Origin of the sequence: Micromonospora sp. NPDC005291 (genome assembly GCF_040607415.1) — a bacterium.
Lineage (GTDB): Bacteria > Actinomycetota > Actinomycetes > Mycobacteriales > Micromonosporaceae > Micromonospora.
In genome coordinates this window covers 129,808-186,322 of record NZ_JBEXGR010000004.1, presented here as the reverse complement: position 1 = coordinate 186,322, position 56,515 = coordinate 129,808, and the positions used below count along the sequence as shown (strand labels likewise).

The window sequence follows — 56,515 nt, the reverse complement described above, 5'->3', positions numbered from 1 at the left end:
CGTCGGGGTCACGTCAGACCGGTGACGGTGGCCCCGCCGGCCGGGATGCGCGCAGGGGGCATGCATCCCGGCCGGCTCCGCCGTGCCCGCCGCCGGGCTTCCTGACGGTGCGGGCCCCGGTGAAGCGGTGTTTTCACGCCCGTCTTCGGAGATCCACGTTCGTCCTCTAGCCGGGAGGGTCCGGCGCGGCTAGCGTCTAGGCATGGCACGGGGTTCTCCCGAGCCAGCCGGTCCGCCCGGATCTGCGACCTCGCGCACGGGGTTCCGCATCCGACCCCGTGTCCCCGGGCACCGGAGGAGGCGGAACACGGGTGGCGGGTGCCCATCCGTCGGAGCAGGCCTGTGACGACTCGCCGTACCACCGCCGGTGCCGACCAGACCCCGGCCGCGACTGCCACGACCCGCCGCGCCACCAGGAGCCGCCGCACGGCGGCCGCCGCGCCGGCCGACCCCAAGGAGCCGCGACCAGCCGGCCAGGCCTTTGTCCTGGACACTTCCGTGCTGCTCTCCGATCCGGCGGCGTTCCACCGGTTCGCCGAGCACGAGGTGGTGCTGCCTCTGGTGGTCATCACCGAGCTGGAAGGCAAGCGGCACCATCCGGAGCTGGGCTGGTTCGCCCGGCAGTCGCTACGGATGCTCGACGACCTGCGGGTCCGGCATGGCCGACTCGACCGACCGGTGCCCGCCAACGACGTCGGCGGCACACTGCGGGTGGAGCTCAACCACACCGACGACGGCGTGTTGCCGCCCGGGTTCCGCACCGAGAGCAACGACGCCCGGATCCTCTCCGTCGCGCTGAACCTCGCCGCCGAGGGGCGGGAGGTGACCCTGGTCAGCAAGGACATGCCGCTGCGGGTCAAGGCGGCCTCGGTGGGCCTGCGGGCCGACGAGTACCGCCACGGCCAGGCCAGCGACCCCACCTGGACCGGCATGTCCGAGCTGGATCTGGGCGAGGAGCAGATCGGTCGGCTGTACGCCGGCGAGTCGCTCGACCTCGACGAGGCGGCCGGGCTGCCCTGCCACACGGGCCTGGTGCTGCACTCGGCGCGTGGTTCGGCGCTCGGTCGGGTGCTGCCGGACAAGTCGGTCCGGTTGGTCCGGGGCGACCGGGAGGCGTTCGGGCTGCACGGCCGCTCGGCCGAGCAGCGTATCGCTCTCGACCTGCTGCTCGACGAGGCGATCGGGATCGTCTCGCTGGGCGGCCGGGCCGGCACCGGCAAGTCGGCGTTGGCGCTCTGCGCCGGGCTGGAGGCGGTGATGGAGCGCCGCCGCCACAAGAAGGTGATCGTGTTCCGCCCGCTGTACGCCGTCGGCGGCCAGGAGTTGGGCTACCTGCCGGGCTCGGAGTCGGAGAAGATGTCGCCCTGGGCCCAGGCGGTCTTCGACACGCTCGGCGCGGTGGTCCACGAGAACGTGCTGGAGGAGGTCACCTCGCGGGGCATCCTCGAGGTGCTGCCGCTGACCCACATCCGGGGGCGCAGCCTGCACGATGCCTATGTGATCGTGGATGAGGCCCAGTCGCTGGAGCGCGGGGTGCTGTTGACCGTGCTGTCCCGGATCGGGCAGGGCTCCCGGGTGGTGCTCACCCATGACGTGGCCCAGCGGGACAATCTGCGGGTCGGCCGGCACGACGGGGTGACCGCTGTCATCGAAGCGCTCAAGGGCCATCCGCTCTTCGCTCACGTCACGCTCAGCCGTTCGGAGCGATCGCCGATCGCCGCGATGGTCACGGATCTCCTGGAGGACATCCCGATTTAACGACGCTTATGTGGGCTTTTGTCCGCATTTTCGGTGTGGCGCAGATCACAAAGAGGCTGGTTGGTTTCCCATCAGCCTCACTGTGCGCAATCGTGTCCCACGAGCGTCCACGCACCACGGGAATCGTTGGTGATCGTTCGTCACGAGACGGGCGACATCGGCGGCGGTCGGTGTGTCGGCGCGACCGGCAACCGGTCGGGGCGCTCGTGGCACGGCTGGCGGCCCGCATGTGGCCGCACCGCGCCGCGTCCTTGCCCCCGACGAAGGGACCACTTCGTGAGTCGGCTGTGGAGCCGGTTGGGCGCCCGTACGGCCGCTGTGGCACTGCTCTCCGTGGGCGTTGCCGGTGGCTTCTACCTGGGCGAAGATCGGGAAACCCAGCAACAGGGCCTGACCGCGCAGGTCGGCGTCGAGGTCGACCGGGTCGATCTTGCCTACCAGCGTGATCGGCAGGCCTCCCACCAGGTGAAGTTCGCCCAGCAGCGGGCCGCCGAATACCAGGCCAAGCTGCGCGCGGCACAGGCCGCCAAGGAAGCCGCCGAGCGGGCCCGCAGGGCCGAAGCCGCCGCGGCGTCCCGTAAGCGCGAGCGTGCGGCGGCCAACGCGCCGGCCAAGCCGTACGACGGGCCGATCCCGGCGTCCTGCGCCGAGTACAGCGGTAACCGGAAGACCGGCTGCGCCATGATGATCGACGCGGGCTTCGGCATCGCCGAGTTCCCCTGCCTGGAGAAGCTCTGGACCAAGGAGAGCGGCTGGAACCACAAGGCCAACAACTCCTCGTCCGGTGCGTACGGGATCCCGCAGGCACTGCCGGGCAGCAAGATGGGTTCCGTCGCCAGCGACTGGCGGACGAACCCGGCCACCCAGATCAAGTGGGGGCTGGGCTACATCAAGGGCAGGTACAAGACGCCCTGCGGTGCCTGGGGCTACTTCCAGAACAACGGCCACTACTGACGGCTTCGACGGCGGGGCGGGTGGCGACCACCCGCCCCGCCGTCGCGCGTACATCCGGTCTGTTCGGACGGGACGCGAGTGGCGGTCGGCGACTTTTGCTGATAGCAGTTGGGGGGTGACCCTGCACCCGTCAAGCGGCGACCCCCACCGGTTCGGCACCGAGGCGTTCTACGCCGCGCTCGGCCGGGCGTTCGTCGCGATGTGCGCGGTGGTCCCGTTCCTCTTCCTCATCGAGGCCGTCGATCAGGGGCTCGCGTTCGGCCTGGACGCCACCGCCGGCATCATCCCGCAACGCATCGACGGGCTGGACGGGGTCTTCTTCTCCCCGTTCCTGCACCACGGCTTCGACCACCTCTACAGCAACAGCATCCCGCTGATCCTGCTGGGCACCTTCGTCCTGGCCGCCGGTGCCCGCCGGTTCCTCTGGTCGACCCTCATCATCATCCTGGTCAGCGGGCTCGGGGTGTGGTTCACCGGCTCGCCCAACTCGGTGGTGGTCGGTGCCAGCGGCGTGATCTTCGGCTACCTGGGCATCCTGCTCACCCGGGGCATCGTCGAGCGCAGCTGGTGGAACTTCGCGGTCTTCCTGCTGGTTGGCCTGCTCTACGGCTGGCAACTGGTCGGCATCCTCCCCACCGACGAGCGGATCTCCTGGCAGGGCCACCTGTTCGGGCTGCTCGGCGGGGTGGTGGCGGCGATCCTGTTCCGTCGCCGCCGGCCGGCCCTGGATGGCCCGGACTACTCCGGTTCCACCCTCAGCCTGCCCTGACCGATTCCTCGGCGCGCCTCTGGGACGTGCTTGCCCGACCGCTGCCACCCGCCTACCGTCTAGATCAGCAAGCGTTGATCCGTGAGCGGAAAGCGACGGTACGCCATGCGCGAGGTCGACATCGCCGTGATCGGGGCCGGTCCGGCTGGCCTCTTCGCCGCGTACTACGCAGGGTTCCGGGGGTTGTCGGTGGCGGTGATCGACGCGCTGCCGGAGCCGGGCGGTCAGGTCACCGCCATGTACCCGGAGAAGCTGATCCTGGACGTGGCCGGCTTCCCGGCCATCAAGGGCCGGGATCTGGTGGCCAACCTGGTCGCTCAGGCCGCCCCGTTCGGCCCGCAGTACCTCCTCGGCACCCGTGCCGAGAAGCTCTCGTACGCCGATGACCGGCCGGTGCTCGGCCTGGCCGGTGGCGAGCAGCTGGGTTGCGGCGCGGTCGTGGTCACCGGTGGGCTTGGCAGCTTCAGCCCACGACCGCTGCCGTGCGCCGACGGCGCCCCAGGCACAGGGATCGTCTACTTCGTCACCGCGCCGGCCGAGCTGACCGACCGGGATGTGCTGATCGTCGGTGGCGGCGACTCCGCCTTCGACTGGGCGCTGGCCCTGCAACCGTTGGCCCGTTCGGTGACCCTGGTGCACCGACGGGAGAAGTTCCGGGCGCACGCCTCGACGGTCGCCCGCGTGCTGTCGCTGCCGGTGCGGGTGATGGTCAACGCCGAGGTCACCCGGCTGATCGGGGATGGCACGGTGACCGGCGCCGAGGTGACCGTACGCGGCGGCGCGGCCGAGACGCTGCCGGTGGGCACCGTGGTGGCCGCCCTCGGCTTCACCGCCGACCTGGGCCCACTCGCCGAGTGGGGGCTGCGACTGGATCGCCGGCACATCCTGGTGGACAGCGCCATGGCGACGAACCTGCCCCGGGTCTTCGCGGCCGGCGACATCACGGAATACCCGGGCAAGGTCCGGCTGATCGCCACCGGCTTCGGTGAGGCCGCGACGGCGGTCAACAACGCGGCGGTGGCCATCGACCCGAGCGCCCACCTGTTCCCCGGGCACTCCTCCGACGCCGGCTGAGCGCCGGTATCGGTGCCGCCGCGCCGACCGTGGCGTCGGCTGCGGTCAGCGCGGTGGGGGCAGACCGACCAGGTCGGCCAGCAGCCCGACCTGGTGGTCGAAGTACGCGTCCCGGTGCGCGACGGTCCGGTTGAGCCGGCCGAACAGCTCGAAGCTGATCAGCCCGAAGAGCTGGGTCCAGCCGGCCATGCCCCGGGCCAGCAGGGCGGGGGGCAACCCGGGAAAGAACGCGTCGGCCAGCTCGGTCAGGTCGTCGTGCAGCTGCGGCGGCAGCTCATTGGCGGGCGGCGGGCTGAGCAGGCCGTCCTCCAGCCCTTCGCGGAGCAGGCCGACCAGGGTCAGCGGGGGGCGCTGGGCCGGGCCGACGGTGTCGTCCGGGGCGGCGTACCCGGGGACCGGGCTGCCGTAGAGCAGCGCGTATTCGGCGGGATGGGCGAGCGCCCAGTCCCGCGCCGCCCGACAGACCGCCTGCCAGCGGGCGCGGAGGTCGAGCCGATCGGGGGCGGCGACGGCCGCCGCCTCCACCGCGTCGCCGAGTGCGTCGTACGCCTCGATGATCAGCGCGGTGAGCAGGTCGTCCCGGCTCGGGAAGTAGCGGTAGACGGCCGACGAGACCATGCCCATGTCCCGGGCGACCGCGCGCAGCGAGAGGTTCGCGCCATCAGTGGCGAGGTGCTGGCGGGCGACCGCCTTGATCTCGTCGAGCATTTCGGCGCGGACCCGGGCGCGGATCGAGGAAGCGGGCATGGGGCCCAGTCTGCCACGGTTCGGAGCGCCAATCCAAAAAAAGAGCACTGCTCTTGACGGCTGTCGTAGCGACGGGTCATGCTGGGCGAGCACTTCGAGAGCACCGCTCTTGTTTCGTATCTCCGCTCCCAAGGAGTTCCCATGGCACTGCACGTGATCGTCGGCACCGGCCCGGTCGGCACCGCGACCGCCCGCCTTCTCGCCGACCGAGGTGAGCGGGTCCGGGTGATCAGTCGCCGGGGCGCCGGGCCGGAGCATCCGGCCATCGAACGGATCGCCGCCGACGCCGCCGAGGTCGACCGGCTCAGCGCGCTGACCGAGGGCGCGCAGGCGCTGTACAACTGCGCGAACCCGGCGTACCACCGCTGGCCCATCGACTGGCCGCCGCTGGCCGGTGCGCTGCTCGCCGCCGCCGAACGGTCCGGCGCGGTGCTCGCCACGGTCGGCAACCTCTACGGGTACGGGCCCGTCGACGGCCCGATGACCGAGCAGACCTCGCCGGCGGCGACCGGCATCAAGGGGCGGGTACGCAACCAGATGTGGGACACCGCGCTCGCCGCCCACCGGGCCGGCCGGGCGCGGGTCACCGAGGTACGCGGCTCCGACTATGTCGGCGTCGACGGCACCTCACTGGCGATGATGGTGCTGCCCCGGGTGCTCGCCGGGCGGCGGGTCTTCCTGCCGGTCGACTGGGACGCCCCGCACACCTGGACGTACATCCCGGACGTCGCCCGTACCCTCGTCGCCGCCGCCACCGACCCCGGGGCCTGGGGACGGGTCTGGCATGTGCCGAGCGCCCCGGCCGCACCGATGCGTGAGCTGGCCACCCGGGCGGCGGCGCTGGCGGGCGCACCCGTGCCGCGGCTGACCCGGATGCCCTACCCGGTGCTGTGGCTGGGCGGCCTGGCCAACCCGTTCGTGCGGGAACTGCGGGAGACCGCCTACCAGTTCGACCGGCCGTTCCTGATGGACTCCGCCGCCGCCACCGCCGCCCTGGGCGTCGAGCCGACCCCGCTGGAGGACGCGCTCACGGAGACCGTCGCAGCCCTGCGCCGCTGAACCGCCCGACCCCGTCGGCAACTCGCCATCGCCATCGCCGTCCGGCTCGCCCGCCGTCCACCCCGCCGCCGGTGGCTCAGCGGCGGGACGGCGGGGCGAGCGCGGCGACCAGCACGGCCACCATCGTCAGCGCGGCCCCGAACAGGGTGTTCAGGCCGAGGTTCGAGGCCGCGGTGGGCAGCACCAGGTCCAGCAGGACGGCGCCCACGATCTGGCCGGCGATGGTGGCCAGACCGAGCAGCAGCACACCCGTGAAGCGCACGATCGCGGCGGCGATCGCGATGAACACGATGCCGATCGGGCCACCCAGGTAGAGCCACGGCTCGGTCGGCAGGTGGCCGGTGGGCCAGCCGCGTACCGCGATGTCGATCGCGAACGCGACGAGCAGGGTGACCGTGCCCACGGCGAAATTGACCAACGTGGCGGTCAACGCGCTGTCGGCCGCCGCCCGGACCCGGCCGTTGACCGCCTGCTGCCAGGCGATGCCCACCCCGGCGAGCAGGGGCAGCAGGGCCAGCGCCAGGGTGCCCGGGTCACCGAGCCGGTCACCAACCGCCAGGACGACCGCGAACACGGTGAGCACCGCACCCGCCAGCCGCTGCAGGGTCACCGGCTGCCGGCCCGTCGGCCCGATCCCCGCCCGGTCCACGGCGAGGCTGCTGCCGGTCTGGCCGGCGACCACCGCCACCGTGAAAACCGCCACACCCAGCGAGCCGATGGTGAGCCCCTGGGTGGCCACCAGGAACGCCCCGCACATCCCGCCGAGGCACTGCCACGGCCGCAGCGCGCCCGCCGCCAGAGCACGCCGCGTCGCGGCCAGGCCACGCCGCCCACCGGGGGTGGCGGGCACCAGCACCAGGAGCACCAACAGGCCGAGGCCGAACGAGACCACCGCGGCGGCGAAACCGTCAGCTAGCCGTACGCCCAACTCGCCGTTGATTCGAGACTGCACCGCCACCGCGACCCCGGAGACCGATGCCAGCGCGACACCGGTGATCCGGCGGGTGGCCGACAGGACCTGCGGGACTGCCGTGTCGGTGGCGGTCACTCCTGTTCGGCCAGTGGACGGCCGTCGAAGTCGACCGCCGAGTAGAGCGCCAGCTTCTCCAGCCGGTGGTACGAGTCGATCACCCGGATGGTGCCGCTCTTCGACCGCATCACAATCGACTGGGTGTACGCGCCGCCGGCCCGGTAACGCACCCCGCGCAGCAGATCACCGGAGGTGACCCCGGTCGCCACGAAGAAGCAGTTGTCCCCGGTGACCAGGTCGTCGGTGCCCAGCACCCGATCCAGGTCGTGCCCGGCGGCGAGCGCCTTCTCCCGCTCCTGCTCGTCGCGCGGCCAGAGCTTGGCCTGCATCGCACCGCCCATGCACTTCAGCGCGCAGGCGGAGATGATGCCCTCCGGGGTGCCGCCGATGCCCATCAGGACGTCGACATCCGACTCGCCCCGGGCGGCCGCGATGGAGCCCGCGATGTCGCCGTCGGAGATGAAGCGGATGCCCGCCCCGGTCCGGCGAATCTGCGCGACCAGGTCGTCGTGGCGGCTCCGATCCAGCACGCAGACCGTCACCTCGGAGACGTCGGTGCCCTTGACCTTGGCGATCCGGCGCAGGTTTTCGGCCACCCCGGCGTTGATGTCCACCACATCGGCGTACGCCGGCCCGACAGCGAGCTTCTCCATGTAGAAGACCGCGCTGGGGTCGAACATCGCACCCCGCTCGGAGACGGCGAGCACCGCCACGGCGTTCGGCATGCCCTTGCTCATCAGCGTGGTGCCGTCGACCGGGTCAACGGCCACGTCCACCTCCGGGCCCGTCCCGTCGCCGACCTGTTCGCCGTTGAAGAGCATCGGGGCGTTGTCCTTCTCGCCCTCGCCGATCACCACCACGCCGCGCATCTGGATCGAGTTGATGAGCTTGCGCATCGCGTCGACGGCGGCCCCGTCGCCGCCCTCCTTGTCGCCCCGGCCAACCCACCGACCTGCGGCCATCGCCGCGGCCTCGGTGACCCGGACCAGGTCGAGGGCGAGGTTTCGGTCGAGATCCTGTGGGATCCGCGTCCTGGTGTTCGTCATTCCGCTGCTCCTCCTCGCGACGGTGCGGGGACGGCCGGTCGCAGGGCGGTCCCCGCTGCCGGCTTTGTCGCTGATCCTCACACGATCGCCGACCGGGCGTCGGCGCGGGGCGGTGATGGCCCGGATACCGCCGGTCGGGCGGCTGCGAAGATAGAGGGGTGGAACCCGCACAGCCAGCCGACCGCGTACCCGCCGACCGCACGCCGCCCGACGGCCAGCCGCCGGTCGACGTCCCCACCGGCCCCCGTCGTGAGTCCGCCGCGACCGATCCGACGCCGGCCGCCGGCGAACCGGCCCTGGTCCCGTCCGGCCCGGCCACAGCCCCGCCGGTGGACGAGCCGGCCCGGAACCAGCCCGACGGCACCGCACAGGCCGGGGAGCGGCCGGCACCACCGCCGCGGGCGGAATCCGGCAAATCCGAGCGGTCGCCGAAGGACATGGCGATCTCGCTGCTGGTGCTGCTTGTCCCGATCGCGCTGCTGCTGGCGTTCTACCGGGGGTTTCTCGGCGGCGATCAGGCCGCGACCGTCGATCCGGCCCCCGCGATCGAGCAGGCCCGGTCGGCGAACGTCTTTCCGGTGAGCCAGCCGCAGGGGCTCGGCTCCGACTGGTTGACGGTCAGCGCCCGCTATCAGACCGTCGAGGACGGCGCGAACCTGCGGCTCGGCTACCTCACGCCGGAGGGACGGGGCGTCCAACTCCTGCAGAGCAGCGTCCCGGCGGAGCGGCTGCTCCCCGCCGAGCTGACCGACCAGGGTCAGCCGCAGGGCACCACAGAGTTGGCCGGACGCACCTGGCAGCTCTACACGGCGCGGGGGAACCAGCAGGCGCTGGTCCTGCTGGAGCCGACCCGCACGGTGATCGTCGTCGGCGACGCCCGGGACAACGAACTGCGCGAACTGGCCGGCTCGTTGCGCTGACGGGCCCGTCGATCGGCGGCCCCGATGGCGAAATTGGGCAACCAGACAGAAGGGTGATTGTCCGACGCGTCGACAGGGAACAAAGAGGGAGTGATCCGGGCGCGCTGCTCGGCCCGGATCGCGCGGCGCAGCCGACGGTGCTGCTGCGTCGCCGGAGTTTCCGGCGCCGTCCAGGTCGTCGGGTGACCCTCTTGGGAGACACGTATGACTGTTCGTCGACTCAGCGCCGGCCTGGTAGCCGCCGCTCTGATCACGCCAGCCCTGGCCGCCTGCGCCAGCGGTGGAACCGGCACCGCCGGATCGACCGCGTCCCCGACGGTGACCGCGTCCGGCACGGCGAGCCCGTCCGGCGGCGCACCGGTGGCGGGCGACGCCAAGCAGGCCCTGCTCGACTCCACCAAGGAGATCAGCAACGGCAACTTCCGGTTCACCCTGGCCGGCGCCGGCTCGACGGCGGAGGGGCAGGTGCACCAGCCGAGCCAGAGCGCGGCGATGAAGTTCGCCATCGGCGGCCCCTCGTCCGACCTTGCGATGAAGCTCGACGTGATCCACTTCAAGCCGGACAGCTGGGTGAAGCTGGAGCTGACCGGCCCCACCGCCGACAGCCTGCCCGCCATCAAGCAGCTCAACCTCGGTAAGTACCAGCACCTGGACCAGGCCCGGATCAAGGGCAACCGCAATCTCGGCTTCGACTTCGACAAGGTCGACCCGGCCGGCAGTGCGGTGCTGACCCAGGGCATCACCGAGGTTCGCAGCACCGGCACCGGCACGTACGCCGGCACCATCGACGTCACCAAGGCCGCCGAGGCGGGCTCGCTGAACGCCGCCACGATCGCCGCGCTGGGCACCCAGGCGAAGACGGTCCCGTTCACCGCGAAGGTGGACCCGCAGGGCCGCCTCAGCGAGCTGGTGCTGCAGCTGCCGGCCGCCGGGCAGACCGCCGCCCAGGAGATCCGGATGACGTACTCCGACTACGGTGCCGCCACCGCCGCCCAGAAGCCGCCGGCGGACCAGGTCGTCGAGGCGCCGGCCGAGCTGTACAGCCTGTTCAACTGACCGTCGTACGCGGGTGGGGTGGCTCCGGCCGCCCCGCCCGCGGTCAGGAAGCGGGCTCCTGCCGGGCGGCGTCGATCCGCGCCCGCGCACCGTCCAGCCAGCGTTGACAGATCACCGCAAGCTTCTCCCCGCGCTCCCAGAGCGCCAGCGACTCCTCCAGGGACGTGCCGCCGGCCTCCAGCCGCTCGACCACCGAGGCCAGCTCGGCGCGGGCCTGCTCGTAACTGAGCCGCTCGTCCGGCCCGGCCTTCGTGTCGTCAGTCATCGCGTCCATCTCAGCACATCGCTCCCCACGTCACCGCGTCGCCACTCAGCCGTCCACCGTCGCGGCCAGCTCGCCGTCGGCCAGCCGTACCCGCAACGGGTCGCCCTTGCCCACCTCCGCTGCCGCCCGGACCACGTGGCCGTCCGCGCGCTGCACGATCGCGTACCCCCGGTCGAGGGTGGCGGCGGGGGAGAGCGCGCGCAGCCGGGCCAGGGTGTGCCGCAGGTCGTCGTCGGCGGCGGCGAGTCGGTGCTCCAGGCAGCGGCCGGCCCGCTGGCGCAGCGCGGTCAGCTCGGTCGCCCGATGCTCCACCATCACCTGAGGTCGGGCCAGCACCGGCCGGGAACGCAGTCCGTCGAGCCGATGCGTCTCCCGGTCCACCAGGTTGCGCACCGCCCGTTGCAGCCGCGAACGGGCCTGGCCGATGAGGCGTACTTCCTCGGTGAGGTCGGGGACGACCCGCTTGGCCGCGTCGGTCGGGGTGGAGGCACGGACGTCGGCGACGTAGTCGATCAGCGGCGCGTCCGTCTCGTGGCCGATCGCGCTGACCACCGGCGTACGGCAGCCGAACACCGCGCGGCAGAGCGCCTCGTCGGAGAAGGGCAGCAGGTCCTCGATGCCACCGCCGCCCCGGGCGATGATGATCACGTCGATGGTGGGGTCGGCGTCCAGCACCTTGAGCGCGTCGACGATCTGCGGCACCGCGGACGGGCCCTGCACGGCCACGTTGACCGTGCGGAACTCCACTGCGGGCCAGCGCCGCCGGGCATTGGTCAGCACGTCCCGCTCCGCCGCCGACGCGCGACCGGTGATGAGCCCGATCCGGCCAGGTAGGAACGGCAGTCGGCGTTTGCGGGAGCGGTCGAAGAGCCCCTCGGCGGCGAGCAGCTTCTTGAGCTTCTCCAGCCGGGCCAACAGCTCTCCGAGCCCCACCTGTCGGATCTCGTCGGCGCGCAGGCTCAGCGTGCCCCGGGCGGCGTAGAACTCCGGTTTGGCGTGCAGCACCACGCGGGCACCCTCGCGCAGCTCCGGTGCGCCGGCGTCCAGCACGTCCCGGTTGGTGGTGACGGTCAGGCTCAGGTCGGCCGACGGGTCACGCAGGGTGAGGAAGACGGTGCTGGCTCCGGGGCGGCGGCTGATCTGCGCCACCTGCCCGTCCACCCACACCCAGCCCAGCTTGGCGATCCATGCCCCCACCTTCTGGCTGACCACCCGTACCGGCCAGGGCTCCTCAGCGCTGCTGCCCCCGCCACCCCCGCTGCCCCCGCCACCCCCGCTGCTCCCCACCCGCGCCCCATCACTCACCCACCCACCCTAAGGCCCACCCCACCAGGACCGTTGATCATGAAGTTGTTGCCCTTTGGCGCGGCGTGTCGTGGCAATAACTTCATGATCACCGGGGTGGGCGGTCGAGCTGTCGCGGGGTCGCGGACTCTGCCGGGGGGAAATCGGACACGTACGATGGACGGGTGACCGAGGCTCAGGCGACTCCCCAGACCGGCAAGCGCGTGCTCCTGGCCAAGCCCCGCGGCTACTGCGCGGGTGTCGACCGCGCGGTGCAGACCGTCGAGGAGGCGCTGAAGCTCTACGGTGCCCCGATCTACGTGCGCAAGCAGATCGTGCACAACAAGCACGTCGTGCAGACCCTGGAGGCCCAGGGTGCGATCTTCGTGGAGGAGAACGAGGAGGTGCCGGAGGGCGCCACCGTCATCTTCTCCGCGCACGGCGTGGCTCCCGAGGTCTACGAGCAGGCGAAGCAGCGCTCGCTGAAGGCGATCGACGCGACCTGCCCGCTGGTGACCAAGGTGCACCACGAGGCGAGGCGGTTCGCCGCGGAGGACTACGACATCCTGCTGATCGGCCACGAGGGGCACGAAGAGGTCGTCGGCACCGCTGGTGAGGCCCCCGCGCACATCCAGCTGGTGGACGGCCCGGACGACGCCGACAAGATCACCGTCCGCGACCCGGCGAAGGTCGTCTGGCTCTCCCAGACCACGCTCTCGGTCGACGAGACGCTGGAGACGGTGGCCCGGCTCAAGCAGCGCCTGCCGCTGTTGCAGTCTCCGCCCAGCGACGACATCTGCTACGCCACCTCCAACCGGCAGCACGTGATCAAGGAGATCGCCGCCGACTGCGACGTGGTGATCGTCGTGGGCTCGACGAACTCCTCCAACTCGGTCCGCCTGGTCGAGGTCGCCCTGGACGCGGGCGCCCGCGCCGGTCACCTGGTCGACTTCGCCCACGAGATCGACGACGCCTGGCTGGAGGGGGCCACCACGGTCGGCCTGACCTCTGGCGCGAGCGTCCCGGACGACCTGGTCCAGGAGGTGCTGGTCCACCTCGCCGCACGGGGCTTCGCCGACGTCGAGGAGATCACCACCGCCAACGAGCGGCTCACGTTCTCGCTTCCGCAGGAGCTGAGGCGGGACATGAAGGCCGCCGCGGCGCGCGGCTGAGCATGGGAACGAACTCGGCCCGGCGTACGTCAGATTCGGCATGAGGATCTTTCGGCTCGCCGTTCCCGTGCTGGCCGTCTGCGTGGCGTTGAGCGCCTGCGGCAGTCAGGACGTCGGAGGCGGCACACCCACACCGACCCCGTCGGGAGCGCAGCCGGCGACCAGCCAGCCCACGCCCGACCCGACCGCCTCGCCATCGACCGTCGACCCCACCCCGCCATCGGGCCCGAAGACCGGGAAGCCGGGCGGTCCGAGTACGCCCCCGGGGGTCGGGAACACCACCCTGACCGGCACGGTGCAGAGCGGCGTGGAGCCCAACTGCGTGCTGCTCGACGGTTACCTGCTTCTCGGCGGCCCGCGTGACGTGCTGACGCCGGGTGCGCGGGTGGAGGTCACCGGTCGGGTGGAGCCCGACATGATGACCACCTGCCAGCAGGGCACCCCGTTCGTCGTATCGAGCGCCAGCCGGTCCTGACCAGCCCGCCGGGGGTTGCGTGGTGGTCTAGCGGGCCGAGACCTCGTCGTCGGCTGGATCGGCCAGCTCGGGTGCCTGCGGCTGTCGGGGCGTCAACTCGACCTGCGGGGGCGTGGCCAACATCTCGTCCGAGACGCCCAGCTCGGCGAGCTTACGGGCGCTGACCAGCACCCGGGCTTCCAACGAGCCGACCGCCCGGTTGTACGCCGTCACCGCACCGGCCAGCGACGACCCGAGCTTTCCCACGTGGTCGCCCAGGGTCGAGAGCCGGCCGTACAGCTCTCGGGCCAGGGTGTGCACCGCGAGCGCGTTGCGGGCCAGAGCTTCCTGCCGCCAGGAGTAGGCGACCGTGCGGAGCAGGGCGACCAGCGTGGCCGGCGTGGCCAGCACCACGTTGCGGGTGAACGCGTGCTCCAGCAGCGTCGGGTCACGCTGGAGCGCGACGTCGAGAAACGGATCGGCGGGGACGAACAGCACCACGAACTCCGGTGCGTTGTCGAACGCCGACCAGTACGACTTGGCGGCCAGGGCGTCGACGTGCCCCCGCAGGTGTCGGGCGTGCGCGTCGAGGTGGGTGTCCCGGCCGCGCTCGTCGCGGGCCTCCATGGCCGTCAGGTACGCGTCGAACGGCGCCTTGGCGTCCACCACCACCGATCGGCCGCCGTGCAGCCGGACCACCAGATCCGGGCGGACGACCCCCTGGTCGGTGGCGGCGGTGACCTGCTCGGAGAAGTCGCAGTGCTCCAGCATCCCGGCCGCCTCGACGATCCGGCGTAGCTGGTGCTCACCCCAGCGGCCCCGCACCTGTGGTGCCCGCAGCGCCGCCACCAACTGCTTGGTCTCGGTGCGCAGCTCGCCGGAGACCGCGCTCATCGACCGGACCTGCTCGCGCAGCTCGGCGTACGCGTCGACCCGGTCGTGCTCCAGCTCGGCCACCCGCTGCTCGTAGCGGTGCAGGGTGTCGTGCAGCGGGGCGACCGCCCGGGCCACCGCTTCCTGGGACTGCGCGGTGGCCTCGTAGCTCAAGGCCCGCATGGACTGCTCCAGCCGGCCCTCGCCCTCCCGGGTCGCGGTCAGGGTGGCATCGAGGCGGGCGATGTCCGCCGCCGACCGGGACGTGGCCGCGAACCAGCCCACCGCCCCGCCGGCGCCGAGGCACACGATCACCAGGAGCAGCGTCGAGACGTCCATCACCGGAGCTTGCCAGACGGATACGACGTGCGAGCCGGGGGTACGTTCGATGACATGGAACTTGTGCTCTGCCTCGCCGTCGTGGTGGTCGGCGCGTTGGGCGCCTCGGCGCTCATCCGTGCCCAGGCCACCGCCCGCCGGCGCACCGAGCTCGGCGACGCCCGCGCGGAGGCGCAACGGTGGTACGAGCGCCTCGGCGGCCAGTTGATGAACCTGCAAGGTGACGAGCCGGCGGTACGCCAGGCGCTGGCCGACGCCGGTGAGCGGTACAACGCGGCGGGCTCGCAGCTGGAGCAGGCGCGCACGCCGCACCAGTTCGGGTTGGCCCGGGAGACCGCGCTGGAGGGGCTGGCGTACATCCGGGCGGCGCGTACCGCGCTGGGCATCGATCCGGGCCCCGAGGTGCCGCAGTTGGCCGCCGCGCGCGGCGTGGGGCAGCTCACCAAGGAGCGTGCGGTCGACGTGCAGGGGCAGACCTTCCGGGCTGGCCCGCAACCCGGCCGGGAGACGCCCTACTACTACCCCGGTGGGCGTTATCAGGGCCGACCGGTGCCGGCCGGCTGGTATTCGACGCCGTGGTGGAAGACGGCGCTGGGCGCCGGCGCCGGTGTGCTCGGCGGCATCCTGATCGCCGACGCGTTGTTCTCGCCCGCCTTCGCCGACCCCGGGTACGGCTACGACGAGGGCTACCAGGAGGGCTTCGGCGACGGCGTCGATCAGGGCGGGGACGGCGGCGACCAGGACTTCGGCGGCGGCGACCAGGGTGGTGACGGCGGCGGGGACGTCGGCGGTGGCGACTACGCCGGTGGCGACTTCGGTGGAGGTGGCTTCGGTGGCGGTGGCTTTGGTGGCGGGGACTTCGGCGGTGGCGACTTCGGTGGCGGCGACTTCTGACCGTCGCTGAGTGATCTGCGAAGACAGGCCCCGGTCGTAGCGACCGGGGCCTGTCTTTGGTTCCGCTGATCAGCCGGTGTTGCGCATCCCGGCGGCGATGCCGTTCACCGTGGTGAGCAGTGCCCGCTCCAGGGCCGTGCCGTCGCTCGGCGCACGTCGGCCGCCCGGCGCGGTGGCCACCGCCCGTCCGGCGGCACCCGACTCCCGGTACTGCCGCAGTAGCGCCACCTGGAGGTGGTGCAGCGGCTCCAGGTAGGTGTCCCGCACGGCCAGGGTGCGCTGGAGCACCGGCGAGTTTTCCAGCAGGGCGGGCGAGGCGGTCACCGCCAGCACCTCCCGCTTGGTCAGCTCGTACTCCTGCTCGATCTGCTCGAAGATCGGGTGCAGCTTCTCCGGCACCAGCGTCTCGACGTACCGGCGGGCGATGCTCAGGTCGGTCTTGGTCACCATCATCTCGACGTTCGACAGGAACGTGCGGAAGAAGTGCCAGTTGCGGTGCATCTCGGCCAGCACGTCCGCCAGCCCGGCCTCACGGGCGGCGGCCAGCCCGGAGCCGACGCCGAACCAACCCGGCACGATCTGCCGGGTCTGCGTCCACCCGAACACCCACGGAATGGCCCGCAGACCGGACAGGCCCGCGCCGGTGTTCGGGCGCTTCGCCGGACGGGAGCCGATGTTCAGTGCGCCGAGCAGCTCGGTGGGGGTGGACGCCCAGAAGTACGCCGGCAGGTCCGGGTCCTCGACGAGCGACCGGTAGGACTGGTACGCCGATTCGGAGACCACGTCCATCGTCGCGTCCCAGCGTTCCAACATCTCGGCCGGCTGCCGAGGTGCGGTGTGCAGCAGGGTCGCCTGGAGCACGGCGGCGAGGGTGAGCTCCAGGTTCTCCCGGGCCAGTGAGGGCAGGGTGTACTTGTCGGAGATCACCTCACCCTGCTCGGTCACCTTGATCGCGCCGTCCAGCGTGCCGTACGGCTGGGCCAGAATCGCCTCGTGCGTCGGCCCGCCGCCGCGCCCGACCGTGCCGCCTCGGCCGTGGAACAGCCGCAGGTGTACGCCGTGTCGGGCGGCCACGTCGCGCAGGGCGCGCTGCGCCCGGTGGATCGACCACTGGCTGGTGGTGATCCCGGCCTCCTTGTTCGAGTCGGAGTAGCCGAGCATGACCTCCTGCACGTCGCCTCGGGCGGTGACCAGCGCGCGGTACGCGGGCAGCGACAGCAGCTCGTCGAGCATTTCGCCACCGGCGTTCAGCTCGGCCGGAGTCTCCAACAGCGGCACGAACCCGACTCGGGCCCGCCCACTGTGCACGTCCACCAGGCCGGCCTCGCGAGCCAGCACCACCGCGGCCAGCACGTCGTCGACGCCCAGGGTCATCGAGATGATGTACGACTCGATCACCTCGGTGCCGAACCGGTCCTGTGCCTCCCGGATGGTGCTGAACACGTCGAACGTCTTGCGGGCCGGCTCGGACAGCGCAGTATCCACCGTAGAGAGGGGTCGGCGGCCGGTCAGCTCGTCGGCGAGCAGTTTGGTGCGCTCCAGCCGGCTCAGCGCCGGGTAGTCGGAGACCTCCCCGACGGCCTCGTAGAGCTGGGCGAGCACCGTGTGGTGCGCCTCGGCGTGCTCCCGAACGTCCATGGTGGCCAGGTGCAGGCCGAACGCGGAGACCGTGCGGATGGTGGAGGCCAGCCGGCCGACGGCGGTGAGCTGCCCGGCGTTGCGGGCCAGCGAGGCGCGCAGCAGATCCAGGTCGGCGATCAGCTCGGCGGAGCCCAGGTAGTCCCGGCCCGGCACGTGCGCGGTGCCCTGGCGCAACCGCTGCCGGGTGTTGGCGAGCTTCGCCTTCACGCAGCGTGCCTTGAGTCGGTACGGCTCCTCCGCGTTGACCCGGCGGAACCGGAGCGCGACCTCGGGCAGCGCGTCCAGGTCGGCGGCGAGGCTGGCGGAGAGGTCCAGCGACACCCCGCGCAGCCGGCGGGAGACCGAGACCTCGTTGATCAGGTGGTCCATCGCCTTCTCGGTGGCCGCGATGCCGTGCTCGTGCTGGATGGCCAGCACGTCGCGGGTCACCGCCGGGGTGACGAACGGGTTGCCGTCCCGGTCGCCGCCGATCCAGGTGCCGAAGCTCAGCGGACGGGCCGTCGGCGAGGTCTCCACGCCGAGCGTGCGCAGCGTGTCGGCCAGGTCGTCGAGCACCTGGGGAGCGGCCTCGGCGTACAGGTCGCGCAGGTAGTAGATGGCGTTGCGGGCCTCGTCGGTCGGGTCCGGCCGGTCCAGTCGCAGCTCGTCGGTCTGCCACATCAGGTCCAGCAGCTCGGCCAGACGACGGTTGGCCGGGCCCTCGTCGCTGGCGCCGTAGAGGATCGCGTTTGCGGTCTCGGTGTCCAGCTCGTCGGCGATCGCCCGCAGCTTGGACAGGATCGAGCGGCGGGCCGCCTCGGTCGGGTGCGCGGTGAAGACGGGCCGGACCGCCAGCCGACGGGCCGCGTTGGCGATCTCCTCGGCCGGCACCCCGCGCTCGGCGATCATCTTGGCCGCCTGGTCCAGCCAGCCGCCCTGCACGGCGCGGCGGCGGCGCAGGTCCCGGGCACGGTGTACCTGCTCGGTGATGTTGGCCAGGTGGAAGTAGGTGGAGAAGGCGCGGGCCAGCTTGGTGCCGGTGGTCACGTCGAGCCCGCCGAGGCGCTGGGCGGCCGCCGGGGCGTCGGTGCGGACCTGGGCGCGGATCTCCTCGACGAGGTCGAGCAGCGGGCGACCCTCCTGGCGGGCCAGGGTCTGCCCGAGCAGGGTGCCGAGCCGACGGATGTCGGCGCGCAGCGCGGCGTCCGGGCCGTCGTGGTCATGCTGGTCGGTCACGATGCGCTCCTTACGTGAGTACGAAGGACAGCGCTGTCCGACTCCCTGGATCGTATCCGCGCGGGGCCGGGTGGCAGGAGGGGCTCTCCCGATGGCGCGCCGTGACGCGGAACACCTCGGAGATCAGCTCAGGTCTCCCGGCGGGCGGGCGCACGACGGCCGCGGACCAGGGTCGCGCCGAGCAACGCCACCAGGCTGAGCGCCGCCCAGAGCGCGAGCCCGGTCACCGGCCAGCCGATCGAGCGCCGGTCGAAGTACACCGCCGACTTGATCAGGTCGGTGGCGAGCCCGGGCACGTTCCACCGGTGCATCCCGCGCAGCCAGGTGGGCAGGAACTCGGGGGCGTAGATGCCGCCGGAACCCGGGTTGCCGAGCACCACCAGCAGCAGGATGACCAGCCCGGTGCCGAGCACGCCCAGCCAGCCCTGGACCGCGGCGGCGACCATCGCTGCGGCGAAGACGGCCAGCATGCCGGCGCCGGCGATGGCCGGCACGTCGTGGTCCCAGACGTCCAGCACCGGCCCGACGATCACCGCGCCGACGATGCCGAGCACCACGCTGTACACCGCGAGCGCGCCGATCCGCAGGCCGGCGCGGCGCAGGGTGCGCGGGGCGGTGCCGACGGAGATGCCGAGCACGGTCGAGGCCAGGTAACCGCCGAGGACGTACCCGACGGCCAGGTAGAACGGCACCAGTCCGCGCGGGTCGCTGCCGGCCACCGGCACCTCATCGGTCACCCGCAGCGGCATACCGGCCTGCTGGGCGGCGCTGGTGAGCACCTGGATGACCAGGTCGGTGGCGGCCGGGGCGCTGGCGCTGGCGGTGGTCAGGACGAGCCCGCCGTCGGGCGCGGAGCTGAGCACCGCGTACACCTCGCGGCTGGTCAGGCCGCCGTCGGCAGCGCCCGGGTCGTCGTACTCGATGGGTTTGATCTTGTTGGTGCGCTCGCGGACGGCGGCCAGGACGGTGCGCGCGGGCTGGTCGCCCATCGCCACACCGACCGGCACGTCGCGGGGGTTGGGCTGGTGCAGCGCGCCGACGTAGGCGGCGATGAACGCCGCGGCCAGCACCAGGGTGCCGAGCAGCAGGCCGGCGGTGCGGGGCAGGGAGTCGCGGATCCCGACCTCCGGCGCCTCGTTCACCAGATCAGCCTAGGGCGGCATTCGCCCTGCTTGCGGCGTTTCGCCGGGCGGTAATTCGCTGGCACCGACCACTACCGTCTGATCATGGACGTGCCGCGATATCCCACCAAGCCGAAGCCGGGCGACCGGGTCGCCATCGTGTCGCCCTCCGCCGGCCTGCCGGCGATCTTTCCCCACGTGTACGAGTTGGGGCTGCGCCGGCTGCGCGAGGAGCTCGGCCTGGAGCCGGTGGAGTATCCGACCACCCGGGTCATGGGGGCGGACCCGCGGGACCGGGCCCGAGACCTGACCGCAGCCTTCGCCGACCCGAGCATCACCGCGGTGCTCGCCACGGTCGGCGGGAACGACCTGATCACGGTCACCCCGTACCTCGACGACGACGTGCTGCGCGCCAACCCCAAGCCCTACTTCGGCTACTCCGACAACACCAACGTGCTCAACCACCTGTACCGGCTGGGCATCGTCGCCTACCACGGTGGGTCGGTGCTGGTGCACCTCGGCCGGTCCGGCTCGCCGCACCCGCTGACCCTCGACTCGCTGCGCGCCGCCCTCTTCACCACCGACTCGTACGAGTTGACGCCCGCGCCCGAATGGGGTGACCGGCCGAACCCCTGGACCGAGCCGGAGACGTTGGCCCATGAGCCGGAGATGCTGCCCGGCGAGGGTTGGCGCTGGCAGGGGCCGGCGCGGGTGGTGCGGGGGCGCACCTGGGGCGGCTGCCTGGAGATCCTGCACTGGCTGATGGCCACCGACCGGGTGCCGACCGCCGACGAGTTGGCCGGCTCCGTGCTGATCTTCGAGACCTCCCAGGAGATGCCCAGCGCCCAGGAGGTGTTCCGGATCGTGCGGAACATGGGGGAGCGGGGCCTGCTCGCCGCCTTGCCGGCGATCGTCGTCGGCCGCCCCAAGGCGTGGGACTTCGACAAGCCGCTGTCGGTGCCGGAACGGCTGGCCTGGTGCGAGGCTCAGCGGGAGGCGATCACGCGCGCGCTCGCGCCGTACGCCCCGGACACGGTGCTGGTCTTCGACGTCGACCTCGGCCACACCGACCCACAGTTGATCATCCCGTACGGCGGGGAGATCCGGGTCGACGCCGTCGAGCGCCGGATCTCGGTGCGCTACTGAGGGGTGCTCAGGCGTCGACGACGGCGAAGGCGCGGACCGGGAAGGTGCCCATGCCGGCCACCATCGGTGGGGCCGCGGTGAACCGGAACCCGCTCGGCGGCAGCGCGTCCAGGCCGGTCAGGTGCTCCACGATGGGGATCCCGGCGGCGAGCAGTGTGCTGTGCGCGGGGCGTACGCCTCCGGCCGCCGGGCTCATGTCGTCGATGTTGATCGAGTCGATGCCGACCAGGGCCGCACCGGCGTCGGCCAACGCCTGGGCGGCGTCCCCGGTGAGGTGCGGCGCCTCCGGCGCGCCGTACCGCTCGGTGCCGAAGTGCTCATCCCACCCGGTGTGCAGCAGCACCGCGCGCCCGGCCACCTCGTACGGTGCCAGCATCAACCGGTCCACGGCTCGGGTGCCGGCCGGCACCCGCACCACCACCCCGGGTAGGTCGGCGAGCCGGTCCAGCGACACCCCGGTCAGGTCGTCGCCCCCGGCCCAGCGATGGGCGGGAGTGTCCACGTACGTGCCGGTGTTGGCGATCATGTCGATCCGGGCAACGTGGAACTCGGTGCCCGGCGCGTAGTTCGCCCGGGACGCCGCGAAGGTCAGCCAATCGTCGATCCGCGGCCCCGGCCAGCCGGGCAGGGTGGTCATCCCGTCGCTGATCACATGGCTCAACTCGACCAGCCGACGATCAGTACCGGAGCCGCCGACGGCGACGCCCCGGCCGCCCTTGTGCGGCTCCTCGATGATCGTCTTCGCGCTGATCCGGACGTCGGCGACCATCAGCAGCCCGAGATGCCGGACGAACAACGCCGCCAGGTCGTCGTCGGTGATCTGCTGCCCCGGAATGTCCAGCCGGAATCCCTCGGTGCGCAGCCCGCCGCCGTTGGCGAAGCTCACCTCCGCGTCGAACTGTGCCCGCCACTGCTCACCCATCCCGACACCCGACCACGAAGCCCAGCCATCGGTCAAGATCCACGCCACGGGCCCGGCCGTCACGGGCCTGGTCGGTGCTCGCTCGACCGCCACGGGTCCGGCGCCACGGGTCCGGCGCCACGGGTCCGGTCGCCACCGGTCCGGCGCCACGGGTCCGGTCGGTGCTCGCTCGAACGCGCTGTCGCCTGCGGTCCGCGTCCTCGAGCCCGCCAAATCGCGCTAACCGGGGGAGATCGCGCTCGATCCAGGAAAGAGTGCGTTCCCGCCCGCTCCGAGGCCACTACATCCTGGATCGAGCGCGATCTTGACGGACGGTGTCCGCTGGCGGCAGTGCGACCGGCCTTTCAGGGCGGTTACGTGCGCGCTTGGCGGGGTCGAAGCCGACCGACCGCCGGCCCCCGCACGCCGACAAGATCCGCACATCGGCAGGGAAGCCGCTGTTCTCCGGCGGCCTGGACCAAGATCCGCACAACATCGGGGAAATTGCTGCCTCCCGCGTCTCGGATACAGCAGTTTCCGCGAAGTTGTGCGGATCTTGGTCCGGTGGGCTGGGTGGGCCGGCTGGGTGGGCCGGCTGGGCGGGCCGGCTCGGCGGCGGAGCAGGCAGGCCGGGCGGGGTGGCAGGTGAAGCGGGCGGGCAGGCCGGCGGGGCGGCCCGGCGGCAGAGCAGTCCGGGCGGGGCGGCAGGTGGGCGGGCAGGCAGGCCGGGCGGGGCGGCAGGTCGGGCGGGGCGGCAGGTGGGCGGGCAGGCAGGCCGGGCGGGGCGGCCCGGGGGCGGGGCGGCCGGGGTGGGGGCGGGTAGTTGGGCGGGGTGGGCGCGACGCGACGCGGACCTGGGCGGAAGGGGGTGCGTGTCGGTGGGCGGGGATAGGCTGGTCGTCGTGCACCCCCCGTCCGACTGGACGAGGGGCCGCCGTCGTGTGCGTCGACTCCCCTGGAAGGATTCCCTTGCTCACCGGACTGTTCTCCGCCGCCCTGGCCGACCCGGGGCTGGCCCGGGCGCGTGACCTGGCGCGCTCCGGTGCCGCCCAGGTCGACGGCCTCGACATCACCGCCCCGGCCGCGCTGCGCCCGTTCGCGGTGGCCGCCGTCGCGGCCGACCCCGGCGGCACCGGCAGCGGCAAGAACGGAGGCGGGGCCGGGCGGCCGGTGCTGGCGGTGACCGCCACCACCCGTGAGGCTGATGACCTGGCTGCCGCTCTGGGCGGGTTGCTCCCGGCGGAGCAGGTGGTGGTCTTCCCCTCCTGGGAGACGCTGCCCCACGAGCGGCTCTCCCCGCGCTCGGACACGGTGGGCCGCAGGCTGGCCGTGCTGCGCCGGCTGGCGCACCCTGACTCGGCCGACGCGTACGGCAGCACCGGTCCGCTGCGGGTGGTCGTGGCCCCGGTCCGCTCGCTGCTCCAACCGCAGCTCAAGGGGCTCGGTGACCTGGAGCCGGTGCAGCTCGCCGCGGGCGAGGAGGCCGACCTGGAGGAGGTCGCCCGCCGGTTGATCGACATGGCGTACGCCCGGGTCGACCTGGTCACCAAGCGGGGCGAGTTCGCGGTGCGCGGCGGCATCCTGGATGTCTTCCCGCCCACGGACGAGCACCCGTCCCGAGTCGAGTTCTGGGGCGACGAGGTGGAGGAGATCCGCACCTTCGCCGTCGCCGACCAGCGGACCATCGAGCAGGTCCCGCTGCTCTGGGCACCGCCCTGCCGTGAGCTGTTGCTCACCCAGCCGGTCCGCGACCGGGCCGCCGCGCTCGCCGAGCAGCACCCTGAGCTGGCCGAGATCCTGGACAAGCTGGCCGAGGGCATCCCGGTGGAGGGGATGGAGTCGCTGGCACCGGTGCTGGTCGGCCCCGACTCGCTGGAGCTGCTGCTGGACGCCATGCCGGCCGGCACCCACGTGCTGCTCTGCGACCCCGAGCGGATCCGCACGAGGGCGCACGACCTGGTGCGTACCTCGGAGGAGTTTCTCCAGGCCAGCTGGGCCGCCGCCGCGGTCGGCGGCCAGGCGCCGGTGGACGTGGGCGCCGCCGCCTTCCGCACCCTGGGCGAGGTCCGCTCCACGGCCGGCAAGCTCGGCCAGCCGTGGTGGACGCTGTCCCCGTTCGGCCTCGTCGAGGCGGAGACGGCCGAGACGCGGCAGCCCTGGGAGGACGCACCGGAGCAGGCCGCCGTCACCCCGGACGACGCCATCGCGGTGACCCTGTCCGCCCAGCCGGCCCCGCTCTACCACGGCGAGACCACGCGGGTGGTCGACGACCTCAAGCGCTGGGCCGGCGAGGGCTGGTCGATCGCGTTGGTCTTCGAGGGGCACGGCCCCGCGCAGCGGGCGGTGGAGGTGCTGCGCGACGCCGGCCTGGGTGCCCGGCTCACCGATGAGGTGCCGAGCGCGCCCGCACCGGGCGAGCTGGTGGTCACCTGTGGCGCGCTGAGCAGCGGGTTCGTCGACGAGGCGTCCCGCTTCGTGCTGCTCACCGGCAACGACGTGACCGGCGGTCGGGGCACCTCGACCCGGGACATGCGCAAGATGCCGAGCCGGCGGCGCAACACCATCGACCCGCTGGAGCTGAAAGCCGGCGACCACGTGGTGCACGAGCAGCACGGCATCGGCCGGTACGTGGAGCTGGTGCAGCGCACGGTCAACGGCGCCAGCCGCGAATACCTGGTCATCGAGTACGCGGCCAGCAAGCGGGGCCAGCCCGGCGACCGGCTCTTCGTCCCGACCGACCAACTGGACCAGCTTTCCCGGTACGTGGGCGGCGAGCAGCCGACCCTGCACAAGATGGGTGGCTCGGACTGGCAGAAGTCCAAGGCTCGGGCCCGTAAGGCGGTCCGGGAGATCGCCGCGCAACTGATCCAGCTGTACGCCGCCCGCAAGGCGTCGAAGGGCCACTCGTTCGGCCCGGACACCCCGTGGCAGCGGGAGCTGGAGGACGCCTTCCCCTGGCAGGAGACACCGGACCAGCTCGCCGCGATCGACGAGGTCAAGCGGGACATGGAGCAGACCGTCCCGATGGACCGGCTGATCTGCGGCGACGTCGGCTACGGCAAGACCGAGATCGCGGTCCGGGCGGCGTTCAAGGCGGTGCAGGACGGCAAGCAGGTGGCGGTGCTGGTGCCGACCACGTTGCTGGTGCAGCAGCACTACAACACGTTCGCCGAGCGGATGAGCCAGTTCCCGGTCCAGATCCGGCAGCTGTCCCGGTTCCAGACGCCGAAGGAGACCGAGCGGACGCTGGAGATGGTCGCCGACGGCACCGTCGACATCGTCATCGGCACCCATCGGCTGCTCCAGACCGCCACCCGGTTCAAGCAGCTGGGTCTCGTGGTCGTCGACGAGGAGCAGCGCTTCGGTGTCGAGCACAAGGAGCACCTGAAGACGTTGCGCGCGTCGGTCGACGTGCTGAGCATGTCGGCCACCCCGATCCCACGGACCCTGGAGATGGCGATCACCGGCATCCGGGAGATGTCCACCATCGCCACCCCGCCGGAGGAGCGGCACCCGGTGCTCACCTTCGTCGGCGCTCAGGACGACCGGCAGGTGGCCGCGTCCATCCACCGCGAGTTGCTCCGCGACGGGCAGGTCTTCTACCTGCACAACCGGGTCGAGTCGATCGACCGTGCGGCGCGGCGGTTGCGGGAGTTGGTGCCCGAGGCACGGGTCGCGGTGGCGCACGGGCAGATGGGCGAGGAAGCCCTGGAGAAGGTCATGGTCGGCTTCTGGGAGAAGGAGTTCGACGTCCTGGTCTGCACCACGATCGTCGAGTCGGGCATCGACATCCCGAACGCCAACACGCTGATCGTGGAGCGGGCCGACCTGCTCGGTCTGGCCCAGCTGCACCAGATCCGCGGCCGGGTCGGCCGAGGCCGCGAGCGGGCGTACGCCTACTTCCTCTATCCGCCGGAGAAGCCACTCACCGAGCACGCCCACGAGCGGCTGGCGACCATCGCGCAGCACACCGAGCTGGGTGCCGGCATGTACGTGGCGATGAAGGACCTGGAGATCCGGGGCGCCGGCAACCTGCTCGGTGGCGAGCAGTCCGGGCACATCGAGGGCGTCGGTTTCGACCTGTACGTGCGGATGGTCGGTGAGGCGGTCTCCGCGTTCAAGGGTGAGCGGTCGGAGGAGGAGCCCGACGTCAAGATCGACCTGCCGATCGACGCGCACCTGCCGCACGACTACGTGAGCGTGGAGCGGCTGCGCCTGGAGATGTACCGCAAGCTCGCCGAGGCGCGCGACGAGGAGCGGCTGCGCGAGGTGATCGCCGAGATGACCGACCGGTACGGAGAGCCTCCGGCCCCGGTGCAGAACCTCGTGGAGGTGGCCCGGTTCCGCCTGCTGGCCCGCCGGTACGGGCTGACCGACGTGTCCATGCAGGGCAAGCACGTGCGGTTCGGGCCGCTGCCGCTGCCCGACTCCAAGCAGCTACGGCTGAAGCGCTACCACCCGGACGCGGTCTACAAGCAGGCCAACGACCAGGTCAGCGTGCCCCGGCCGAGCACCCGTCGGATCGGGGGCGAGCCGCTGCGTGACCAGGCGCTGCTTCAGTGGTGCGCCCAACTGCTCTCCGATGTGCTGGGCGCCCCCGCCCCGCTCGCCGTCGCGGCGGGGTGAGGTGGGGGTCAGGGTGAGGTGGGGGCCGTCACAGCACGGGAGAGGGCATGAGAGAGTGGCGGGCATGCGTGCTCGCCGTGTGATCGCCGCCGCCAGCGTCGCGGCCCTGGGTGTCCTCTCCCTCGCTGCCTGCGGCAAGTCCGCACCGGACGTCGCCGCGTACGTCGGTGACACCACCTACTCGCTGGAGCGGGTCGACGAGATCTACTCCGACGTGCAGGCGAAGTTCGGCGACGCGGTCCGGCAGGAGGCCAGCCAGGCCAGCGCGACGCCGTCGCCGGAGCAGCTGCGCTCCGCCGTCACCCGGCAGGACGTGGTGAACCTGCTGGTCAGCCTGGAGCTGGGCAAGCGGGTCGCGGCGGCGAAGAACCTCCAGGTGCCCGACGAGGTGACTCCGCAGCAGTTGGAGCAGAACCTGCGGGTGCCGGCCAGTACCGAGTACGCGAAGCTCTGGGGCGAGTGGATCGACCTGCTCCAGGTGCTCAACCAGCAGCTTCCGCCGGCCGACCTGAGCGACGACTCGATGATGGCCGTCTACCAGGCCCTCGCCAAGACGGGCGCGATCCAGGGTGGGATGTCGGTGGCCGACGTCCGTGGCGCGTTCGGTGACGGCGGCTTCGTCCGCGCCGCCACGGCGCTCAGCGCCGCGCTGGAGGAGGAAGCGACCAAGGCCGACGTCTCGATCAACCCGCGTTACCGGGCGATCGGGGTGCCGTCGGTGGTGAGCACCGGCCAGTCGCTGGTCTTCTACTCGCTTCCGTACATCAACGAGGCCGGTCCGGTCACCGACATCTCCACTCCGGAGCCGCTGCCGTCCAGTGACGCCCCGGACGCGGAGGGCACGCCCCAGGACGACGAGGGCACGGCCAGCTGAGCATGACGGCACGGATCGTCCTCCTGGTCACCTCGCCCCGGCTGCCCGCCGGTCTGCTGACTTCCGCAGCCTGGGACGTCGTACGGCAGCACCCGGTGCTGACCGGCGCGGAGAGCGAGCTGGTCACGGCCGTGCGCCAAGCGGGCGCCGAGGTCATCGTGGTGGACGGCCCGGCGACGCAGCCGCTGCTGGACACGGTCGCGGCGCACGGCACGGCGGTCTGGCTGGCTGGCCCGGCGGGCGACGAGGCGCTGGCCCGGGAGTTGGGTCTGCGGCTGGCCCGGGAACCATGGTTGGCCGAGATGGAGCTGATGTACGGCTCGTGGGATCCGCCGGGTGCGCGGCTGCTCGACGCGGTGGCCGTGCTGGACCGGCTGGCTTCGCCGGGGGGCGACCCGTGGAAGCGGGCGCAGACGCACCGCAGTCTCGCCGGTTATCTGCTGGAGGAGAGCTACGAGGCGTACGACGCGATCAGCGCCGATGACACCGACGCGCTCCGCGAAGAGTTGGGCGACGTGTTGCTGCAGGTGGTGTTGCACGCGCGGCTCGCCGAGGAGTTGCCCGAGGATGAGCGGTGGACCATCGACGACGTGGCGGGTGGCCTGGTCGACAAGATGATCCGGCGTAACCCGCACGTCTTCGCCGGTGCGGAGGCGGGCACTCTGGAGGAGATCACCGAGAACTGGGAGCGGATCAAGCGTGTGGAGAAGGCACGTGACTCGGTGCTGGACGGCGTGGCACTGAGCCAGCCCGCACTGGCTCTGGCCGCGCAGATTCTGAACCGCGCCGCCCGCATCGGTCTGGCGGTCCCGCCGCCACTGGCCGACACCCAGGTAGACGCCGAAGCGCGACTGGGCGCCAGCCTCCTGAGCACGGTCGCGACAGCCCGTCAGGCGGGAATCGACCCCGAAGCGGCCCTCCGCCGCACCACCCTCGCCTACGCCGAGGCAATCCGCGCCGCCGAAGCGCAACCCCCACCCCCTCGTTGATCATGAAGTTGTTGCCAGGACACGCCGAGGTGGACGGCAATAACTTCATGATCAACCCGAGCGGGAACGGGCGGCAGTGCCGGGGACGGTCGGTAGGGTGGGCCGGTGGAAGCGTTTGGGGTATTGGCTGAGCGGGTTGTCGAGGCTCTACTGGAGTCGCGGCCGGGGGTTGCTACCGCTGCGGGGGATCATCGGTTCGACGACCGGCTACCGGACCTGTCCGCCGATGGTGTGGCCTCCGATCGGGCGATGCTCTCCGACGCGGCCAACGCGCTGTCCGAGTTGGACCCGGACTCGCTCGACGTTGACGAGCAGGTCGACCACGCGCTGCTCACCTCCTTCGTTGATCGGGAGTTCTTCGAGCTGACCGAGATCCGGTCGCACGAGTGGGACCCGCTTCGCCACAACCCCGGCCCGCTGCTGCACCCGCTGCTGGCCCGCTCGTACGCCCCGCCGGAGGTGCGGCTGACCCAGCTCGCCGGCCGGCTCGCCGCCGTACCGGATGCTCTCGCCACCGCTCGCGCGTCGCTGCGGGACATGCCGCGGATCCACGCGGAGACGGCGGTCGGGCAGTTCAGCGGCACGGCCGCGCTGATCCGCGACGAGCTGCCGGCGCTGCTCGCGCAGGCGCCGAGCACCCTGGACCGGGTCGAGCCGGCGGCGACCGCGGCGATCGCCGCGCTGGAGGAGTTCGTCGCCTGGCTGCGTGTCGGCCTGGCCGCCGACGCCGGCCCTGGCCGTGACCCGCGACTGGGCCGGCGCCGTTGGGAGGCTCGGCTCTGGCACACGCTGGACACCGAACTGGGCGCCGCCGAAATCCAGCGCCGCGCCTGGGCCAACCTGGACCGGGTCACCGCGGAGATCCGCGAGGCGGCCGTCGAGCTGGTCGGCGGCCCGGCCGACGACGCGGCCGTACGCCGGGCGCTGGACGTGCTCGCCGCCGAACACCCGAACGACGGGACCATTGTCGAGCTGGCCGGGGTGACCCTGGACGAGGCAACCGACTTCGTCCGCGCGCACGACCTGGTCAGCCTGGTCGACGACCGGTGCGTGGTCCAGGAGATGCCGGAGTTCGCCCGGGGCGTCGCGGTGGCGTACTGCGACGCGCCCGGCCCATTGGAAACCGCGACCGTGCCCACCTTCTACTGCATCGCGCCCACCCCTTCCGACTGGCCGGCGCATCGGGTCGAGTCGTTCTACCGCGAATACAACGACCACATGATCCGCAATCTGACGGTGCACGAGGCGATGCCGGGGCACTTCCTCCAGCTCGCCCATGCCCGCCGCTACGTCGGTGGCACCCGGGTCAGGGCGCTGGCCGAGTCCGGCCCGTTCATCGAAGGCTGGGCGGTGTACGCCGAGGAGCTGATGGTGGGGCTCGGCTTTGGCGGCCTGCCGGTGCGGTTGCAGCAGCTCAAGATGCAGCTACGGATGACCATCAACGCGTTGCTCGACCAGTTGGTGCACGCCGAGGACCTGCCCGAGGCTGAGGCGATGGCGTTGATGACCGGGCGCGGCTTCCAGGAGGAGGGCGAAGCGGCCGGCAAGTGGCGCCGGGCGCAGCTCACCTCCACGCAGCTCTCGACCTACTTCGTCGGGTACAGCGAGGTCGCCGAGATCGCCGCCGCCCGCCCGGAGGGCGTGTCGGTCCGCGACTGGCACGACGCGATGCTCGCCCATGACTGCCCGCCCCCGCGCCACCTGCGCACACTGCTCGGCGTCTGACTGGAACTCCGGGCCACTTCGCCCGCGCGGGGGTCACCGCCGTCCGGCGGTCACCGTCGCGCCGATCAACCAGCGCGAGATGGAGTACGCGGGCGGCAGTTCCGCCGGCAGCGTATCCACGCCGAACCACTGAGCCTTGGTCAGTTCCTGGCCGTCGACCATCGGCTCGGCCGTTGGGCTGGTCACGAGCCGCCGGGGCGGCGGTCCACGACACCGGCGTCGGCGGGCGGGTCGAACGCGCCGTTGTCGACCGTCGCGGAGTAGCTGCTCAGCGCCAACTCCATCGGCTTGCCGTCGACCGGCCCGGTGAAGCTGCCGAGCACGCCCTCGGTGGTCACGCAGGCGGTGAAGTCGCCGGACGAACTCTGCACCTCGACGCAGGTCGCGTGGCGCCCGGCGACGGTGGTGTCGCTCTGCTTGATGACCGCCTGCGGGTCGAGTGCGGCGGCGCTCAGAAGCCCGACCACCACCGGCGGGGTGACGAGGCCCTGCCGATTGGCCTCGCCGAAGAGCGTCACGGTGGGCTTGCTGCCCGGGGTGGGCGGTGCGACCAGCGTGCACTCCGGGCGGGCGCCGGTCGTCGTGCACCGGGTGATGGCCTCCGGGGTGACGGTGAGTCGCCCGCCCGGGTAGGTGTACGCGGAGCGGGCCGGGTCCTGCGCCTGCGCGATGGCGGCGCTCTGGCCGCCGGGGAGCTGGTAGTCGGCCGAGTAGGTCAACTCCAGCGCCCGGTCGAGTCGGGCGGCGATGTCGTTGACGAGTTCCGAGCGACCCATGGCGACGCCGGCGTCCTCGAATGTCTGACAGCCGGTGACGGTGAGCGACGCGATGACCGACACGGCGAGCATGCGGAGGGTGGTCGAGGCGGCGGGCATGACGACCAGCCTGGTGGATCCGGTCCGCGCAGCGCAAACCCGTTGCCGGTTGACGCCCGGAAATCCGGGAATGTCCGTCAGTGCGGGGCGACTCGGGTGCGCGGGCGACGCCGTGCCCGTTCGCGCCGCCCGATACGCTGCGTTCAACACCTGCCTCAGCCGCACCGTCGCGGCCCACCCACGGACCGGATCACAACAACGAGGAGCGACTTAGTGGCAACCATCGAGGGAATCGTCGCCCGGGAGATTCTCGACTCGCGGGGCAACCCGACGGTCGAGGTCGAGGTCGGTCTGGACGACGGCACGGTGGCCCGCGCCGCCGTGCCCTCCGGCGCCTCCACCGGCGCCTTCGAGGCGATCGAGCTGCGCGACGGTGACGCCGACCGCTACCAGGGCAAGGGCGTGGAGAAGGCGGTCTCCAACGTCGAAGACAAGATCGTCGACCAGATCATCGGGTACGAGGCCAGCGAGCAGCGGCTGATCGACCAGAAGATGCTCGACATCGACGGCACCGACAGCAAGTCGGAGCTGGGCGCGAACGCCATCCTCGGGGTCTCCCTCGCGGTGGCGAAGGCCGCTGCCGGCAGCGCCGAGCTGAGCCTCTTCCGTTACCTGGGCGGCCCGAACGCGCACCTCCTGCCGGTGCCGATGATGAACATCCTCAACGGTGGCGCGCACGCCGACTCGAACGTCGACATCCAGGAATTCATGATCGCGCCGATCGGCGCGCCCACCTTCCGTGAGGCGCTGCGCTCGGGCGCGGAGGTCTACCACGCACTGAAGTCGGTGCTGAAGAAGAAGGGCCTGTCGACGGGGCTCGGCGACGAGGGTGGCTTCGCGCCGAACCTGCCGACCAACGCGGCGGCCCTGGACCTGATCGCCGAGGCGGTCGAGAAGGCCGGTTACCGGCTCGGCACCGACATCGTGTTCGCGCTCGACGTGGCGGCCACGGAGTTCTTCGACAACGGCACCTACACCTTCGAGGGTGCCGCGAAGTCCGCCGAGGAGATGAGCACCTACTACACGAAGCTGGCCGACGAGTACCCGATCGTGTCGATCGAGGACCCGCTGGCGGAGGACGACTGGAGCGGCTGGCAGACGCTGACCGCCTCGATCGGCGACCGGGTGCAGATCGTCGGTGACGACCTGTTCGTGACCAACCCGCAGCGCATCGCCCGCGGTATCGCCGAGAAGTCGGCCAACGCGGTGCTGGTCAAGGTCAACCAGATCGGTTCGCTGACCGAGACTCTGGACGCCGTGGACCTGGCCCACCGGGCCGGCTTCAAGTGCATGATGAGCCACCGTTCCGGCGAGACCGAGGACACCACCATCGCCGACCTGGCGGTGGCCACCGGCTGCGGTCAGATCAAGACCGGCGCGCCGGCCCGTTCCGACCGGGTCGCCAAGTACAACCAGTTGCTCCGGATCGAGGAGGAGCTGGCCGACGCGGCGCGCTACGCCGGTGCGGGCGCGTTCCCGCGCTACCGTTCCGCCTGAGACGCGCAGAAGCCTCGGGGGAGGGGTGTGACGATGCAGCAGCGCCGCACACCGGGTGGTCAGCGTCCCGCCCGCCGGCCGGGTCAGTCCGGTCGGCCGGGCGGTGGGCGCGCCACGCGGGGATCGGTCCGGGAGGCCGGCGTACGTGCCGAGCCGCGCGGTGCCGCCGGTCGGGCACCGGGCGGGGCCCGGGGCGCCGAGGGCGTTCGCTCCGCGAATCGTCCGGCCGCCGCTCGGCGTACCGGCGCCGGTGGTGCCGTTAAGCGGCTCGCCGCACCCAACCCCCGTCGCTTCACCGGCCGGGCCACCGTGCTGTTCGCGGTCCTCATCGCGCTCGCCCTGGCCTACACCTACCCGGTCCGGGTCTACCTGGACCAGCAGGCCGACATCGAGCGGATGGAGGCGGCCCAGGCGGTGCAGGAGGCGGAGATCGCCAAGCTCGCCGCGGAGGCCGCCAACTGGAAAGACAAGGCGTTCATCGAGACCAAGGCTCGGGAGCGGTTCTTCATGGGCCGGCCGGGCGAGAAGATGATGGTGGTGCTGCACGACCCGGAGGGCGCCGCGCGGGACGCCGGGAAATCGGCCGGATCGGCCGCCCCTGCCGGCCCGGTGACCTGGTACGACACGCTCTGGTCGAGCGTGCAGGCGGCGGACAGCCAGCAGCCGGGCAAGTGACCCACCGACCAGCACACCAGGAAAGATGGGCACCGTGACTGTCGTACCACCGTCGGAGTCGGCGGCGGATTCCGTACCCCTGCCGCAGCGGGAGCCGGCGACCGAGGCCGACCTGGCCGCGGTGGCCGCGCAGCTCGGCCGGACTCCCCGTGGCACCCGGGCGGTCGCCCACCGGTGCCCGTGTGGCCTCCCGGACGTGGTGGAGACGACCCCCCGTCTCGCCGACGGCACACCGTTCCCGACGCTCTACTACCTGACCTGCCCCCGGGCCACCGCGGCGTGCAGCCGGCTGGAGTCGGCGGGGCTGATGAAGGAGATGGCGGACCGGCTGACGGCGGATCCCGAGTTGGCCGCCCACTATCGTGCCGCGCACGAGGACTACCTCGCCCGTCGAAAGGCGATCGGCGAGGTGCCGGAGATCGCCGGCATCTCGGCCGGCGGGATGCCGGGCCGGGTGAAGTGCCTACACGTGCACCTGGGGCACGCGTTGGGCGCGGGCCCCGGGGTGAACCCGTTCGGCGACGAGACGTTGGAGCTGGTCGAGCCCTGGTGGACGGCCGGCCCGTGCGTGGACGTGCCGGCGGGCGAATGAGCGCGCAGGCCGGGTCCTCGGCACCCGAGAGTCAGATTCTGGTGCGGCGGGCCCGTACCGGGGATGTGCGGGGCATCCGGCGGCTGGTCGACACCTACACCGACGATCGGCGGCTGCTGAGCAAGGCCACCGTCACCCTCTACGAGCAGGTGCAGGAGTTCCGGGTAGCGGTCCGGGCCGAGGACGGCGCCGTGGTGGGCTGCGGTGCGCTGCACGTGATGTGGGAGGACCTGGCCGAGATCCGTACGGTCGCGGTGGATCCGTCCTGCCGGGGCCGACGGATCGGGCACCGGCTGGTCGGCGAGCTGATCGACGCTGCCCGGGAGTTGGGCGTGGCGCGGATCTTCGTGCTCACCTTCGAGACGCAGTTCTTCGGCGCGTTCGGCTTCCAGGCGATCGACGGCGCACCCGTGCCGCAACCGGTGTACGAGCAGCTGCTGCGCTCGTACGACGAGGGTGTCGCGGAGTTCCTGGACCTGGAGCGGGTGAAGCCGAACACGCTGGGCAACACCCGGATGCTGCTGCGCCTGTAGTCAGGACCGCCGGGGGTGCGCGGCGAAGAACTCCCACATCAGGTCGGTGGCCGACACACCCGCGGCGGGTGCGGCGAGTTGACCGGACGGCGCCCCCGGCCAGCTGTGGCCCATGTCGGGAATGGTGTAGACGCTGACCTCGCTGCCGTCCGCGCAGCTCGCCAGCGTCCGGGTCACACCCGGCACCCCGGACGCCTTCGGGCTCGGCCGGCACGTGAGCCGCTGCTGCCAGGTCCGCACACCCGTCTGGAAGATCGAGGCGTACCGGTCCTGGCCACCGATGAAGGTGATCACGGAGACCGGGCTCGTCGGCACGTAGCTCTCGGCCGTGGCCAGTTTTCCGCTGTAACCGCCGCTGACCACCCCGATCGCGGCGAACCTACCCGTGCCCTCGACCGCCGCCCGGAAGCTCATGTCGCCGCCGTTCGAGATGCCGGTGAGGAAGACCCGGTTGGGGTCCGCCCGCCAGGTCTGCACCAGGTGGTCGGTGAGGGCGGTGAGGAAGCCGACGTCGTCCTGGCTGCCGCAGCAGACCAGCGCGTTGAAGCCGCCGCCCACCCCGTCGGGGTAGGCGATCAACACGTTGTCCTTGTCAGCCTTGGCGTCCAGGCCCGCCAGCTCCCGCATCGAGGCGCCGACGCCGGGGTAGAAGTGCAGCGCGATGACCAGCGCGGATGGCCGGCTCGGGTCGTACCCGGGTGGTGCGTGCAGCAGGTAGGCGCGGTCGAGCCCGTTGTGCTTCAGGGTGAGCTGGTGGTCGCCCGCCGCCGGGCGTTCGCTCGACGCGGAGGGCGTGGCTGGCGGGGTCGACGAGGGTTGCCCCCGCTCACCACAGGCCGCGGCCGCGACGATGAGGCAGAGCCCCGTCAACACTGACACCGTCCGCCGCACGCCGGCCACCCCCCGTCGACCCCGCAATCCACACTGGAGTTTGTTCGCGTGCGGATCAACCCTTTCGGTCCTGAGCGAAGGAGAGCAGGCTGTCCATCATGCTTCGCCTCCAGCTCGGGCCGGCGGATCTGTGCCGGGTGCGGTTCGCCGAACGGCTGCACCCGGTCGGCACCGCCCTGCTGGCTGGTCAGTGGCTGCGGGATCCGACGGTCGCGGCGATGGCCCCGGCGTTGGCCGAGCGGGCTGCGGCGGTCGAGAGTGCGGGGGCTGCCCAGGCCGCCACCGCGATCCTTCGGCACCTGTTACCCGAGCGGGGGCGGCTGCCGGACTTCGTCACCCCCTTCGATGGTCTGGAGTCGGTCGCCGCCGGTCTGGAGGCGATCCGGGCCACTCCGGCACGACGGGTCCGCGCCGAGGTCAGCGCGGCGTACACGGACGCGACCGCCACCCCGCTGCGGCGGCGGTTCGCAGCCGCCGATCCGGAGGTACTGGACCTGTTCGGCGGGGCTGTCCGCACCTGGTTCGACGCCGTCCTCGCGCCGCACTGGTCCGATCTGGTGTCCGCGTACCGCCAGCAGGTGACCTGTGCCAGCCAACGGCTGGCGCAGCACGGCCTCGCCGGCCTCTTCGCGGGACTGCACCCGGCGATCCGGTGGCGGGAGCCGGTGCTGGAGGTGCGGACGTGGTGGAGCGGGGATCAGCCCGGCACCGGCCACGGGCTCATCCTGCTGCCCTCCCCGTTGGCCGGGCCCCGCCCCCGGGTGCTGGTCGAGCCGGGTCACCCGATCCTGCTCGTCTATCCGGCGGTGATGCCTCCGCGCGGCGCCACTGCTTCGGCGGATTCCCTCGGCCGACTACTCGGCGCCACCCGGGCGCTGGTGCTGCGCCGGCTGGCAGCCGACGGTGGGTTGACCACCACCGTGCTGTCCCGGGCCGCCGGGATCAGTCTCTCCTCGGCCTCGGAGCACGCCACCGCGCTGCGGGCTGCTGGGCTGGTGGCCAGCGAGCGGGAGGGTGGGGCCGTCCGACATCACCTGACAGCGCTCGGAGCGGGGCTGTTGAGCGGCCCGGCGGAGGACTCGTCCGAGGCGTGGCCGCCGCCCGGCCAAGCCGCCGGGTGGCCGATCGTCCTGCCGTAAGGTTGCTGCCGTGACGACGCGTGTGGCGGCCATCGACTGCGGGACCAACTCGATCCGACTGCTGGTCGCCGACCTGCCCGAGGAGTCGGCCGGGTCGCAGGCGCCGCTGGTCGACCTGACCCGGCGGATGGAGATCGTCCGGCTGGGCCAGGGTGTGGACCGCACCGGCCGGCTGGCACCGGAGGCGATCGAACGGACCCGGGTGGCGCTGGCGTCGTACGCCGCCGACATCGAGAAGCTGGGTGCGGACCGGGTCCGGATGTGCGCCACCTCGGCCTCGCGGGACGCGGCCAACGCCGCCGACTTCACCGACATGGTGCAGCGCACCCTGGGCGTCGCGCCCGAGGTGGTCACCGGCGACGAGGAGGCCCGGCTGTCGTTCACCGGCGCGGTGCGCGGGCTGCCGGCCGACGCGAAGGAGCCGTTCCTCGTCGTCGACATCGGCGGCGGTTCCACCGAGTTCGTGGTCGGTGACCGGGCCGACGGGGTACGTGCGGCGATCTCGGTGGACATCGGCTGTGTCCGGATGACCGAGCGGCACCTGCCCGGCGACCCTCCGACGCCCGATCAGGTCGCCGCCGCGCAGGCCGACATCGCGGCTGCGGTGGACCGGGCGCTCGCCGTGGTGCCCGGCCGCGAGGCGGCCACCCTGGTCGGCCTCGCCGGGTCGGTCACCACCGTGGTCGCCATCGCGCAGGGCCTGCGGGAGTACGACCCGGAGCGCATCCATCACGCCCGGGTGTCGTACGAGGCGGTGGCTCAGGTGACCGCGGACCTGCTGGGTCAGACCCGTGAGCAGCGGTTGGCGATCCCGGTGATGCACCCGGGCCGGGCCGACGTGATCGGCGCGGGCGCGCTGGTGCTCCGCGTGATCATGGAGCGGGCCGGGATGCCGTCGGTGGTCGCTTCGGAGCACGACATCCTCGACGGCATCGCCTGGAGCCTCCAGTCAGCTTCGAGCTAGGTGGGTTGATCGACACGACATCGCCGATATCGCGGCATCCGAGTCATCAGGACACCCCGATATCCGCGATCCCGTGTTGATCATCGCACGGGCGGGCGAGTTTCGTTGACGGTACTTCGCATTACACAGTAGTGTGCAGTGCGTGGACACCACACAGTTGCTGAAGGGCGTGCTCGATCTGGCCGTCCTGGCCGTGCTCCGGGAGGAGGACGGCTATGGCTACGACATCCTGCGCCGGCTTCGCGAGGCCGGCCTGGAAGAGGTCGGTGACGCCTCGGTCTACGGGACGCTGCGCCGGCTCTTCGCCGCCGGCCTGCTCACCACCTACGTCGTGCCGAGCGAATCCGGGCCGCACCGCAAGTACTACTCACTCAACGCCGCGGGGCGTGACCAGTTGACCCGCTCCGGCAAGCTCTGGCGCTCGTTCGCCACGACCATGGACAGTCTGCTCGACGATCGGGGGATGGCGGCATGACCGTCACGGGGCAGGAGATCACCGACTACGTGGCGCGGGTCCGGGCCGCTCTGGCCGACCTGCCGCCCACGCAACGCGACGAGCTGACCGAGGATCTTGCCGACCACCTCACCGAGGTCGCCGCCGAGTCCGAGGGCACCCTCGTCGAGCGGCTGGGCGAGCCCGAGACGTACGCCGCCGAGCTGCGCGCCGCGGCCGGCGCCGCCCCGGGCGGTGGGCGCAATCTCGACCAGCGGGTCGCCACCGCGGTGGTCCGGGTCCGCAGCCAGCTGCGCGAGATCGACACCCGGCTCGGCCCACCCCTGGGGTACGCGACGGCCAGCGACTTCCTCCGGTTGCTGCGCCCCGGTTGGTGGGTGCTGCGCGGCTATCTGGCGGCGATGCTGGTCACGGTCATCTCCAGCGGTGGCAACTATTACAACCTGATGCCCCGGTTCGGTGGCGAGTTGCTCGCCGGCCTGATCATGCTGGTCGGCTTCGTGCTCGCCTCCATCTGGATTGGCCGGCGTTCCGCCCGGCTGACCCGTTGGCCGCGCTCGGCGGTGCAGGTCGGCAGCGCGGTGCTGGTGGTCTTCGCGTTGGCCGCACTGGTCAACACCGAGGACCGGCTCGGCCGTGACTACTACTACGACCAGACCTCGATCGACAGCCAGTACGGCCAGATCCAGGACGTCTTCGTCTACGACAGTGAGGGCCGGCTGGTGGAGAACGCCCGGCTCTTCGACCAGAACGGCAATCCGATCAGGCTCGGTTATCCGGACTGCGAAGGCCCCGTCGACGAGTACGCCAACCCGTTGCTGCGGCCGTACCCGTACTGCCCGGGCCAGGCGCCCTTCGGACCCCGCGCCCCGGGTGTGCCTGTGCCACCCGCGGCGCCGACCAGCACGCCGGGGCCGACCACGACGCCGACCAGCACGCCGGGGCCGACCAGCACGCCCGAGCCGACCGGAACGGCCACCGGTCAGCCCACGGTAGGCCCGACCGTGACGCCGACCCCCACCCCGACGAGCTGAACCTGCGGTGTGAACTGGATCATGCGTACGAAGCTGGGAAATAGCTGAACGGACGAGGCGAGCGGGACCGCACCAGAAATCAATGATCGTTATGGTGTCGTCTGCTCATCAACCCCTCGGAAGGAACCCCCGTGTCAGAGCAGGTCGCACCGCCCCCCGCGCCCGACGCCGTACCACCCCAGCCGGCCGTCGAGACGCCGCAAGCGACCGCGCCGCAGCCGACCGCGCCGCAGCCGGTCGAGCCGGAGGCGAAGAAGTCCGGTGCGAAGAAGGCCCTCGGCATCGTTGGCGCGATCCTCGCAATCGTCGTCGTCGCCGGCCTGAAGTTCGGCGTCGCCTCGGCGATCGGCAACTACTTCAACAAGGACGAGACCGCTGCCGCCAAGGCAGGCGACTGCATCGCCGAGCTGCCCGAGGTCACCGGCACGGAGCAGGAGGAGGTCGACGGCGCCAAGGTCGTCGAGTGCACCTCCACCGACGCCGCGTACAACGTGGTCGGTCGGGTGGACGACCAGACCGAGGCTCAGGCCAAGGCCGACACCGCCTGTAACCAGTACCTCAAGGAAGACGAGGAGGGCTACATCTTCTCCAGCATCGAGCCGGGCAAGACGGGCTATGTGCTCTGCCTGACCAAGAAGGCCTGACCGGAGCGGTAGATCACCATCGACGGCGGCGGGAGCGAACCCCGCCGCCGTCGGCGTACCCGAAGTCACCGACGGTCGAACGGGAGGTGAATGCCACTGTTCCGGTGTCTTCCCGGCGGCGGCGCGGCATGGCAGGCTACCGGCACGTAGGACCACTGGGCGACCAGCCAACGATGACTGACCGCTAGGAGGACGGCCCATGGGCGAAATGGTGAGCTACCGCAGCAACGGGGGCGCGAGCGAGGGGTATCTCGCGATACCCGCCAGCGGCCTGGCCAGCCCCGCCGTCATCGTCATCCAAGAGTGGTGGGGCCTGGTCCCGCACATCCGGTCGGTCGCGGACCGGTTCGCCGAGGCCGGCTTCGTCGCCCTCGCCCCGGACTTCTACCACGGTGAGACGACCAGCGAGCCGGACGAGGCACAGCGTCTGCTGCTGGCGATGCGGATGGACGAGGCGGCAAAGGACATCGCCGGCGCGGCCGACTATCTCGCGGGGCGGCCCGAGGTCACCGGCAAGGTCGGCGCCGTGGGCTTCTGCGCCGGTGGCAGCCTGGCCCTCTGGTCGGCCACCATCTCCGAGCGGATCGTCGCCACCGCTGGCTTCTATCCCGTGTTGCCCTGGGAGTCGATGCGCCCCGACTGGGCCGACTATGCCGGCAAGGCCGCGATCATCCACTGCTCCGAAGAGGACGGCACCTCGGCCGACGAGGGCGTACAAACCGCCCGCCGGGCCATCGAGGAAGCTGGCGGCGACTGCCACCTCTACGACTACCCGGGCACCTCGCACGCCTTCTTCAACGATGACCGGCCGGAGGCGTTCGACCAGCGCGCCGCCGCCAGCGCCTTTGCCCGCACCCTGGAACTCTTCCGGGCCAAGCTTGGCTGAGTCGCGTACCCCCGAGCAGGTGGTCGCCCGCGCAGCGCGGGCGACCGACCTGGCCGACCTCGACGCGGCGGTGAGCGACTGTTTCGCCTGCCCCCGGTTGGTCCGGTGGCGGGAGGAGGTCGCCCGCACCCGCCGAGCTGCCTTCCGCGACCAGGAGTACTGGGGCCGGCCGGTGCCAGGCTTCGGCACCGGCGACGCGCGGATCGCCATCCTCGGGCTGGCGCCCGCCGCGCACGGTGGCAACCGCACCGGCCGGATCTTCACCGGCGATCGGTCGGGTGACGTGCTGTTCGCCGCGCTGCACCGGGCCGGGCTGGCCAACCAGCCGACCAGCGTCGCCGCCGACGATGGGCTCGCCCTGCGGGACATCCGGATCTTCTCGGCTGTCCGATGTGCGCCGCCGGACAACAAGCCCACCCCGCAGGAGCGGGACACCTGCGCACCCTGGGTGCATCGCGAGGTCACGCTGATCCGCCCCACGCTGCGCGTCGTGGTCGCGCTGGGCGCGTTCGCCTGGGCCGCCTGGTGGCCGGTGCTACAGCAGGTGTACGGGCAGCGCCCGCCCGGCCCGCGACCGGCGTTCGGTCATGGGGCACACTGGTCCGGCACGGACGCCCCGGAGTTGCTGGGCTGCTACCACGTCAGCCAGCAGAACACCTTCACCGGGCGGCTGACACCACAGATGCTGGACGACATCTTCGGCCAGGCCAAACAGCTGGCCGGAGTGGACTGAGAACGCGTGGGGCGGTGGCGATGACAGACGGAACACGCCTGCCCGCGCCGTCCCCGGCGGCCGAGCCGGGGGTGTCGCGCCCGGCGCTCGGCCTGCTTCGCCGATGGTGGCCGGTCGGCGCGGTCGCCGCCCTGCTCGCCGGTGCCGCGCTGGCGTCCGCCCACTCGTCGATCGGCGCCAGCCGGATCCCGCCAGCCGCCGACAATGTTCCCTGGGTGCCCGAATACCCGACCGCCGAGCCGGCGCGGTCCATCCCCGTCGAGCCGCGCGACGCCGGCGAGGCGACCCAGGCGGACATACCGCAGTGGATCGCGACGGTGGCGATGGTTCTGCTCGGGCTGGCCATCCTCGCCGTGCTCGGCTACCTCTCCTGGATCCTGATCCGGGGCGCGCTGCGCCGCACTACCCGGGCGTTGCCGGCGCAGCGGGCCCGCCGTTCTGCCGAGGGCACCGCCCGCGACGTGGTCGCCGCCCTCGACGCCGGCCTGATGGAGCTCGACGATCGCGACACCGACCCCCGGGTGGCGGTGATCGCCTGCTGGGTGCGCCTGGAAGAGGCCGCCGCCACTGCCGGTGTTCCACGGCTCGCCGGGGACACCCCCACCGACCTGGTCAGCCGGCTGCTGCGCGGTGACCCGGCGGCCGGGGTGCCGGCGATCGTCAGCACCGACGTGCTGGCCGAGTTCGCGTACGTCTACCGGGAGGCCCGGTACGCCACCCGCCCGATCGACGAACGCACCCGCGACCAGGCCCGCGCGGCGCTACGCCGGCTGCGCGGAGAGCTCACCGCGGTGGTGACCCCGTGAGCGCGAGGAGTGAGCCGGGTTTGCGAGCCCCGCAGTCGCGAACCGAAGGCGGCCGCGCATGAGCAGCACCAGCATCGACGACCTGCTCGCGTTCGAGGAGGAGGCGGCGCCGGCAGGCCCGCAGCCGCGCCGCTCTCGCGCCCGGCCCGTGCTGCGATCGCTCGCCTGGGCCGCCGCTGTGGTCGCGGTGCTGCTCGTCGGCCTCCGCGCGGTCGGCCTGCAGATCTCGCTGCCCGTACTGATCGCCGGGGTGCTCGCCGTGCTGGCGGTCCGCCGGATCACCGCCCTGCTCGCACCGCCACCTCCGCAGCCGGCCGGCGGCCGGGTCGTGACGGGCGAGGAGGACGGCACCTACAACTGGGATACCCGGGACGCGCTGCGTACCGCGATCAATCGCTGGGAACGGCCACTGGACTGGTCCACGACCCGAGCCGAACGTTTCACCGACGTGGTCCTGCCCCGGCTCGGTGAACTGGCCGACGAACGGATGCGCCTGAAGCACGGCGTCACCCGTGAGTCTGATCCGGCCCGAGCCCGTGTCCTGCTGGGCGACAGGCTCTGGACGTTCCTGGAGACCCCGCCTCGCCGCACCCCGTCGCCGCGCGATCTCGCGGCGATCGTCGCCGAACTGGAGAAGATCTGATGAACGACGTGGACCGGAGCATCGCCCCCGCCGAGGTCGGCCACCTGGCTCGGGCGGTGCTGGACGCGGTCGGCACCGTCGTGGTCGGCAAGCGGGACGCGTTGGAGTTGGTTCTTGCCGGCATCCTGGCGGGTGGGCACGTGCTTCTGGAGGACCTGCCGGGGCTCGGCAAGACGCTCACCGCACGCTCGTTCGCGCAGGCGCTCGGGTTGGATTTCCGCCGGTTGCAGTTCACTCCGGACCTTCTTCCCGCCGACGTCACCGGCTCGTTCCTCTACGACCAGCGCAACGGCGACTTCACCTTCCGGGCCGGCCCGCTCTTCACCAACCTGCTCCTCGCCGACGAGATCAACCGGACGCCGCCGAAGACCCAGTCCGCGCTGCTGGAGGCAATGCAGGAGAAGCAGGTCTCGGTGGAGGGGGTGACCTACAAGCTGGACGAGCCCTTCCACGTGCTGGCCACCGCCAACCCCATCGAGTACGAGGGCACCTACCCGCTGCCCGAGGCGCAACTCGACCGGTTCCTGCTGCGGGTCTCCTTCGGTTACCCGCAGCCGGAAGAGGAATGGGAGGTGCTGCGCCGTCGGATGAGCCGTCGCCGCGAGGAGGCGGAGATCAAGGCAGTGGTCGACGCGGCCACGCTGCGGGCCATGCAGGCCGCCCTTGAGGACGTGGTGGTGGAGGACTCCATCGGCCGCTACATCGTGTCCCTCACCGCGGCCACCCGGGAGCACCCGTCGGTGCTCGTCGGTGCCTCACCTCGCGGTTCGCTGGCGCTGCTGCTGCTGGCCCGGGTCCGCGCGGTGTTCGGCGGACGGGACTACGTCGTGCCGGAGGACGTCAAGGATGTGGCGGCACCCGCCCTGGCCCACCGGATCACCCTGCGCCCGGAGATGTGGTTGCGCCGGGTCGATCCGGCGTTCGTGGTCGGCGAGGTGCTGGAGGCGACTCCCGCCCCGGCGAGTGGCGCGTTGCCCAGCTACGCCGGCGGCGGGCCTCGGCGCTGATGACCGGACCGACCGTGCCGAAAGCCACCGAGCCCGAAGCGGCTGCCGGCTGGGCGCCCACCCCGGCGCTCGGCCGGGCGGTGCTGCTCGCCGGCCTGCTGCTGGTGGCAGGGGTACTGCTGGGGCGGGTCGACCTGATCGTGCTGGCCTCCCCGTTCGCGCTCGGCACCGCGTACGCGCTGCGTCGACGGCCCACGGCGCTGCCACAGGTGTGGATCACCCCGGGTGACGGGGGGCCGCTGGTCGAGGGCGGCGACGTGACGGCGGCGGTGAGCGTCGGCAACCCGGACATGGTCGACTACGACCTGGTGGTGCTGCGTTCCCGGGCGTCGCCGTGGCTGCGGATCGAGCGGGCCGGCTTCGCCCGCGACGAGGTCGTCGACGACGTGCCACCGGCAGCCACGACGCCGACCGGGGGAGCGGCTCCGGCCAGCGGCACGGGTCGCTCCGTCATCGACCGGCCGTTCGTGACGTCGGTGCCCACCGGCTCGGCGGTGGACCTGGAACTGGCCGGCCGTGCCCTGCGCTGGGGCCGGCACCCGATCGGCCCGGCCGGTGCCCGGGTCGCCACGGCGGGCGGCCTGCTGGTCTCCCGGGCGGTGATCACCGAGCCGGTCCGGGTGCGGGTGTACCCGCGTACCGAGCCGTTCGAGGCGGTGGAGGCGATGCCCCGCGCCGCCGGTCTGGTCGGGGCGCACCACTCCCGTCGGCCCGGCGAGGGCGGCGAGCTGGCCGGCGTACGGATCTTCGGCCCCGGGGACCGGCTGCGCCGTATCGACTGGCGGGTCTCGTTGCGCACCCGGCAGTTGCACGTGGCCTCCACCCTCTCCGACCGTGACGCGGAGGTGGTGGTGCTGCTCGACGTGCTCGCCGAGGCCGGCCGCTCCGGCGGGGTTGACAGCGCCGCCTCGGTGCTGGACACCACCGTCCGGGCCACCGCGGCGATTGCCGAGCACTACCTGCACCGTGGTGACCGGGTGTCCCTGCTGGAGTACGGGCCGGCAGCCCGACGGCTGCGTCCGGCGGCCGGGCGTCGGCAGTACCTGACCGTTCTGGAGTGGCTGCTCGACGTACGTGTCCGATCGTCCTCGCATGAGCCGTACGACCAGGTTTTCGGCCCGCACATGCTCTCCTCGGACGCGCTGGTGGTGGTGCTCACCCCGCTGCTGGACGAACGGTCGGCGCAGATGCTCGCCCGGCTGACCCGCGCTGGGCGGTTCGTGGTGGCGGTCGACACGTTGCCGACGAACCTGGCGTCGCCGAAGGACCGGGGTTGGGCCGAGGTTGCCTACCGCCTTTGGCGCCTGGATCGGGAGATCATGATCGGGCAGCTTCGGGAGCACGGCGTACCGGTGGTGCGCTGGGCTGGCGCCGGCAGCCTGGACCAGGTGCTGCGGGACGTGGCCCGGTTGGCGATGGCACCACGGGTGGGTGGCCGGTGAAGAAGTACGAGGGCAGGCGCAGATGATCGACGTCGTCACCGGACGGGTCCGGGCGGCCCAGAACGCTGTCGCCCGCATCAGCGCCGCCCCGCTTCTGGTTCGGGCCGGGATCTTCGTCACCGTGTTTGCCGGGTTCGCCCTGGCGTTCCCCGCCGAGGTGCTTTCCGGCCGGCCGATCCTCTTTCTGACGGTGGCCGCGTTGTTGCCCGCGTTCGGTCCGCGCCGGATCTGGGCGACCTTCACGGTGCTCGTCACGGTCGGCGGCTGGCTGCTCGCCACCGACGGGTACGGCCGTCCGGTCGCCCTCTGGCGGTTGCTCACCCTCGCCGCCCTGCTCTATCTGGGGCACACCCTCTGCGCGCTGGCCGCGCTGCTGCCCTACGACGCGGTGGTGGATCCCGAATTGATCACCCGGTGGTTGCTGCGGTCGGGTGCCGTCCTGCTGGGCACCGCCGTGCTGGGGGTGCTGTTGTTGCAGGCCGCGGGCATCGGTGGCGAAACCGGATATCAGTGGGTCACCGTGCTGGGGCTGCTGGTGGCCGTGGGGACAGCGGCGTTGCTGGGGTGGCTGCTGCGGCGTCGATAACCGCTGTGACCTGAGGGTTAGGCAGGTCACACAGGTTGTGCTCCGTCACAGATGGGGGGCGCGAGCGGGATTACCTGAGCCGGCCGGGGAAAGATAGACGACGTGAATCCGAAGCGGATCCTTGTGGTTGGTGCCGGGCACGTCGGTCTGTACGCCGCCCTGCGCCTGTCGAAGAAGCTCAGCTCCCGTGAGGCTGAGGTCATGGTGGTGGATCCCCAGCCGCACATGACCTATCAGCCGTTCCTGCCTGAGGCGGCGGCGGGCAACATCTCCCCGCGGCACTCCGTGGTGCCACTGCGGCGGGAGTTGCGCCGGTGCAAGGTGGTGGCCGGCACTGTCACGCGGATCGAGCACGATCGCAAGGTGGCGACCGTCCAGCCGATCAGCGGCCCGGCCCGGGAGATCACGTACGACCACGTGATCGTGGCCCCGGGCTCGGTCTCCCGCACCCTGCCGATCCCCGGCCTGCACGAGCAGGGCATCGGGTTCAAGACCATCGGTGAGGCGATCTACCTGCGCAACCACGTGCTGGACCGGCTCGACGTGGCTGCCGCGACACCGGACCCGGACGTCCGCCGTTCGGCGCTGACCTTCACCTTCGTCGGCGGTGGGTACGCCGGCATCGAGGCGCTCGCCGAGATGGAGGACATGGCTCGCGACGCCCTGCGCTACTACCCGGAGCTCAAGCAGGACGAGGTTCGCTGGGTGCTGGTCGAGGCCACCCAGCGGGTGCTGCCCGAGGTCGACCGGGACATGGGCGCCTACACCGTCCAGCAGTTGCTGAAGCGGAACATGGACATCCGGCTCGACACCCGGCTCGAGTCCTGCGTCGACGGGGTGGTCAAGCTCTCCGACGGTGACAGCTTCCGGTCCGACACGATCGTCTGGACGGCCGGCGTGAAGCCGTCGCCGATGCTGGACGCGACCGACCTCCCGCGCGACGACCGTCGGCGGATCACCTGCCTGCCCACTCTCCAGGTGGTCGACGGCGACCGGGTGGTCGAGGGCGCGTGGAGCGCCGGCGACTGCGCCGCTGTGCCGGACCTGACCAAGGAGCCGGGCAACTTCTGCTCGCCGAGCGCGCAGCACGCGGTGCGCCAGGCCGCGCGGATGGCCGACAACATCGCGGCTGTGGTCCGGGGCCGCGAGCCGGTCGACTACAAGCACAAGCACGTCGGCAGCGTCGCGAGCCTGGGCCTGCACAAGGGCGTCGCCCAGGTGTACGGGATCAAGATGACCGGCTGGCCGGCCTGGGTCATGCACCGGACGTACCACATGAGCCGGATCCCGTCCTTCAACCGCAAGGTCCGCGTCGTGGTGGACTGGTCGCTGGCGTTCTTCCTCAAGCGTGAGGTGGTCGCCCTGGGCCAGTTGCACGACCCGCGCGAAGAGTTCGTAGAGGCGTCCCAACCAGTAGGCGCCCCCCGCGTCTAACCCGCCCTACCTCACCCCGTCGATCTTGCACTTTCGGACGCCCCAATGCGCCTTGGCGCACAGTTTGTCCGGGCAGTAGGTGCAGGATCGGCGGGGTCGGTCGTGGGTCAGACCCGCCAGATCCAGGCGTCGGCGATGCGCGTGGCCGGGCCGTAGAGCTGCTCCAGGGTGGCTCGCAGGCTGTCTGCGTGCGGGGCGTCGTCGGTCAGCGCCACGCAGGAGGCGCCCCAGAAGTCCGCATCGCGGGCGGCCTGACGGCGCTGCTCGTCGCCGATGGCCGGTTGGTCGCCGCGCCGGGCGACGTCCGCCAGCAGCGCGGAGGTGGGCTGCTTGAAGGTGCCCATCGCCGCGGTGCCACCCCGCCCGTAGGGGCCGATGAAGAACCCTTCCGGCAGCCCGAAACCAGCGTCGGCGGCGGTTGCCCAGCGCATCGGCCAGGGATCCTTCGGAGTGGGCAGCGGCACCGGGACCAGCACCCCGCCGGGGCGTACGCACTGCCGCCAGTGACCGCCGGTGACGAATTCCGGCACGGCGGGCCGTTCGGCGGTCGGCAGGGGTGCCGGGAAGATCGGCAGCAGTGCGACGCCGACGGCCAGCGGCACCAGCCGCCGCGCCCGGCCGGTGCTGCGCAGAGCCCGGTCAACCGCGAGCACCAGCAGCGTCGCGACGATCGGCAGCAACGCCAGCGCGAACCGCATCGGCAAAGCGCCGTCCACCACCGGTAGCCCGCCGATCAGGGCGTACGGGCCGGGAAGCGCGGTCCTGGTGCCGCCGAGCACCACCTCCGGGCCGAGCGAGAGCGCACCCATCACCAGGCCCGCCACGACGCAGGCGAAGACCAGCCGGCGTCGTCCGACCCAGATCGCGCAGGCAGCGGTGACCAGCAGCAGTGGCCAGCCGAGGAAGGTGTTGTACTCGGCCGGGCCGGTGGTCAGCCGGGCGGATTGGTCGCTGCCGACCACCGACAGTGGGGAGACCGTCCACCAGCTGCTCAGGTCGGCTGAGAAGTAGGCCGGAGTGAACATTCCATCGGCGACCCCCTGCGGCCCGGCGAACTGGAACCACAGCGGATAGCCGAGCACCAGCAGGGCAAGCCCGGCGGCGATCGCGAGCCCACTGGCGAAGCCGGGCAGCGCCCGTCGGGCGAGGTCCCGGTCCGTCACGGCGTAGCTGATCGCCATCACCAGCAGCGTGACAGCGGCGAGGAAGAGCACCTCCTCGCCGATGAAGACCTGCGCGGTGACCGTGGCGGCCAGCCCCGCCGCGGAGGTGAACATCCGCCGGCGATCCGGCCCGGCGGGACGGGTGCGACCGGTCCTGTGGGGTGTCGCGGCTCCCGGGTCGGACGCCCGCAGCAGTCGGACCACCAGCCAGACGATCACCGGCACCAGCCACTGGGCGGTCATGTGCAGGTGGCTGTTGGTCTGCGAGACCATGCCCGGTCCGAACCCGCACAGCCCTCCGCCGAGCGCGGCGGCGAGCCGGCGGGCGCGCAGTGTCCGGTGGAACAGCAGGTACCAGGCGAGGGCGGTGCCGGCGAGGTTGGCGGCGGCGAGCAGCGCGAACGTGACCGGCGCGCCCAGCAGCAGGGTGACCGGCGCGAAGACGATGCCGAGCGCCATCACCGTGGTGTTGGCCATCAGGTTGACGCCGTCGGGGGCGTTGAGCCGGTCGGTGAGCAGACCGAAGTCGCCGAGCAGCGCGCGAGCGTCGACCGCCAGGAACCACTCGTAGAGGGCCTGGTCCTCCGGGTTGAGCGCCAGCGTGCGGCCAGCCGGATCGGGCCAGAGCCCGTGGGTGAGCCAGCCGGCCAGCACCGCCCAGATCAGAGCGACCAGCAGGTCCGCCCGGTGTCGGTGGACGGCGGCCAGCAGCCGGGTGGCCCGGGACCCGCGGCTGACCCGATCGGCGAGGCGGAAGGCCTGCTCAGGGGCGGCGTCGGGGGCCGTGGGGGCTGCGCTGCTCACGGCATCGACCCTAATGTGGCCAGGCCTGCGGGGTACGCCAGGTCGCCGTAGACCGGCTACGGTGACACTGCACGGTGCGTGTCGGCGCGCCGGTGCCACCCGCCCGGGTGGTGGAAAGGCAGACACGGCCGCCTTAAAAGCGGCTGCCGCAAGGCGTGCGGGTTCGACCCCCGCCCCGGGCACCGGTCGGCTCGCACACACATTCTCATTCGTGATCACCAGGACTTGGCTGCGCCGTTTACTCTTGGAGGGCACGTTCACGTGCAAACGACCCCCTGAGGGAGGCCAGACAGTGAAGACCTCGAACCCGGTGCTCGCCCGGCTCGGCCAAGCGGCCGAGCGGGAGCGCTCCGCCGGGTACGCCCCGGCCGGGCCGTACGGACAGCCCGGCATTCCCCAGCAGTACCCGTCCCAGGCCGGTTACCCGGCCGCGCCGCCCGCCGTAGCGCCCATGACCGTCGACGACGTTGTCGTCAAGACGGTCGCTCTGCTCGGCATCCTGGGCATCACCGCCGCGGCCGCCTGGGTGCTCGTGCCCGACTCGCTGGTCGGTACCGCCTGGATCGGCGCGGCGGTGGTCGGCCTGGTCCTCGGCTTGATCATCTCGTTCTCCCGGATGGCCAACCCGGCGCTCGTCATCGCGTACGCGGTCGTCGAGGGCGTCTTCGTCGGCATGGTCAGCAAGGCGTTCGAGACGCTCTACGACGGCATCGTGCTCCAGGCCGCCGTGGCCAGCTTCGGCATCTTCTTCCTGATGGCGATGCTCTACCGGGCGAAGGTCATTCGGGCCACCCCCGCGTTCGTCAAGGGCATGATCGCGGCGATGGTCGGCCTCTTCGCCGTCATGATGATCAACCTGGTGCTGGCGCTGTTCGGCGTCAACACGGGCCTGCGTGACGGCAGCCCGCTGGCGATCGGCTTCAGCCTGGTCTGCATCGTGGTCGCCTCGCTGAGCTTCGTGCTCAGCTTCAAGGAGATCGAGGACGGCGTCCGGATGGGCCTGCCCCAGCGCTACTCCTGGACGGCCGCCTTCGGCATCCTGGTCAGCCTGGTCTGGCTCTACATCGAGATCCTGCGCCTGCTGAGCTACTTCCAGGGCGACGACTGACCTCGTCCGCGCTGTCGACCGGCGCCCGCCCCCGCTGATGCGAGGGCGGGCGCCGTCGTTCGCACCGGGCGCGCCGTTTTCCCGCCGCCGCCGGGCCGCCCGGGGCAGAGTGACTGCAAGGGCACGCCCTGGGGGTACGCGGGCGAAGGAGGCGGCGGTGCGCAGTAGCAACCCGGTGCTCAATCGGCTGGACGAGACCGGCCGGGTGGAGGCCCGGGTGCTCGGCGCCCGTGACGTCGAGCCGATGACGGTCGACGACGTGGTGGTCCGTACCGTCGGGTTGCTGCTCGTCACCGGCGCGGCCGCGGGGGTGTCCTGGGCGGTGATCCCCGACGCGGTGTGGCTGGGCGCCGCGCTGGCCGGTAGCGCGCTCGCCTCGATCGCCCTGGTCCTGGTCATCTCGTTGCGCGGGATCACCAACCCGGTGCCGATCGTCGGCTACGCCGTGCTCCAGGGCCTGCTGCTGGGGGTGGCGAGCCGCACCTTCGAGCAGGTCTATCCGGGCATCGTGGCGCAGGCGGTGGCCGGCACCTTCGGCGTCTTCCTCGGCATGGCGGCGCTCTACCGGGCTCGGGTCATCCGGGCGACGCCCCGACTGGCCCGCCTGGTGATCGGCACGTTGCTCGGCATCGCCGTGCTCAGCGTGGTCAACCTGGTGTCGTACCTGATCTCCGGGCGACCGGGGCTGGCGGGCTACAGCGTCAGTGGGGAGGTCGGCTGGCTGCCGTACGTCATCTCGGTGGTGGCCATCATCGCCGGCGCGTTCAGCTTCATCCTCGACTTCGACCTGGTCGAGCGCTCGGTACGCGACGGTCGACCCCACCGGTACGCGTGGGTGTGCGCGTTCGGCCTGCTCACCGGGTTGGTCTTCCTCTACTGGCAGCTGCTGCGGCTGCTCAGCTACCTGCGTCGGTGACCGGCCCGCCGTGGCTGCGCCGGTGCCGGCCGTAGACTCGGCGGCGATGAGCGCAGCGGAGTTCGATCAGGCCGTGCGGTTGCTGGTCCGTCACATCGGGCACTGGCAGCAGCCCCGTTGGGCAGCGGTCGCGACCACCGGCAACGTGTCCCGCGCCGACCTGGTGCACCGGTTGGTGCAGGAGATCGCCAATCTGGCCGCCGACGCGGAGGGTGAGCCCCGGCGGGTGGTACCCCGGCTCGACAACGACCTGGCCCTGCCTGATCAGCTACGGGTGGTGGCGGCAGACCTGGTGGCCGCCGGCCCGGGGCCCGAGGCACTGGCCCGGGCCGCCGCCGAGGTGACGGCGACCCGCAGCGCGCTCTGACGTCAGCTCAGCTGAGCCGCTCCAGCACCATGGCCATGCCCTGACCGCCGCCGACGCACATCGTCTCCAGACCAATGGTCTTGTCGTGCCACTCGAGGGCGTTGAGCAGGGTGCCGGTGATCCGGGCGCCGGTCATGCCGAACGGGTGACCGACCGCGATGGCGCCGCCCATGACGTTCAGCTTCTCCTCCGGGATGCCCAGCTCCCGGTAGGACGGGATGACCTGCGCGGCGAACGCCTCGTTGATCTCGACCAGGTCGACGTCGTCGATGGTCATGCCAGCCCGGCGCAGCGCCTGGCGGGACGCCTCGACCGGCCCGAGACCCATGATCTCCGGCGACAGGGCGGTCACACCGGTGGAGACGATCCGGGCCAGCGGGGTGAGCCCAAGCTCCTCGGCCCGCTGGGCGCTCATCACCACCACGGCGGCCGCGCCGTCGTTGAGCGGGCAGCAGTTGCCGGCGGTGATCCGGCCGTCCGGGCGGAACACCGGCTTGAGGCCGGTGACCGCATCGAGGGTGACACCAGCGCGAGGCCCGTCGTCGGTGCTCACCACCGTGCCGTCCGGCGTGGTGACCGGGGTGATCTCCCGGGCCCAGAAGCCGTCGGCGATGGCCTTCTCGGCGAGGTTCTGGCTGCGTACGCCGAACTCGTCCATGTCGGCGCGGGTGACGTCGTACACCTGGGCCAGGTTTTCCGCGGTCTGCCCCATGGTCAGGTAGATGTCGGGCAGCTCGCCGGCCTCGCGCGGGTCGGTCCACACCTCGGCACCGCCCTGCGCGCGGCGCTTCGAGCGCTCGTCGGCCGCGCCGAAGCGGGGGTTTTCCCAGCTGCCGCCGACCAGGGCCTGGGCCTCGGGAGGCAGCCCGTCGGAGCTGCCCCGGGCGTAGCGGGAGACCATCTCCACGCCAGCGGAGACGAACACGTCACCCTCGCCGGCGCGGATCGCGTGCATGGCCATGCGGGTGGTCTGCAACGACGAGGCGCAGTAGCGGGTCAGCGTGGCGCCGGGCACCGTGTCCAGGCCGAGGAGGGTGGTCACCACCCGCGCCATGTTGAAGCCCTGCTCGCCGCCGGGCAGGCCGCACCCGAGGTAGAGATCGTCGATCGTGGTCGGATCGAGCTGGGGGATCTTGTCCAGGGCGGCCTGGACGATGGTCGCGGCGAGGTCGTCGGAGCGGACGTCGCGCAGGGACCCCTTGTGCGCCCGCCCGATGGGGGAGCGGGCGGTGGCGACGATGACGGCGTCGCGGGACGACTCAATCGGCATGGACCAACGTTAACCCGCCGGTAACATGGCACGGAAGAAGCCGGCGCGGCGGGAAATGTCACCCCGGCCGGGCCCGATCTAGCGCCGGGTCGCGACCGCAGCGGCGGCGGCGATGGCGGGCAGCAGCGCGTGCGCCCACACCCGGTAGCCGTCCGCCGAGGGGTGGAAGCCGTCGTGGCAGAGCGTGCCCGCGTCGGCCCGGAACACCGGCCCGGTCTCGGTGGCCAGGTCGACCACCGAGCCGCCAGCATCCAGCACGGCCGTGGTCTGCGCGCGGGCCATCCGGCGCCCGGACCAGCCGACCACCTGACGCAGCGGAGGCGCGATGGCACGCACCGCGCCGAGATCGGGGCAGGTGCCCACCACCACCTCGACCCGCGCCTCGCGCAGCCGGTGCACCGCCGCGCCGAGATACGCCGCCGCGTCGGTGGGTCGGCGCAGCCCGGTGGCGTCGTTCGCGCCGATCAGGATCAGCGCCACGTCGGGCCGCTCACCGAGCAGGGCTCGGGCCACCTGCGTGGCCAGGTCCGTCGAGCGGGACCCGGAGACGCCGACGCTGGACAGGTGCACCCGCCGGCCCGTCGGGCCCTCGGCGAGCAGGTTGGCCAACTGCCCGCCGATGGTGTCCTCAAGACGGTCGACCCCGACGCCCAGTGCCGACGAGTCGCCGAGCAGTACCAGCCGCAGCGGCGGAGCGCCGGCCCGGCCGATCGTGGCCCGCAGGGCCAGCCCCAGCTCCGGTTGGGCGTAGCGCCGGTGCCGGGCGACGAACGCCTCACCGGCCAGGACGGCGGCGCCGCCCACGGTGCCGGCGAGCAGCGAGAACGCCGCCGCCCGACCCAGCCGGCCCGGGAGGCCGGCGGTCACGCCCCGCTCGCTGCGCACGTTCATGCCAGTCCCTCCACTGTCGAGGTGTCCGAGGCGGAGCCGTGCTGCGGCACCGCGCCGACACCGAAGAACGCCCGGCGGCGCAACTGCGCCCACCGGCCGGCCGGCCCTCGGTCGCGGCCCCGGACCTGGGTGCCGCTGACCTCCGTGCCAGCGTGCCGGGCCGCCTCCTGCGCGGCCTCAGGCAGCGACCGTACGCCTTCGCCCAGCGTCGGTGTGGCCCGTCGTTCCTGCCCCGCACCTAGCACGGAGAGCATCGTCGGCAGCAGTGCGGCGGCGGCCATCGCGTACCCCTCGGCGGAGGGATGGAACCGGTCCCAGGCGAACATCCGGGTCGGCTCCGCGGTGAACCGGGGGCCGAGCAGATCACCGAGGGAGACCGTCCAACCGCCCGCCTCGACCACGGCGACCGTCTGGGCTGCGGCGAGTTGGCGGCTCCACCGATGTGCCAGCCAGCGCAGAGGGGGCTGAATCGGTCGGATCGCGCCCAGGTCGGGGCAGGTGCCGACGACCACCTCGCATCCGGCGTCGCGCAGCGTGTGGACAGCCTCGACGAGGTAGCGCACCGCCAGGCCGCGCGGGGTGCGGTTGGTGATGTCATTGCCGCCGATGAGGATCACCGCGATGTCGGGTCGGCACTCCAGCGCCGCCTCCACCTGGTGGCGGAGCGCCGCGGAGATGGCACCGACGACCGCGAAGCGGTGCAGTTGCACCGGCCGGTGCAGTCGACGGGACAGGCCGGTGGCGAGCATCGCGCCGGGTGTCTCCCGTCGGCGGTGCACCCCGTAGCCGGCGGCCGACGAGTCGCCGAGCACGACCACCGTGAGCGGGGGGCCGGGGAACTTCGCGCCATAAACCCCGTCGCAGCGCGGCGGCGGCGCCTGGGCCATCGGGATGGTGCGCCGGGCCTGGCGGGCCTGCCCGAGCAGCACCCCGCCGGTCGCCACCACGGCCGCCGCGGTGGCGCCCGTGCCGATGGCAGCCAGGCGGGCGATCCGCCAGGCGTGCCGCCAGCGCGGACCAACGGGTACGACGGAACCAGCCACCCCCATACCGCGACATTATCGCGCCGGTCCGACACACCGCTGTCGTCGAGACGGCACCAGGGTGCCTGGAAACCGACGCAACGGGGTATCTGTGTAGGAGAGGCCGGTCGACTTGCGCCGACCCGCCACGCTGATCCGGCGGAGAGGAGCGCGACGATGGGGAAGACACTGAAGCGCAGCGCGGCGTTCACGGCCCTGGCGCGGGCACTGGCGGCCGGGGCCCGAGGTGGGCCGTCGATGGGCACCCGGTTGGCGGCGCTGCCCCGGATGATCCGGGCCACCACCAAGGGTGAGTACGACGGCGGCCTCCGGCTGGCCCTGATGACCGCGGCGACGGCGTACATCGTCTCGCCGATCGACCTGCTCCCGGAGATCCCGTTGGCCATCTTCGGGCTGGCCGACGACGCGGTCATGATCACGTGGTTGGCCGGCAGCGTGCTCGCCGAGACCGATCGCTTCCTGGAGTGGGAGGCCCGCCGCAGCTCGGTCATCCCCGGAGGGCTGGTGCCCTGACGACACGTACGCTGGACGACGAGGAAACGTCTGCCCGGTGGCCATCGCCGGCGCCGCAACGAAGGGCACACCGTGCAGTACTACGACAACGTCGTCGACATGATCGGCAACACCCCGCTGGTACGTCTGCGTAACGTCACCGAGGGCATCCAGGCCACCGTGCTCGCCAAGGTCGAGTACGTCAACCCGGGCGGCTCGGTGAAGGACCGGATCGCGCTGCGGATGGTGGAGGACGCCGAGGCCGCTGGCCTGCTCAAGCCCGGCGGCACCATCGTCGAGCCCACCAGCGGCAACACCGGCGTCGGGCTGGCCCTGGTGGCCCAGCTCAAGGGCTACAAGTGTGTCTTCGTGTGCCCCGACAAGGTCAGCCAGGACAAGCAGGACGTGCTCCGGGCGTACGGCGCCGAGGTGGTGGTCTGCCCGACCGCGGTCGCCCCGGAGGACCCGCGCTCGTACTACAACGTCTCGGACCGGCTCACCCGGGATATTCCCGGCGCCTGGAAGCCCGACCAGTACAGCAACCCGGCCAACCCGCGCTCGCACTACGAGACCACCGGCCCGGAGCTGTGGAAGCAGACCGAGGGCGGGCTCACCCACTTCGTGACCGGCGTGGGCACCGGCGGCACGATCTCCGGCATCGGCCAGTACCTCAAGGAGGCGTCCGAGGGTCGGGTGCGGGTCATCGGGGCCGACCCGGAGGGTTCGGTCTACTCCGGCGGCACCGGCCGGCCGTACCTGGTGGAGGGCGTCGGCGAGGACTTCTGGCCGGAGACGTACGACCGGGGTGTGGCCGACGAGATCATCGAGGTCTCCGACAAGGCGTCCTTCGAGATGACCCGGCGGCTGGCCCGCGAGGAGGGGCTGCTGGTCGGCGGCTCCTGCGGGATGGCCGTGGTCGCCGCGCTGGAGGTCGCCCGTCGGGCCGGCCCGGACGACGTGGTGGTGGTGCTGTTGCCCGACGGTGGCCGGGGCTACCTCTCGAAGATCTTCAACGACTCGTGGATGGCCCGGTACGGCTTCCTCGACAACTCCGGCGCCGAGCCGACGGTGGCCGACGCGCTGGCCAGTAAGCCGGGCGGGCTGCCCGAGCTGGTGCACGTGCACCCGACCGAGACGGTCCGTGACGCGATCGACTACATGCGCGAGTACGGCGTCTCGCAGCTGCCGGTGCTCAAGGCCGAGCCGCCCGTGGTGACCGGCGAGGTGGCCGGCTCGATCGCCGAGCGGGACCTGCTCGACGCGTTGTTCACCGGCCAGGCCCACCTGCACGACACGATCGAGCGGCACATGGGCGACCCGCTGCCGATGATCGGTGGCGGCCAGCCGGTGAGCGAGGCCGTCGGCCTGCTGGAGAAGTCCGACGCCGCGCTGGTGCTCGTCGACGGCAAGCCCAAGGGCGTCCTCACCCGCCAAGACCTCCTGGCCCACCTAGGCGCCCACTAACCCCCCCACCCCACCCCGCCCCGCCCCCCGCGCCGCTTCTCCGCGCCGCGCCGCGTCGCTTCTCCGCGCCGATCTAGGGGAAATCCTCGTGAGTTGATCTCCGATCACGACGATTTCCCCTAGATCGGCGCGGGAGGCGCGGGAGGCGCGGGAGGCGCGGGAGGCGCGGGAGGCGCGGGAGGCGCGGGAGGCGCGGGAGGCGCGGGAGGCGCGGGAGGCGCGGGAGGCGC

The 56,515-nt window shown here is 72.0% G+C and carries 53 protein-coding genes and 1 tRNA gene; 38 read left to right on the top strand and 16 right to left on the bottom strand.

The window, feature by feature from the left end:
• Nucleotides 1-342 precede the first annotated feature (342 nt).
• The 4 genes from ABZT18_RS07485 to ABZT18_RS07470 all read left to right on the top strand — a co-directional run bounded on the left by ABZT18_RS07485 (nt 343) and on the right by ABZT18_RS07470 (nt 4,555).
• Nucleotides 343-1,758, top strand: a complete 1,416-nt coding sequence (locus ABZT18_RS07485; protein WP_354995763.1) for a PhoH family protein — start codon at nt 343-345, stop codon at nt 1,756-1,758.
• 276 nt (nt 1,759-2,034) lie between these two features.
• Complete coding sequence (locus tag ABZT18_RS07480; protein ID WP_354995762.1) at nt 2,035-2,712, top strand: lytic transglycosylase domain-containing protein; 678 nt, start codon at nt 2,035-2,037, stop codon at nt 2,710-2,712.
• Nucleotides 2,713-2,827: 115 nt separating this feature from the next.
• On the top strand, nt 2,828-3,481 hold the full coding sequence (locus ABZT18_RS07475) for a rhomboid family intramembrane serine protease (protein ID WP_354995761.1): 654 nt from the start codon (nt 2,828-2,830) through the stop codon (nt 3,479-3,481).
• Nucleotides 3,482-3,586: 105 nt separating this feature from the next.
• A complete protein-coding gene (locus ABZT18_RS07470; RefSeq protein WP_354995779.1) occupies nt 3,587-4,555 on the top strand; it encodes an NAD(P)/FAD-dependent oxidoreductase in 969 nt (322 codons plus the stop codon).
• Nucleotides 4,556-4,600: 45 nt separating this feature from the next.
• Here the strand turns inward: ABZT18_RS07470 and ABZT18_RS07465 are convergent, their stop codons facing one another.
• Complete coding sequence (locus tag ABZT18_RS07465) at nt 4,601-5,302, bottom strand: TetR/AcrR family transcriptional regulator (protein WP_354995760.1); 702 nt, start codon at nt 5,300-5,302, stop codon at nt 4,601-4,603.
• Nucleotides 5,303-5,443: 141 nt separating this feature from the next.
• Here ABZT18_RS07465 and ABZT18_RS07460 point away from each other — a divergent pair, with 141 nt between their 5' ends.
• Nucleotides 5,444-6,361 (top strand): NAD-dependent epimerase/dehydratase family protein, encoded by a 918-nt coding sequence (locus tag ABZT18_RS07460; RefSeq protein WP_354995759.1) that lies wholly within the window; start codon nt 5,444-5,446, stop codon nt 6,359-6,361.
• Nucleotides 6,362-6,437: 76 nt separating this feature from the next.
• On the opposite strand, the gene ABZT18_RS07455 is transcribed toward ABZT18_RS07460, so the two are convergent.
• Together ABZT18_RS07455 and glpX are read right to left on the bottom strand one after the other, a co-directional pair.
• Nucleotides 6,438-7,376 carry a DMT family transporter gene (locus ABZT18_RS07455; RefSeq protein WP_354995778.1) on the bottom strand — a complete coding sequence of 313 codons (939 nt, stop codon included), beginning with the start codon at nt 7,374-7,376 and terminating at the stop codon, nt 6,438-6,440.
• A gap of 29 nt (nt 7,377-7,405) precedes the next feature.
• A complete protein-coding gene (glpX, locus tag ABZT18_RS07450) occupies nt 7,406-8,437 on the bottom strand; it encodes a class II fructose-bisphosphatase (protein WP_354995758.1) in 1,032 nt (343 codons plus the stop codon).
• Nucleotides 8,438-8,595: 158 nt separating this feature from the next.
• Between glpX and ABZT18_RS07445 the strand changes: the two genes are divergently transcribed.
• Together ABZT18_RS07445 and ABZT18_RS07440 are read left to right on the top strand one after the other, a co-directional pair.
• Nucleotides 8,596-9,357, top strand: a complete 762-nt coding sequence (locus tag ABZT18_RS07445) for a DUF4245 family protein (protein ID WP_354995757.1) — start codon at nt 8,596-8,598, stop codon at nt 9,355-9,357.
• 204 nt (nt 9,358-9,561) lie between these two features.
• Nucleotides 9,562-10,413 (top strand): hypothetical protein, encoded by an 852-nt coding sequence (locus tag ABZT18_RS07440; protein ID WP_354995756.1) that lies wholly within the window; start codon nt 9,562-9,564, stop codon nt 10,411-10,413.
• A 43-nt stretch (nt 10,414-10,456) separates the two neighbouring features.
• On the opposite strand, the gene ABZT18_RS07435 is transcribed toward ABZT18_RS07440, so the two are convergent.
• The gene (locus tag ABZT18_RS07435) at nt 10,457-10,678 is read right to left on the bottom strand and encodes an exodeoxyribonuclease VII small subunit (RefSeq protein WP_354995755.1); all 222 of its coding nucleotides are present in this window, start codon (nt 10,676-10,678) and stop codon (nt 10,457-10,459) included.
• Nucleotides 10,679-10,723: 45 nt separating this feature from the next.
• Nucleotides 10,724-11,965 (bottom strand): exodeoxyribonuclease VII large subunit, encoded by a 1,242-nt coding sequence (gene xseA / locus ABZT18_RS07430; RefSeq protein ID WP_354995777.1) that lies wholly within the window; start codon nt 11,963-11,965, stop codon nt 10,724-10,726.
• Between the two features lie 182 nt (nt 11,966-12,147).
• Here xseA and ABZT18_RS07425 point away from each other — a divergent pair, with 182 nt between their 5' ends.
• The gene (locus ABZT18_RS07425; protein WP_354995754.1) at nt 12,148-13,134 is read left to right on the top strand and encodes a 4-hydroxy-3-methylbut-2-enyl diphosphate reductase; all 987 of its coding nucleotides are present in this window, start codon (nt 12,148-12,150) and stop codon (nt 13,132-13,134) included.
• 40 nt (nt 13,135-13,174) lie between these two features.
• A complete protein-coding gene (locus tag ABZT18_RS07420) occupies nt 13,175-13,609 on the top strand; it encodes a hypothetical protein (RefSeq protein WP_354995753.1) in 435 nt (144 codons plus the stop codon).
• A 27-nt stretch (nt 13,610-13,636) separates the two neighbouring features.
• Here ABZT18_RS07420 and ABZT18_RS07415 read toward each other — a convergent pair whose 3' ends face one another.
• The gene (locus ABZT18_RS07415; RefSeq protein ID WP_354995752.1) at nt 13,637-14,800 is read right to left on the bottom strand and encodes a DNA recombination protein RmuC; all 1,164 of its coding nucleotides are present in this window, start codon (nt 14,798-14,800) and stop codon (nt 13,637-13,639) included.
• 54 nt (nt 14,801-14,854) lie between these two features.
• Here ABZT18_RS07415 and ABZT18_RS07410 point away from each other — a divergent pair, with 54 nt between their 5' ends.
• Entirely contained in the window at nt 14,855-15,694 is an 840-nt protein-coding gene (locus ABZT18_RS07410; RefSeq protein WP_354995751.1) for a hypothetical protein, read from the top strand.
• A gap of 69 nt (nt 15,695-15,763) precedes the next feature.
• Here the strand turns inward: ABZT18_RS07410 and ppc are convergent, their stop codons facing one another.
• On the bottom strand, nt 15,764-18,550 hold the full coding sequence (ppc, locus tag ABZT18_RS07405) for a phosphoenolpyruvate carboxylase (RefSeq protein ID WP_354995750.1): 2,787 nt from the start codon (nt 18,548-18,550) through the stop codon (nt 15,764-15,766).
• Nucleotides 18,551-18,678: 128 nt separating this feature from the next.
• Complete coding sequence (locus ABZT18_RS07400) at nt 18,679-19,692, bottom strand: hypothetical protein (RefSeq protein ID WP_354995749.1); 1,014 nt, start codon at nt 19,690-19,692, stop codon at nt 18,679-18,681.
• Between the two features lie 84 nt (nt 19,693-19,776).
• On the opposite strand from ABZT18_RS07400, the gene ABZT18_RS07395 reads away from it, so the two are divergent.
• The gene (locus ABZT18_RS07395; RefSeq protein WP_354995748.1) at nt 19,777-20,817 is read left to right on the top strand and encodes a S66 peptidase family protein; all 1,041 of its coding nucleotides are present in this window, start codon (nt 19,777-19,779) and stop codon (nt 20,815-20,817) included.
• A 7-nt stretch (nt 20,818-20,824) separates the two neighbouring features.
• On the opposite strand, the gene ABZT18_RS07390 is transcribed toward ABZT18_RS07395, so the two are convergent.
• Entirely contained in the window at nt 20,825-21,739 is a 915-nt protein-coding gene (locus tag ABZT18_RS07390; RefSeq protein WP_354995747.1) for a cyclase family protein, read from the bottom strand.
• Between the two features lie 948 nt (nt 21,740-22,687).
• On the opposite strand from ABZT18_RS07390, the gene mfd reads away from it, so the two are divergent.
• The 4 genes from mfd (at nt 22,688) to ABZT18_RS07370 (ending at nt 29,932) form a co-directional block, all read left to right on the top strand.
• Nucleotides 22,688-26,344 carry a transcription-repair coupling factor gene (mfd, locus tag ABZT18_RS07385; RefSeq protein ID WP_354995746.1) on the top strand — a complete coding sequence of 1,219 codons (3,657 nt, stop codon included), beginning with the start codon at nt 22,688-22,690 and terminating at the stop codon, nt 26,342-26,344.
• A gap of 64 nt (nt 26,345-26,408) precedes the next feature.
• The gene (locus tag ABZT18_RS07380; protein WP_354995745.1) at nt 26,409-27,218 is read left to right on the top strand and encodes a hypothetical protein; all 810 of its coding nucleotides are present in this window, start codon (nt 26,409-26,411) and stop codon (nt 27,216-27,218) included.
• A 2-nt stretch (nt 27,219-27,220) separates the two neighbouring features.
• On the top strand, nt 27,221-28,207 hold the full coding sequence (locus tag ABZT18_RS07375) for a nucleoside triphosphate pyrophosphohydrolase (RefSeq protein WP_354995744.1): 987 nt from the start codon (nt 27,221-27,223) through the stop codon (nt 28,205-28,207).
• A 105-nt stretch (nt 28,208-28,312) separates the two neighbouring features.
• A complete protein-coding gene (locus ABZT18_RS07370) occupies nt 28,313-29,932 on the top strand; it encodes a DUF885 domain-containing protein (RefSeq protein ID WP_354995743.1) in 1,620 nt (539 codons plus the stop codon).
• Between the two features lie 33 nt (nt 29,933-29,965).
• On the opposite strand, the gene ABZT18_RS07365 is transcribed toward ABZT18_RS07370, so the two are convergent.
• Together ABZT18_RS07365 and ABZT18_RS07360 are read right to left on the bottom strand one after the other, a co-directional pair.
• Nucleotides 29,966-30,118 carry a hypothetical protein gene (locus ABZT18_RS07365; RefSeq protein WP_354995742.1) on the bottom strand — a complete coding sequence of 51 codons (153 nt, stop codon included), beginning with the start codon at nt 30,116-30,118 and terminating at the stop codon, nt 29,966-29,968.
• On the bottom strand, nt 30,115-30,807 hold the full coding sequence (locus tag ABZT18_RS07360) for a hypothetical protein (RefSeq protein ID WP_354995741.1): 693 nt from the start codon (nt 30,805-30,807) through the stop codon (nt 30,115-30,117). Before ABZT18_RS07360 ends, ABZT18_RS07365 begins: the two co-directional genes overlap by 4 nt.
• 213 nt (nt 30,808-31,020) lie before the next feature.
• Between ABZT18_RS07360 and eno the strand changes: the two genes are divergently transcribed.
• From eno to ABZT18_RS07340, 4 genes are read left to right on the top strand one after another with little or no spacing between them, the layout of a single operon-like run.
• Complete coding sequence (eno, locus tag ABZT18_RS07355; protein WP_124774477.1) at nt 31,021-32,304, top strand: phosphopyruvate hydratase; 1,284 nt, start codon at nt 31,021-31,023, stop codon at nt 32,302-32,304.
• Nucleotides 32,305-32,337: 33 nt separating this feature from the next.
• Nucleotides 32,338-32,979 carry a septum formation initiator family protein gene (locus ABZT18_RS07350; RefSeq protein WP_354995740.1) on the top strand — a complete coding sequence of 214 codons (642 nt, stop codon included), beginning with the start codon at nt 32,338-32,340 and terminating at the stop codon, nt 32,977-32,979.
• A 34-nt stretch (nt 32,980-33,013) separates the two neighbouring features.
• Complete coding sequence (locus ABZT18_RS07345) at nt 33,014-33,571, top strand: DUF501 domain-containing protein (RefSeq protein WP_354995739.1); 558 nt, start codon at nt 33,014-33,016, stop codon at nt 33,569-33,571.
• Nucleotides 33,568-34,104 carry an amino-acid N-acetyltransferase gene (locus tag ABZT18_RS07340; protein ID WP_354995738.1) on the top strand — a complete coding sequence of 179 codons (537 nt, stop codon included), beginning with the start codon at nt 33,568-33,570 and terminating at the stop codon, nt 34,102-34,104. Before ABZT18_RS07345 ends, ABZT18_RS07340 begins: the two co-directional genes overlap by 4 nt.
• Here the strand turns inward: ABZT18_RS07340 and ABZT18_RS07335 are convergent, their stop codons facing one another.
• Nucleotides 34,105-34,974, bottom strand: a complete 870-nt coding sequence (locus ABZT18_RS07335) for a PHB depolymerase family esterase (RefSeq protein WP_354995737.1) — start codon at nt 34,972-34,974, stop codon at nt 34,105-34,107. It abuts the gene before it with no gap.
• Between the two features lie 119 nt (nt 34,975-35,093).
• On the opposite strand from ABZT18_RS07335, the gene ABZT18_RS07330 reads away from it, so the two are divergent.
• The 13 genes from ABZT18_RS07330 (at nt 35,094) to ABZT18_RS07270 (ending at nt 46,767) form a co-directional block, all read left to right on the top strand.
• Nucleotides 35,094-36,134 carry a helix-turn-helix transcriptional regulator gene (locus ABZT18_RS07330; protein WP_354995736.1) on the top strand — a complete coding sequence of 347 codons (1,041 nt, stop codon included), beginning with the start codon at nt 35,094-35,096 and terminating at the stop codon, nt 36,132-36,134.
• Between the two features lie 22 nt (nt 36,135-36,156).
• On the top strand, nt 36,157-37,098 hold the full coding sequence (locus tag ABZT18_RS07325) for a Ppx/GppA phosphatase family protein (RefSeq protein ID WP_354995776.1): 942 nt from the start codon (nt 36,157-36,159) through the stop codon (nt 37,096-37,098).
• Nucleotides 37,099-37,240: 142 nt separating this feature from the next.
• The gene (locus tag ABZT18_RS07320; RefSeq protein WP_074316865.1) at nt 37,241-37,573 is read left to right on the top strand and encodes a PadR family transcriptional regulator; all 333 of its coding nucleotides are present in this window, start codon (nt 37,241-37,243) and stop codon (nt 37,571-37,573) included.
• Entirely contained in the window at nt 37,570-38,586 is a 1,017-nt protein-coding gene (locus ABZT18_RS07315) for a hypothetical protein (protein WP_354995735.1), read from the top strand. Before ABZT18_RS07320 ends, ABZT18_RS07315 begins: the two co-directional genes overlap by 4 nt.
• A gap of 131 nt (nt 38,587-38,717) precedes the next feature.
• Complete coding sequence (locus tag ABZT18_RS07310; RefSeq protein WP_354995734.1) at nt 38,718-39,230, top strand: hypothetical protein; 513 nt, start codon at nt 38,718-38,720, stop codon at nt 39,228-39,230.
• Between the two features lie 199 nt (nt 39,231-39,429).
• Entirely contained in the window at nt 39,430-40,116 is a 687-nt protein-coding gene (locus ABZT18_RS07305; RefSeq protein WP_354995733.1) for a dienelactone hydrolase family protein, read from the top strand.
• Nucleotides 40,117-40,135: 19 nt separating this feature from the next.
• Nucleotides 40,136-40,849 carry a uracil-DNA glycosylase gene (locus ABZT18_RS07300; protein WP_354995775.1) on the top strand — a complete coding sequence of 238 codons (714 nt, stop codon included), beginning with the start codon at nt 40,136-40,138 and terminating at the stop codon, nt 40,847-40,849.
• Nucleotides 40,850-40,869: 20 nt separating this feature from the next.
• Nucleotides 40,870-41,655, top strand: coding sequence for a DUF4129 domain-containing protein (locus ABZT18_RS07295; protein WP_354995732.1), 786 nt, complete (start codon nt 40,870-40,872; stop codon nt 41,653-41,655).
• Between the two features lie 58 nt (nt 41,656-41,713).
• On the top strand, nt 41,714-42,298 hold the full coding sequence (locus ABZT18_RS07290) for a hypothetical protein (protein WP_354995731.1): 585 nt from the start codon (nt 41,714-41,716) through the stop codon (nt 42,296-42,298).
• Entirely contained in the window at nt 42,298-43,305 is a 1,008-nt protein-coding gene (locus tag ABZT18_RS07285; RefSeq protein ID WP_354995730.1) for a MoxR family ATPase, read from the top strand. The genes ABZT18_RS07290 and ABZT18_RS07285 overlap by 1 nt, the downstream gene beginning before the upstream one ends.
• The gene (locus ABZT18_RS07280) at nt 43,305-44,747 is read left to right on the top strand and encodes a DUF58 domain-containing protein (protein WP_354995729.1); all 1,443 of its coding nucleotides are present in this window, start codon (nt 43,305-43,307) and stop codon (nt 44,745-44,747) included. Before ABZT18_RS07285 ends, ABZT18_RS07280 begins: the two co-directional genes overlap by 1 nt.
• 22 nt (nt 44,748-44,769) lie before the next feature.
• Nucleotides 44,770-45,333: a hypothetical protein gene (locus ABZT18_RS07275; RefSeq protein WP_354995728.1), complete on the top strand. Its 564-nt coding sequence runs from the start codon at nt 44,770-44,772 to the stop codon at nt 45,331-45,333.
• Nucleotides 45,334-45,435: 102 nt separating this feature from the next.
• On the top strand, nt 45,436-46,767 hold the full coding sequence (locus tag ABZT18_RS07270; protein WP_354995727.1) for an NAD(P)/FAD-dependent oxidoreductase: 1,332 nt from the start codon (nt 45,436-45,438) through the stop codon (nt 46,765-46,767).
• Nucleotides 46,768-46,874: 107 nt separating this feature from the next.
• Here the strand turns inward: ABZT18_RS07270 and ABZT18_RS07265 are convergent, their stop codons facing one another.
• Nucleotides 46,875-48,734 (bottom strand): hypothetical protein, encoded by a 1,860-nt coding sequence (locus tag ABZT18_RS07265; protein ID WP_354995726.1) that lies wholly within the window; start codon nt 48,732-48,734, stop codon nt 46,875-46,877.
• 101 nt (nt 48,735-48,835) lie between these two features.
• Here ABZT18_RS07265 and ABZT18_RS07260 point away from each other — a divergent pair.
• The 4 genes from ABZT18_RS07260 (at nt 48,836) to ABZT18_RS07245 (ending at nt 51,125) form a co-directional block, all read left to right on the top strand.
• Nucleotides 48,836-48,916: transfer RNA gene (locus tag ABZT18_RS07260), tRNA-Leu, on the top strand.
• Between the two features lie 110 nt (nt 48,917-49,026).
• Entirely contained in the window at nt 49,027-49,842 is an 816-nt protein-coding gene (locus ABZT18_RS07255; protein WP_354995725.1) for a Bax inhibitor-1/YccA family protein, read from the top strand.
• 157 nt (nt 49,843-49,999) lie between these two features.
• Complete coding sequence (locus tag ABZT18_RS07250; protein ID WP_354995724.1) at nt 50,000-50,758, top strand: Bax inhibitor-1/YccA family protein; 759 nt, start codon at nt 50,000-50,002, stop codon at nt 50,756-50,758.
• 46 nt (nt 50,759-50,804) lie between these two features.
• Nucleotides 50,805-51,125 carry a hypothetical protein gene (locus tag ABZT18_RS07245; protein ID WP_354995723.1) on the top strand — a complete coding sequence of 107 codons (321 nt, stop codon included), beginning with the start codon at nt 50,805-50,807 and terminating at the stop codon, nt 51,123-51,125.
• 7 nt (nt 51,126-51,132) lie between these two features.
• Here the strand turns inward: ABZT18_RS07245 and ABZT18_RS07240 are convergent, their stop codons facing one another.
• From ABZT18_RS07240 to ABZT18_RS07230, 3 genes are all read right to left on the bottom strand, one after another.
• The gene (locus ABZT18_RS07240) at nt 51,133-52,395 is read right to left on the bottom strand and encodes an acetyl-CoA C-acetyltransferase (protein ID WP_354995722.1); all 1,263 of its coding nucleotides are present in this window, start codon (nt 52,393-52,395) and stop codon (nt 51,133-51,135) included.
• 78 nt (nt 52,396-52,473) lie between these two features.
• Nucleotides 52,474-53,286 carry an SGNH/GDSL hydrolase family protein gene (locus ABZT18_RS07235; protein WP_354995721.1) on the bottom strand — a complete coding sequence of 271 codons (813 nt, stop codon included), beginning with the start codon at nt 53,284-53,286 and terminating at the stop codon, nt 52,474-52,476.
• Complete coding sequence (locus tag ABZT18_RS07230) at nt 53,283-54,335, bottom strand: SGNH/GDSL hydrolase family protein (RefSeq protein WP_354995720.1); 1,053 nt, start codon at nt 54,333-54,335, stop codon at nt 53,283-53,285. The genes ABZT18_RS07235 and ABZT18_RS07230 overlap by 4 nt, the downstream gene beginning before the upstream one ends.
• A gap of 150 nt (nt 54,336-54,485) precedes the next feature.
• Between ABZT18_RS07230 and ABZT18_RS07225 the strand changes: the two genes are divergently transcribed.
• A complete protein-coding gene (locus ABZT18_RS07225) occupies nt 54,486-54,842 on the top strand; it encodes a YkvA family protein (RefSeq protein ID WP_354995719.1) in 357 nt (118 codons plus the stop codon).
• A 72-nt stretch (nt 54,843-54,914) separates the two neighbouring features.
• A complete protein-coding gene (locus tag ABZT18_RS07220; RefSeq protein WP_354995718.1) occupies nt 54,915-56,285 on the top strand; it encodes a cystathionine beta-synthase in 1,371 nt (456 codons plus the stop codon).
• Nucleotides 56,286-56,515: the final 230 nt, after the last annotated feature.

What these genes read in the sequence shown, in the direction of transcription:
- ABZT18_RS07415 (WP_354995752.1), bottom strand. Translation starts at nt 14,800, where the DNA reads ATGGACGTCTCGACGCTGCTCCTGGTGATCGTGTGCCTCGGCGCCGGC.
- ABZT18_RS07285 (WP_354995730.1), top strand. Translation starts at nt 42,298, where the DNA reads ATGAACGACGTGGACCGGAGCATCGCCCCCGCCGAGGTCGGCCACCTG.
- ABZT18_RS07315 (WP_354995735.1), top strand. Translation starts at nt 37,570, where the DNA reads ATGACCGTCACGGGGCAGGAGATCACCGACTACGTGGCGCGGGTCCGG.
- ABZT18_RS07240 (WP_354995722.1), bottom strand. Translation starts at nt 52,395, where the DNA reads ATGCCGATTGAGTCGTCCCGCGACGCCGTCATCGTCGCCACCGCCCGC.
- ABZT18_RS07410 (WP_354995751.1), top strand. Translation starts at nt 14,855, where the DNA reads ATGGAACTTGTGCTCTGCCTCGCCGTCGTGGTGGTCGGCGCGTTGGGC.
- ABZT18_RS07280 (WP_354995729.1), top strand. Translation starts at nt 43,305, where the DNA reads ATGACCGGACCGACCGTGCCGAAAGCCACCGAGCCCGAAGCGGCTGCC.
- ABZT18_RS07230 (WP_354995720.1), bottom strand. Translation starts at nt 54,335, where the DNA reads ATGGGGGTGGCTGGTTCCGTCGTACCCGTTGGTCCGCGCTGGCGGCAC.
- ABZT18_RS07460 (WP_354995759.1), top strand. Translation starts at nt 5,444, where the DNA reads ATGGCACTGCACGTGATCGTCGGCACCGGCCCGGTCGGCACCGCGACC.
- ABZT18_RS07440 (WP_354995756.1), top strand. Translation starts at nt 9,562, where the DNA reads ATGACTGTTCGTCGACTCAGCGCCGGCCTGGTAGCCGCCGCTCTGATC.
- ABZT18_RS07395 (WP_354995748.1), top strand. Translation starts at nt 19,777, where the DNA reads ATGGACGTGCCGCGATATCCCACCAAGCCGAAGCCGGGCGACCGGGTC.
- ABZT18_RS07465 (WP_354995760.1), bottom strand. Translation starts at nt 5,302, where the DNA reads ATGCCCGCTTCCTCGATCCGCGCCCGGGTCCGCGCCGAAATGCTCGAC.
- ABZT18_RS07225 (WP_354995719.1), top strand. Translation starts at nt 54,486, where the DNA reads ATGGGGAAGACACTGAAGCGCAGCGCGGCGTTCACGGCCCTGGCGCGG.
- ABZT18_RS07290 (WP_354995731.1), top strand. Translation starts at nt 41,714, where the DNA reads ATGAGCAGCACCAGCATCGACGACCTGCTCGCGTTCGAGGAGGAGGCG.
- ABZT18_RS07350 (WP_354995740.1), top strand. Translation starts at nt 32,338, where the DNA reads ATGCAGCAGCGCCGCACACCGGGTGGTCAGCGTCCCGCCCGCCGGCCG.
- ABZT18_RS07420 (WP_354995753.1), top strand. Translation starts at nt 13,175, where the DNA reads ATGAGGATCTTTCGGCTCGCCGTTCCCGTGCTGGCCGTCTGCGTGGCG.
- ABZT18_RS07435 (WP_354995755.1), bottom strand. Translation starts at nt 10,678, where the DNA reads ATGACTGACGACACGAAGGCCGGGCCGGACGAGCGGCTCAGTTACGAG.
- ABZT18_RS07330 (WP_354995736.1), top strand. Translation starts at nt 35,094, where the DNA reads ATGCTTCGCCTCCAGCTCGGGCCGGCGGATCTGTGCCGGGTGCGGTTC.
- ABZT18_RS07295 (WP_354995732.1), top strand. Translation starts at nt 40,870, where the DNA reads ATGACAGACGGAACACGCCTGCCCGCGCCGTCCCCGGCGGCCGAGCCG.
- ABZT18_RS07375 (WP_354995744.1), top strand. Translation starts at nt 27,221, where the DNA reads ATGACGGCACGGATCGTCCTCCTGGTCACCTCGCCCCGGCTGCCCGCC.
- ABZT18_RS07390 (WP_354995747.1), bottom strand. Translation starts at nt 21,739, where the DNA reads ATGGGTGAGCAGTGGCGGGCACAGTTCGACGCGGAGGTGAGCTTCGCC.
- ABZT18_RS07360 (WP_354995741.1), bottom strand. Translation starts at nt 30,807, where the DNA reads ATGCCCGCCGCCTCGACCACCCTCCGCATGCTCGCCGTGTCGGTCATC.
- glpX (WP_354995758.1), bottom strand. Translation starts at nt 8,437, where the DNA reads ATGACGAACACCAGGACGCGGATCCCACAGGATCTCGACCGAAACCTC.
- ABZT18_RS07470 (WP_354995779.1), top strand. Translation starts at nt 3,587, where the DNA reads ATGCGCGAGGTCGACATCGCCGTGATCGGGGCCGGTCCGGCTGGCCTC.
- ABZT18_RS07235 (WP_354995721.1), bottom strand. Translation starts at nt 53,286, where the DNA reads ATGAACGTGCGCAGCGAGCGGGGCGTGACCGCCGGCCTCCCGGGCCGG.
- ABZT18_RS07305 (WP_354995733.1), top strand. Translation starts at nt 39,430, where the DNA reads ATGGGCGAAATGGTGAGCTACCGCAGCAACGGGGGCGCGAGCGAGGGG.
- ABZT18_RS07380 (WP_354995745.1), top strand. Translation starts at nt 26,409, where the DNA reads ATGCGTGCTCGCCGTGTGATCGCCGCCGCCAGCGTCGCGGCCCTGGGT.
- ABZT18_RS07245 (WP_354995723.1), top strand. Translation starts at nt 50,805, where the DNA reads ATGAGCGCAGCGGAGTTCGATCAGGCCGTGCGGTTGCTGGTCCGTCAC.
- ABZT18_RS07275 (WP_354995728.1), top strand. Translation starts at nt 44,770, where the DNA reads ATGATCGACGTCGTCACCGGACGGGTCCGGGCGGCCCAGAACGCTGTC.
- ABZT18_RS07340 (WP_354995738.1), top strand. Translation starts at nt 33,568, where the DNA reads ATGAGCGCGCAGGCCGGGTCCTCGGCACCCGAGAGTCAGATTCTGGTG.